This is a genomic window from Capnocytophaga sp. oral taxon 380 str. F0488, assembly GCF_000318255.2.
GTDB lineage: Bacteria > Bacteroidota > Bacteroidia > Flavobacteriales > Flavobacteriaceae > Capnocytophaga > Capnocytophaga ochracea.
On the sequence record NZ_KB291210.1, the window covers coordinates 52,830 to 97,054 of the forward strand.

General features: G+C 40.9%; 60 protein-coding genes. 18 read left to right on the forward strand and 42 right to left on the reverse strand.

All coding sequences use genetic code 11. The features are described 5' to 3' along the window. Positions 1–75: 75 nt before the first annotated feature. The 10 genes from HMPREF9078_RS07375 to HMPREF9078_RS07420 are packed head-to-tail and all read right to left on the reverse strand — an operon-like array spanning position 76 to position 7,073. On the reverse strand, positions 76–510 hold the full coding sequence (locus HMPREF9078_RS07375) for an N-acetylmuramoyl-L-alanine amidase (protein ID WP_009420072.1): 435 nt from the start codon (positions 508–510) through the stop codon (positions 76–78). 6 nt (positions 511–516) lie between these two features. After that, entirely contained in the window at positions 517–1,557 is a 1,041-nt protein-coding gene (locus tag HMPREF9078_RS11325) for a hypothetical protein (RefSeq protein ID WP_009420073.1), read from the reverse strand. 17 nt (positions 1,558–1,574) lie between these two features. Next, positions 1,575–2,444 carry a hypothetical protein gene (locus tag HMPREF9078_RS07385; protein WP_009420074.1) on the reverse strand — a complete coding sequence of 290 codons (870 nt, stop codon included), beginning with the start codon at positions 2,442–2,444 and terminating at the stop codon, positions 1,575–1,577. Between the two features lies 1 nt (position 2,445). Continuing rightward, positions 2,446–2,904 carry a hypothetical protein gene (locus tag HMPREF9078_RS07390; protein ID WP_009420075.1) on the reverse strand — a complete coding sequence of 153 codons (459 nt, stop codon included), beginning with the start codon at positions 2,902–2,904 and terminating at the stop codon, positions 2,446–2,448. Beyond that, a complete protein-coding gene (locus HMPREF9078_RS07395; protein ID WP_009420076.1) occupies positions 2,897–3,739 on the reverse strand; it encodes a hypothetical protein in 843 nt (280 codons plus the stop codon). Before HMPREF9078_RS07395 ends, HMPREF9078_RS07390 begins: the two co-directional genes overlap by 8 nt. Before the next feature lie 3 nt (positions 3,740–3,742). Next, positions 3,743–4,063 (reverse strand): hypothetical protein, encoded by a 321-nt coding sequence (locus tag HMPREF9078_RS07400; RefSeq protein ID WP_009420077.1) that lies wholly within the window; start codon positions 4,061–4,063, stop codon positions 3,743–3,745. Then, positions 4,041–4,616, reverse strand: coding sequence for a phage holin family protein (locus HMPREF9078_RS07405; protein ID WP_051035609.1), 576 nt, complete (start codon positions 4,614–4,616; stop codon positions 4,041–4,043). Before HMPREF9078_RS07405 ends, HMPREF9078_RS07400 begins: the two co-directional genes overlap by 23 nt. Positions 4,617–4,632: 16 nt before the next feature. Then, positions 4,633–4,866: a hypothetical protein gene (locus HMPREF9078_RS07410; protein WP_009420079.1), complete on the reverse strand. Its 234-nt coding sequence runs from the start codon at positions 4,864–4,866 to the stop codon at positions 4,633–4,635. 3 nt (positions 4,867–4,869) lie between these two features. Continuing rightward, on the reverse strand, positions 4,870–5,166 hold the full coding sequence (locus HMPREF9078_RS07415) for a hypothetical protein (RefSeq protein ID WP_009420080.1): 297 nt from the start codon (positions 5,164–5,166) through the stop codon (positions 4,870–4,872). Further along, a complete protein-coding gene (locus HMPREF9078_RS07420) occupies positions 5,166–7,073 on the reverse strand; it encodes a tape measure protein (protein ID WP_009420081.1) in 1,908 nt (635 codons plus the stop codon). The genes HMPREF9078_RS07415 and HMPREF9078_RS07420 overlap by 1 nt, the downstream gene beginning before the upstream one ends. Position 7,074: 1 nt before the next feature. Between HMPREF9078_RS07420 and HMPREF9078_RS07425 the strand changes: the two genes are divergently transcribed. Continuing rightward, positions 7,075–7,386 carry a hypothetical protein gene (locus HMPREF9078_RS07425; RefSeq protein WP_009420082.1) on the forward strand — a complete coding sequence of 104 codons (312 nt, stop codon included), beginning with the start codon at positions 7,075–7,077 and terminating at the stop codon, positions 7,384–7,386. Positions 7,387–7,521: 135 nt separating this feature from the next. Here HMPREF9078_RS07425 and HMPREF9078_RS07430 read toward each other — a convergent pair whose 3' ends face one another. The 6 genes from HMPREF9078_RS07430 to HMPREF9078_RS07455 all read right to left on the reverse strand — a co-directional run bounded on the left by HMPREF9078_RS07430 (position 7,522) and on the right by HMPREF9078_RS07455 (position 11,888). Beyond that, positions 7,522–7,812 carry a hypothetical protein gene (locus HMPREF9078_RS07430; RefSeq protein WP_009420083.1) on the reverse strand — a complete coding sequence of 97 codons (291 nt, stop codon included), beginning with the start codon at positions 7,810–7,812 and terminating at the stop codon, positions 7,522–7,524. A gap of 59 nt (positions 7,813–7,871) precedes the next feature. Continuing rightward, the gene (locus HMPREF9078_RS07435) at positions 7,872–8,288 is read right to left on the reverse strand and encodes a hypothetical protein (RefSeq protein WP_009420084.1); all 417 of its coding nucleotides are present in this window, start codon (positions 8,286–8,288) and stop codon (positions 7,872–7,874) included. A gap of 42 nt (positions 8,289–8,330) precedes the next feature. Beyond that, a complete protein-coding gene (locus tag HMPREF9078_RS07440; RefSeq protein WP_009420085.1) occupies positions 8,331–9,497 on the reverse strand; it encodes a DUF2586 family protein in 1,167 nt (388 codons plus the stop codon). Continuing rightward, positions 9,497–9,778 (reverse strand): hypothetical protein, encoded by a 282-nt coding sequence (locus HMPREF9078_RS07445; RefSeq protein WP_157453566.1) that lies wholly within the window; start codon positions 9,776–9,778, stop codon positions 9,497–9,499. Before HMPREF9078_RS07445 ends, HMPREF9078_RS07440 begins: the two co-directional genes overlap by 1 nt. Positions 9,779–9,860: 82 nt before the next feature. Next, a complete protein-coding gene (locus HMPREF9078_RS07450; RefSeq protein WP_009420087.1) occupies positions 9,861–10,871 on the reverse strand; it encodes a hypothetical protein in 1,011 nt (336 codons plus the stop codon). A gap of 33 nt (positions 10,872–10,904) precedes the next feature. Continuing rightward, entirely contained in the window at positions 10,905–11,888 is a 984-nt protein-coding gene (locus HMPREF9078_RS07455; protein ID WP_009420088.1) for an HK97 family phage prohead protease, read from the reverse strand. 194 nt (positions 11,889–12,082) lie between these two features. On the opposite strand from HMPREF9078_RS07455, the gene HMPREF9078_RS07460 reads away from it, so the two are divergent. From HMPREF9078_RS07460 to HMPREF9078_RS07505, 10 genes are all read left to right on the forward strand, one after another. Next, positions 12,083–12,679, forward strand: a complete 597-nt coding sequence (locus HMPREF9078_RS07460; protein ID WP_009420089.1) for a DUF6046 domain-containing protein — start codon at positions 12,083–12,085, stop codon at positions 12,677–12,679. After that, positions 12,679–13,644, forward strand: a complete 966-nt coding sequence (locus tag HMPREF9078_RS07465) for a hypothetical protein (protein ID WP_009420090.1) — start codon at positions 12,679–12,681, stop codon at positions 13,642–13,644. The genes HMPREF9078_RS07460 and HMPREF9078_RS07465 overlap by 1 nt, the downstream gene beginning before the upstream one ends. Next, positions 13,641–14,132, forward strand: a complete 492-nt coding sequence (locus HMPREF9078_RS07470; RefSeq protein ID WP_009420091.1) for a hypothetical protein — start codon at positions 13,641–13,643, stop codon at positions 14,130–14,132. The genes HMPREF9078_RS07465 and HMPREF9078_RS07470 overlap by 4 nt, the downstream gene beginning before the upstream one ends. Before the next feature lie 2 nt (positions 14,133–14,134). Further along, complete coding sequence (locus HMPREF9078_RS07475) at positions 14,135–14,608, forward strand: hypothetical protein (RefSeq protein WP_009420092.1); 474 nt, start codon at positions 14,135–14,137, stop codon at positions 14,606–14,608. After that, positions 14,601–16,190 carry a hypothetical protein gene (locus tag HMPREF9078_RS07480; protein ID WP_009420093.1) on the forward strand — a complete coding sequence of 530 codons (1,590 nt, stop codon included), beginning with the start codon at positions 14,601–14,603 and terminating at the stop codon, positions 16,188–16,190. Before HMPREF9078_RS07475 ends, HMPREF9078_RS07480 begins: the two co-directional genes overlap by 8 nt. Beyond that, on the forward strand, positions 16,187–16,672 hold the full coding sequence (locus tag HMPREF9078_RS07485) for a hypothetical protein (protein WP_009420094.1): 486 nt from the start codon (positions 16,187–16,189) through the stop codon (positions 16,670–16,672). The genes HMPREF9078_RS07480 and HMPREF9078_RS07485 overlap by 4 nt, the downstream gene beginning before the upstream one ends. A gap of 25 nt (positions 16,673–16,697) precedes the next feature. Beyond that, positions 16,698–17,129 (forward strand): phage protein Gp36 family protein, encoded by a 432-nt coding sequence (locus HMPREF9078_RS07490; RefSeq protein WP_009420095.1) that lies wholly within the window; start codon positions 16,698–16,700, stop codon positions 17,127–17,129. Positions 17,130–17,131: 2 nt separating this feature from the next. Further along, positions 17,132–17,617: a phage virion morphogeneis protein gene (locus HMPREF9078_RS07495; protein ID WP_009420096.1), complete on the forward strand. Its 486-nt coding sequence runs from the start codon at positions 17,132–17,134 to the stop codon at positions 17,615–17,617. A 4-nt stretch (positions 17,618–17,621) separates the two neighbouring features. Continuing rightward, positions 17,622–18,887: a DUF935 family protein gene (locus HMPREF9078_RS07500; protein ID WP_009420097.1), complete on the forward strand. Its 1,266-nt coding sequence runs from the start codon at positions 17,622–17,624 to the stop codon at positions 18,885–18,887. Positions 18,888–18,964: 77 nt separating this feature from the next. Further along, positions 18,965–20,158: a phage minor head protein gene (locus HMPREF9078_RS07505; protein ID WP_009420098.1), complete on the forward strand. Its 1,194-nt coding sequence runs from the start codon at positions 18,965–18,967 to the stop codon at positions 20,156–20,158. 132 nt (positions 20,159–20,290) lie between these two features. Here the strand turns inward: HMPREF9078_RS07505 and HMPREF9078_RS07510 are convergent, their stop codons facing one another. The 18 genes from HMPREF9078_RS07510 to HMPREF9078_RS11915 form a co-directional block, all read right to left on the reverse strand. Further along, on the reverse strand, positions 20,291–20,659 hold the full coding sequence (locus HMPREF9078_RS07510; RefSeq protein WP_157453567.1) for a hypothetical protein: 369 nt from the start codon (positions 20,657–20,659) through the stop codon (positions 20,291–20,293). A 71-nt stretch (positions 20,660–20,730) separates the two neighbouring features. Further along, a complete protein-coding gene (locus HMPREF9078_RS07515; RefSeq protein ID WP_009420100.1) occupies positions 20,731–21,651 on the reverse strand; it encodes a hypothetical protein in 921 nt (306 codons plus the stop codon). 67 nt (positions 21,652–21,718) lie between these two features. Next, complete coding sequence (locus HMPREF9078_RS07520) at positions 21,719–21,916, reverse strand: hypothetical protein (RefSeq protein ID WP_009420101.1); 198 nt, start codon at positions 21,914–21,916, stop codon at positions 21,719–21,721. A 104-nt stretch (positions 21,917–22,020) separates the two neighbouring features. Further along, complete coding sequence (locus HMPREF9078_RS07525; RefSeq protein ID WP_009420102.1) at positions 22,021–22,482, reverse strand: hypothetical protein; 462 nt, start codon at positions 22,480–22,482, stop codon at positions 22,021–22,023. Between the two features lie 4 nt (positions 22,483–22,486). After that, the gene (locus tag HMPREF9078_RS07530) at positions 22,487–23,047 is read right to left on the reverse strand and encodes a hypothetical protein (protein WP_009420103.1); all 561 of its coding nucleotides are present in this window, start codon (positions 23,045–23,047) and stop codon (positions 22,487–22,489) included. 32 nt (positions 23,048–23,079) lie between these two features. Then, positions 23,080–23,355: a hypothetical protein gene (locus HMPREF9078_RS07535; RefSeq protein WP_009420104.1), complete on the reverse strand. Its 276-nt coding sequence runs from the start codon at positions 23,353–23,355 to the stop codon at positions 23,080–23,082. Between the two features lie 20 nt (positions 23,356–23,375). Further along, positions 23,376–23,540: a hypothetical protein gene (locus HMPREF9078_RS11910; RefSeq protein WP_009420105.1), complete on the reverse strand. Its 165-nt coding sequence runs from the start codon at positions 23,538–23,540 to the stop codon at positions 23,376–23,378. Further along, on the reverse strand, positions 23,527–23,952 hold the full coding sequence (locus tag HMPREF9078_RS07540; RefSeq protein WP_009420106.1) for a hypothetical protein: 426 nt from the start codon (positions 23,950–23,952) through the stop codon (positions 23,527–23,529). The genes HMPREF9078_RS11910 and HMPREF9078_RS07540 overlap by 14 nt, the downstream gene beginning before the upstream one ends. A 6-nt stretch (positions 23,953–23,958) precedes the next feature. Continuing rightward, complete coding sequence (locus HMPREF9078_RS07545) at positions 23,959–24,435, reverse strand: hypothetical protein (RefSeq protein ID WP_009420107.1); 477 nt, start codon at positions 24,433–24,435, stop codon at positions 23,959–23,961. After that, the gene (locus HMPREF9078_RS07550) at positions 24,432–24,611 is read right to left on the reverse strand and encodes a hypothetical protein (protein ID WP_009420108.1); all 180 of its coding nucleotides are present in this window, start codon (positions 24,609–24,611) and stop codon (positions 24,432–24,434) included. The genes HMPREF9078_RS07545 and HMPREF9078_RS07550 overlap by 4 nt, the downstream gene beginning before the upstream one ends. A 70-nt stretch (positions 24,612–24,681) precedes the next feature. After that, positions 24,682–25,374 carry a DUF3164 family protein gene (locus tag HMPREF9078_RS07555; RefSeq protein WP_009420109.1) on the reverse strand — a complete coding sequence of 231 codons (693 nt, stop codon included), beginning with the start codon at positions 25,372–25,374 and terminating at the stop codon, positions 24,682–24,684. A 19-nt stretch (positions 25,375–25,393) separates the two neighbouring features. Next, positions 25,394–25,681 carry a hypothetical protein gene (locus HMPREF9078_RS07560; RefSeq protein WP_009420110.1) on the reverse strand — a complete coding sequence of 96 codons (288 nt, stop codon included), beginning with the start codon at positions 25,679–25,681 and terminating at the stop codon, positions 25,394–25,396. Next, a complete protein-coding gene (locus HMPREF9078_RS07565; RefSeq protein WP_009420111.1) occupies positions 25,681–25,878 on the reverse strand; it encodes a hypothetical protein in 198 nt (65 codons plus the stop codon). The genes HMPREF9078_RS07560 and HMPREF9078_RS07565 overlap by 1 nt, the downstream gene beginning before the upstream one ends. After that, entirely contained in the window at positions 25,875–26,258 is a 384-nt protein-coding gene (locus HMPREF9078_RS07570; RefSeq protein ID WP_009420112.1) for a hypothetical protein, read from the reverse strand. Before HMPREF9078_RS07570 ends, HMPREF9078_RS07565 begins: the two co-directional genes overlap by 4 nt. Positions 26,259–26,263: 5 nt before the next feature. After that, positions 26,264–26,929: an AAA family ATPase gene (locus tag HMPREF9078_RS07575; protein WP_009420113.1), complete on the reverse strand. Its 666-nt coding sequence runs from the start codon at positions 26,927–26,929 to the stop codon at positions 26,264–26,266. Next, positions 26,919–27,809 carry an ATP-binding protein gene (locus HMPREF9078_RS07580; protein ID WP_009420114.1) on the reverse strand — a complete coding sequence of 297 codons (891 nt, stop codon included), beginning with the start codon at positions 27,807–27,809 and terminating at the stop codon, positions 26,919–26,921. Before HMPREF9078_RS07580 ends, HMPREF9078_RS07575 begins: the two co-directional genes overlap by 11 nt. After that, positions 27,806–29,848 carry a hypothetical protein gene (locus tag HMPREF9078_RS07585; protein ID WP_009420115.1) on the reverse strand — a complete coding sequence of 681 codons (2,043 nt, stop codon included), beginning with the start codon at positions 29,846–29,848 and terminating at the stop codon, positions 27,806–27,808. Before HMPREF9078_RS07585 ends, HMPREF9078_RS07580 begins: the two co-directional genes overlap by 4 nt. Before the next feature lie 160 nt (positions 29,849–30,008). Continuing rightward, positions 30,009–30,302, reverse strand: coding sequence for a hypothetical protein (locus tag HMPREF9078_RS11915; protein ID WP_009420116.1), 294 nt, complete (start codon positions 30,300–30,302; stop codon positions 30,009–30,011). A 136-nt stretch (positions 30,303–30,438) separates the two neighbouring features. On the opposite strand from HMPREF9078_RS11915, the gene HMPREF9078_RS12340 reads away from it, so the two are divergent. Further along, positions 30,439–30,615 (forward strand): flagellar FlbD family protein, encoded by a 177-nt coding sequence (locus tag HMPREF9078_RS12340; protein WP_083477090.1) that lies wholly within the window; start codon positions 30,439–30,441, stop codon positions 30,613–30,615. A 46-nt stretch (positions 30,616–30,661) separates the two neighbouring features. Here HMPREF9078_RS12340 and HMPREF9078_RS12290 read toward each other — a convergent pair whose 3' ends face one another. From HMPREF9078_RS12290 to HMPREF9078_RS07605, 4 genes are read right to left on the reverse strand one after another with little or no spacing between them, the layout of a single operon-like run. Further along, positions 30,662–30,787, reverse strand: a complete 126-nt coding sequence (locus HMPREF9078_RS12290; protein WP_009420117.1) for a hypothetical protein — start codon at positions 30,785–30,787, stop codon at positions 30,662–30,664. A gap of 4 nt (positions 30,788–30,791) precedes the next feature. Continuing rightward, on the reverse strand, positions 30,792–30,971 hold the full coding sequence (locus HMPREF9078_RS07595; RefSeq protein ID WP_009420118.1) for a hypothetical protein: 180 nt from the start codon (positions 30,969–30,971) through the stop codon (positions 30,792–30,794). A gap of 4 nt (positions 30,972–30,975) precedes the next feature. Then, positions 30,976–31,575: an antA/AntB antirepressor family protein gene (locus HMPREF9078_RS07600; RefSeq protein ID WP_009420119.1), complete on the reverse strand. Its 600-nt coding sequence runs from the start codon at positions 31,573–31,575 to the stop codon at positions 30,976–30,978. A gap of 3 nt (positions 31,576–31,578) precedes the next feature. Then, on the reverse strand, positions 31,579–31,785 hold the full coding sequence (locus tag HMPREF9078_RS07605; protein WP_009420120.1) for a hypothetical protein: 207 nt from the start codon (positions 31,783–31,785) through the stop codon (positions 31,579–31,581). A 63-nt stretch (positions 31,786–31,848) separates the two neighbouring features. Here HMPREF9078_RS07605 and HMPREF9078_RS07610 point away from each other — a divergent pair, with 63 nt between their 5' ends. Continuing rightward, positions 31,849–32,574: a S24 family peptidase gene (locus HMPREF9078_RS07610; RefSeq protein ID WP_009420121.1), complete on the forward strand. Its 726-nt coding sequence runs from the start codon at positions 31,849–31,851 to the stop codon at positions 32,572–32,574. A 754-nt stretch (positions 32,575–33,328) separates the two neighbouring features. On the opposite strand, the gene HMPREF9078_RS07615 is transcribed toward HMPREF9078_RS07610, so the two are convergent. From HMPREF9078_RS07615 to HMPREF9078_RS07625, 3 genes are all read right to left on the reverse strand, one after another. Beyond that, positions 33,329–33,706: a RidA family protein gene (locus HMPREF9078_RS07615; protein WP_009420123.1), complete on the reverse strand. Its 378-nt coding sequence runs from the start codon at positions 33,704–33,706 to the stop codon at positions 33,329–33,331. Between the two features lie 21 nt (positions 33,707–33,727). Beyond that, on the reverse strand, positions 33,728–35,437 hold the full coding sequence (locus HMPREF9078_RS07620; RefSeq protein ID WP_009420124.1) for a M23 family metallopeptidase: 1,710 nt from the start codon (positions 35,435–35,437) through the stop codon (positions 33,728–33,730). Positions 35,438–35,607: 170 nt separating this feature from the next. Beyond that, a complete protein-coding gene (locus HMPREF9078_RS07625) occupies positions 35,608–36,315 on the reverse strand; it encodes a metal-dependent hydrolase (protein ID WP_009420125.1) in 708 nt (235 codons plus the stop codon). Between the two features lie 159 nt (positions 36,316–36,474). Between HMPREF9078_RS07625 and tsaD the strand changes: the two genes are divergently transcribed. Together tsaD and HMPREF9078_RS07635 are read left to right on the forward strand one after the other, a co-directional pair. Continuing rightward, positions 36,475–37,491: a tRNA (adenosine(37)-N6)-threonylcarbamoyltransferase complex transferase subunit TsaD gene (gene tsaD, locus HMPREF9078_RS07630; RefSeq protein ID WP_009420126.1), complete on the forward strand. Its 1,017-nt coding sequence runs from the start codon at positions 36,475–36,477 to the stop codon at positions 37,489–37,491. A 78-nt stretch (positions 37,492–37,569) separates the two neighbouring features. Further along, positions 37,570–38,352: a class I SAM-dependent methyltransferase gene (locus HMPREF9078_RS07635; protein WP_009420127.1), complete on the forward strand. Its 783-nt coding sequence runs from the start codon at positions 37,570–37,572 to the stop codon at positions 38,350–38,352. Positions 38,353–38,444: 92 nt separating this feature from the next. On the opposite strand, the gene HMPREF9078_RS07640 is transcribed toward HMPREF9078_RS07635, so the two are convergent. After that, complete coding sequence (locus tag HMPREF9078_RS07640; RefSeq protein WP_009420128.1) at positions 38,445–39,089, reverse strand: hypothetical protein; 645 nt, start codon at positions 39,087–39,089, stop codon at positions 38,445–38,447. Positions 39,090–39,189: 100 nt separating this feature from the next. On the opposite strand from HMPREF9078_RS07640, the gene HMPREF9078_RS07645 reads away from it, so the two are divergent. From HMPREF9078_RS07645 to metE, 3 genes are all read left to right on the forward strand, one after another. Next, a complete protein-coding gene (locus tag HMPREF9078_RS07645; RefSeq protein WP_009420129.1) occupies positions 39,190–40,368 on the forward strand; it encodes an aminopeptidase C in 1,179 nt (392 codons plus the stop codon). Positions 40,369–40,456: 88 nt separating this feature from the next. Then, positions 40,457–41,650, forward strand: a complete 1,194-nt coding sequence (gene sucC, locus HMPREF9078_RS07650; protein ID WP_009420130.1) for an ADP-forming succinate--CoA ligase subunit beta — start codon at positions 40,457–40,459, stop codon at positions 41,648–41,650. Between the two features lie 154 nt (positions 41,651–41,804). Next, entirely contained in the window at positions 41,805–44,105 is a 2,301-nt protein-coding gene (gene metE / locus HMPREF9078_RS07655) for a 5-methyltetrahydropteroyltriglutamate--homocysteine S-methyltransferase (protein ID WP_009420131.1), read from the forward strand. Positions 44,106–44,225: the final 120 nt, after the last annotated feature.

The window sequence follows — 44,225 nt, forward strand, 5'->3', positions numbered from 1 at the left end:
GTGTGTAGGTTTCTACTTTTTTGGTTTTGCACCCTACGAGGGCAAGGAACGCTAATAATAATAGGGTTAATTTTCTCATTTGCTAATTGATTTATATTCGTCTTTGGCGTTGAAGCAAGGGCAGGCTTTAGCTACTCCTGGGAAGTCTCTATGACCTAATATTTCGGCTTCGGGGTAGAGGGCTTTAAGCTCGGTGAGGAGCTTCTTTAAGGCTTCTTTTTGGGCAGGGGTACGGGTATCTTTGGGTTGAAGGTTTTTTTTATCTATTCCTCCAATGTAACAGATACCTATGCTATCCTTATTGTGGTTAGTGACGTGAGCAGGTATCTTGTTCACGTCTCTGCCTAACTCTACGGTACCGTCTAAGCGGACAATGTAATTGTAGCCGATCTCATTAAAGCCTCGTTGTTTGTGCCAAAGGGCTATATCTTTGGCGGTGTGGTCTCTGCCCTCTGGTGTAGCGGAACAGTGAACTACTAAGTAACGGATGTTGCGGGTGCTTTTTTTCATTTGGTTCTATTTAAGATTTATGATTTCAATATATACTTTATTTTTACAAGCGTATAGATATATCCTACTTCCTGTTTTTCCATTACATATAGTATCTTCTGTAAGGTAGACAAGTTCTACTTCACTTCTTATACTTTGTAAGGTAATCTCTCCTTCATCAAAAGTCTTGAAGTATTGTAAACAAGCAAATGTATTTTTCAAAGGGTCTAAATCAATGAAGCAAGAAGATTCAATATACAACATTCTTCCAAAGTTACCATTTTCATAAGCAGAGATTCCAGTAGTGCCTGATTGAGGAGGATGGTACTCAAATGCAATATATCCTAACCTTTTAGTATCAGAATACCAAGCTAATGGCTCCCATTTACCTTCATCTGGAAATTCATTATTTTCATCAGAAGCCCTCACTAAAAGATGGTCATTTTCATATTCAGAATTATTAACAATTCGTTTACAAAACTCTAAAGATGTAATATTTCCACCTCCTCTAAAACTTAGTAAAATACCTTGACCTCCATAGAAATTATATGAACCCGATTGTCTTCCTCCTTTATTTTCATTAGAAATTTCAATTTCTCCAATATTACTTTTCCAAAAATTTTCTTCAGAAGGAATAGATGGCTTCTCCTCTATCTCACTCCATTTATGTTTATGATTCTTGTCAGCTTTATCATCAATCTGTTTTTTTAAGTCTTGTGCAGTACCTGTGAAGTTACCTTTGGGTAATAGCTTTGAAGTGTCAGTGGGGTGCAGAGCGTCCAACTTCTCTTTATATTCATTAGTAAAGTCATTTGAACTTAATTCTTTACCCTCTACCTTATCCACTTTTTTGTCAAAGAGAGCTTTGTGTGCATTGCTATCGTTTAGGTGATTATTCAATTGTTCAGCTGAAGCCGTGCCTTCTACGAGTTTATCCAAGCCCTCTACGCTTTCCATTGGTATCTTTTCGCTCTTGTGCCAAAAACTATCTAACCAAGCCCAAAACTGTTCTTGCGTTGGTTTTTTAAGATTAGAGAACCATTGCTTTAATGTTTCTATTGTTGTCATAATATCTTGTTTTCTAATTAAAATCCTACATACTCAATAAACTGTACTACTCGGTAAGGTGGCATATTGTTGTGAGGCTGGTCGCCACCCGTACCTGCCGAGGTACGCGTCATATCATATCCCTTGTTATCATCGTCTGTTTTTTCTGATCCTATATTGCCTGGTATATATACACTCCCCCAGGCCTCTGAATAATATATATCATTGTAATTGTGAGTGTGCAAAGGCATTTCGGCTATGGTGAGTCTATGAGAGCGTTCTCCACCAGACTTTAACAAAGTGTTAAATTGGTAGTCTTGCGAGTCGTCTTTGGTTTTTACATAATCTGGATCGAGACCTATTGGCATTTTACCGCGTAGGTTCACGTACTCACGCCAACCTGCAGGTATTTCTGAGGCAGGCTTGCCCCATAAGGCAATCAGCCCAATAGGCACCGCTTGCTTTTGTTTTTTGAGTTTTTCTACTTCATCTTTTAAATCTTTAAGGGCTTGTTTTTCGGCTTTATTTTCCCCTAATTCTTGTAGGTTAGTAACTCGTTGAAAGTCTGCCCAATTGAAAGTCTTCTCAGGTACTGACCTACCAAAAGCCACAGTTCTAATGGTTTCTAATGGGCGTAAAAAACCATCCTCAAAGGTTACCTCATTTGTTATTTCTTTGATAAATACGGTATCGCTCTTGGCGCCTCCTTCAAAGGGGAAAAGTTCCCCATTAATAAATACAGTACCCGACGAAAGAGTATTGCCCGACTGCTCACATCCAGAAACAATCACCTTATTACCTGCAAGGTGTCCAAAGTGGTTAAATAGGCTGTAGGCATTTTGCATAAAGGCAAGAAAATTCACATCGAAGGGATATCCTGCCTCGTGGGTTAGGTTTAATTTGTTCATATTATTCAATTCTTATGGTCCATCTTTTACCAGCAAGTTTATAAAAATTCACGAGAGCTTCGAGCTTGTAGAAGTCGTATTCTAAATCTCGTGGAAGGACTACTATAAAGTCCACTCCTCCATCAATATAACTGCCTCGTTGGTATAGGAATATTTTGCCTAAGTACAGTGGTTTGTTAGTACTGCGGGGGTAGATGTAGATGCGTGCATTCTGTTTGCCGTCCTCGATATTAATATCCCTTTTCACCTTGTCAAACTCATCATTAAGAGCCTTACGCAAATAGCATACTTGGCTGTTATGTGCCAAGTTGTATAAGTCGGATTCGCGAGCTTGCTGAAATTGGTAAAGTAGTTTATTCAAGGGTATTGCCAACGCACGTAACCACGCTACCATCTTCGGCTTGCGTAGGAAGGTAGGTGTTAGCAGTACAAGCAGTTTGTCAATATTGAAGTTATACATTGCTTATGTAGGTTATATCGTTATAGTTGTCTATCGTAAAGTAGCCTGCGGTGGGTATCTTGCTTATTTCAATGGTTTCAAAAGCCCCATACTCGCCACTACTGGTGATGTTCTTACTTTGTGCCAATACCAAATGCGGGATTTTCACTCCTTCGGCTTGTTGAAGCGCGTCAATAAGGTGCGCTAAGACCAATTCACCATTGAAAGGCAACCTTTTTAAGTAGCTTTTTATAGTCTCTTCTACTGGTTTGGTTGCTTTAGTTATACTTTGCCCATTACTATCGAGCACCAAAGGGTCATAGACAATTTTCATTTGTAGGTGCAACACATCGGGCTGATAGTTCACCACTGATAGGCGTACACCTGCATCTTTTATCTCTTGCAAATACGCCTCAAAGCTCTTTCGTTGGACATCGGTAATAGGTTGCAAGGTGTCGCCTTGTTCACCTGCTATCTTAACTATAAGCCTACCCTCGTTCTTACTCTCCACCACTGCTGAGTATTTTATAATCTTACTCGCCTCTATCTGCTCCTCTGTTAACCATTGATTATTGTATTTATCACTGTCGTGAGCGAGGTAATAACCATACTGAAAGGCAAGGGCTTTACTTCTATACCAGCGTGCAGTATGAGGTTTTAATTCCGTAAGGCGTTTATCAATATCTGTCCTATGTAAATCGAAAAGCTTCTCCAAACTCCATATAGCCACCGAGATAATATATACCCACAGCCGCCATATAGCTACTTTGGAGGTGCTGTTGAGGTTTTCCAATGCGGGTTCTTGCGCCTTTTGAGCGTAGATGAGTTGCTGAATATCTTGAATACTTCTTGCCATAAGTTATTGTGGTAGAAAATAATCTTTTGTTACTATAAAATCTAAGTTAATAGCCCATATACTAATACCTTCTTGTCGTTCAAACACTTGTTCATCTTCTTTGGTAAAGGCTGTCGCGGGCTGTAAGTTCTTAGCGGTGTAGTAGGCTAAAATATCTTTGTTAGTGAACACTTCAACGGATAGTGCTAATATTTTGCTTGCCTGCACATCATCAGTAATATTTAAGGCATTAGCTTCGGCTAATTCAAAGACGCTTTCTATTGTGCCCGTGTGTTGCAAAGCGAGGTCAAGGAGGCTTTGATTATGTAGGACTGTTATCTCCATTATCTTGGTTATTTAATTGCCCGTGAGGCTCTTCTTCTAACTCAAAGGTCTTATAGAACTTCTTATTGATTATCTTGAGCAGTACTTTAGCGAAGCGAAAGCCTAAGCTTTCTAAGTTCTCTAAGAGGCTCACTACTAATTGCCATATAATGGCGATGAGCATTACCCAATAGAGCCAGTGAAAGGGATCGAACTCAAAACCTCCAAGACTTGGAAACTCTACATTAGCCGAGAAGGTATGCAGTATATAGATAGGCACAAGATAGGTCGCTATCTTCAACAACATACGCCCGAACTTGCGACTCTCGTGTTTTTCACCTCGCTTGCGGGAGGCTTGTACCCCCGTTATCCATTCAAAAATGAGCAATACCACATAAGCGGTAAGGAATAGGTGATTGAATCCAAAGAGGAAATGTATTGTAGCAAATAGTAATGATAGTATAACGTCCATTTTGATAAATAGCATTGAAAAGGTGTGACCAAAAGCTGAGCGTAGGAAGTCTTGAGAGTCCCTAAAACCAAAGCCTTGTAAGATGTAGTTGAGTTTTGTCATATTGTTATTTTGTTTTTTAGCTAATTGTGCCTTTTCCTGCACTTGTAGTTGCTCCCGTTTGAGCGGTGGCAGTACCTGCTGTGCTTACGGGTATACCCGCGCCTACTGTTACCTCTCCACTCTTGACGAATGCATCAATAAGGCTTGCCAAGCGTTCGGCATACTCTTCCATTGAGGCATCTGTTTTAGTAAGCATATCTTGTTGCAGGCGGATAATGCCTTGTTTGAGTTGTTCTTTGTTTAGAGCCATAGATTAATTGCTATTATAGGTTCCGTCAATAAGTAATTTTCCTCCCTCTTGTAGGGCTACATCATTAATTTGCATACCGTCGTATTCCAATTGCTTTTTTACCTCAATAAGCATCTCGGTATAAAGGTCGTCGGCGAGCATTTGAGCAATACCCACACCTACTTCGGGGTGCTCTTTCCACTCACCTTTCTCGGTAGTGAGTATAGCCATTTGTTGCTGGTTATCGGAGTAACCTATCTCAAAATCACCATCCGCCGATAGGCGCAAATCATTGTTGTTGTCTATAAGTATATCTTTCATTAGGCTGTTTGCATTTGGTTTACACTGTTCACAATTCTCAAAAGCTCTTCTTTCAGTTGCGCCCCAAAGTTTTCTACACCCTCCCTCACAGAGGATACATATACCTTAGTGTCAGTGCCTAAGTTGCCTATCTGTATGTTGATATGGGTTTGACGTGTTCCTCCCGTTACGATATTGTCTTTAGTTTTAGCTCCTTCACCCGTCGTTGGCGTGGTAGCTTCTCCTGTTATAGGGCTTATTCCTGCAGGACTGCTTTCGGTTTTCATACCCAACTTGCCCATTAGGTCATCTTTTACACTCGAAATGCTTTTAAACTCTAAAGAGTCCCACGCTTTGCCGAAAGCTTCTTTGGCTTTGGCTCCTGCCTCTCTTGCTTTCTTATAGCCCTCTGCTACCGATTTGGCACGTTCTTGCAAGTCGTTTTGTATTTGACTTATCATCGCTTGGTTCTCTTTACTATCTCCCAAACCTACAGCCTCTTTAAACTTATACCAAGCCAACTTACAAAGGTCTACTCCTGCCATAAAAGCGTTGATAGCTGTGTTCCAATATGCCTTAAATCCAAGTATAAAAGCCTCCCACAGATACTTCATTCCTTGTACGGTGTTATCCCACGCTTTACCCCAACCGCTTACACCCACAATGCAATAGGTGATAATAGCAATAAGAGCAATAATACCCGCTATAATCCACGTTATAGGGTTTGCCAAAAAGGCGAGGTTTGTCTTTATCACTGCCCACGTTAGCCTATTTTGCCAAGCGGTAGCAATAGCTGTGTAGGTGTTGTGCAATATCAATGCGGTCGTGAATATACCTATAGCACCTGCAATAAGCCAAATAACGGGGTTTCCTTCTTGGAATTTCTGAATAAGCCACCCAATACCCTGGCCTATGCTTGAGAAGACTGCCGACATAAACTCTACCAAGGGACCAAGCATAGGGCTAATAGCTTCATATACTTTTAAAGCAAGTTCAGTAATGGAGTCCATCATTTTGTTAAACTTACCGCTGAGAGTTTCTCCCGCTTTCTCTGCGCCTTGATAGAAAATTCCTTGCTTGTCGGTTGCCCATTCAAAGGCTTGTGCCAACTCTTGAGCTGAGATACCTCCTTGACTCATTCGCTCTTTAAGTCGCGCCATACTTTCCCCCGTGCGTTCGCTTATCACCTGCAAGGGGTTGAAGCCCGCGTTTATCATCTGCATTAAATCCTGCCCTTGTAGCTTGCCTGCCGAAGTAGCCTGCGCAAAAGCAAGCGATAGACTCTTCATCTTTTGAGCATCACCCATAGCTATATCGCCGATGTTCTTGAGCTTGCCAAATGCAAACTCGGAGGAAAGCCCGAAGGACATCATTGTCTTCTGCGCTTCAATAAGTCCTGCCTTGTCGTAAGGCGTTTTTACGCCATAATCGGAGAGCTGAGCATATAAGGCTTTGGCTTTTTCTACATCACCACGAAGCAAAGTAGTAATATTGGCTTGTTGTAGGTCAGCTTCCATACCCTTTTTGATACTTCCTCCTATCACAGCTCCCGTCAATATTAGGGGGTTCGTAGCTATCCCAGGCAGGCTGTTCAAAGCATCCGAAAACCACGTTTTGAGCCTACTTCCATTGAGAGTTTGTAGCTTAGTAACACTGCGCTCTAACTTATTAATCTCACTGTTGTACTTACGAATAACCGAAAGGCTACCTATAGGCAACAAATCTCGCTCGGCTTTGAGTAAGGCTATTTTCTGTTGCAAAGTATGTACAGACGTGCCCATTTGGGCAAAGCCACGAGAGACTTTTTTCTGTACATTCTCTAATTCGGCAAATTTTTCTAATATTGTATCGTTATTTATGCCAATTTTTTGTAACTTTGCACTGACAAAGTCTTTAAGCGTTAATGTATATTCTAAAATATTTGCCACAATGAAAGTCTTATTAATTTTCTTTAACCTACTTGCCTCTATTGGCTTATTGCTACTTATTAGTGCGGGGTTGTTCTATGGGATTGCTCTCCTTGGTGTGCCTTTCTATGCTACCTATAGGGCTTTTACCGAGAAAGAGCCTATTACTAAAAGGAAATACACCACCACAGCTATTGCAAGTGCAGTTTTCTTTTTCCTTATAGCGATACTTACCCTTATGCTCTCCAAAGGAGCCGAACAAGCAAGAGAACGTGAAAGACTACAACAAACTACCTATTATACTACTTGTATTGTTCCGCCTCTTTCTGCCTAAGCCACTCTAATTCTTTCACTCTCATAGCCCACTGGGTATCGGAGAGGGTGTCGGGATTGGTAATGTGCATATAGTAACGCAAGGAAGCGTTAGTGATGCGAAGCCAATCCCTATCCTCTTCTATCTCCGCATCACTTAGAGCTTTTCCAAGGTAGCCTCTTTAATCTGTATAAGGTCGGGCAGTTTACTACTGGCGGCGAGAAACAGCGTGTCATCTGTTTTAATCTCCTCATCGCCCCCAAGCCAACAGTTATTGAGTACTACCTCGTTGAACTTCAGCGGGTCCTTGGTTGCCAAAGTAGAGGCATAGCTAAGGGTTTGTCGGTCGGGCGTACGCAAATACGCTTTTTTGCCCTCAATATTCAGCACGTACACATCGCCGTACTGCTTTTTCCATTCTTGTATTTGTTGTTTAGTTACGTTCATTTTAAACTGCTTTTAAAAGGTTTTTAAATTGCCTACGGATGCTACCCGCCCCGTGTGGCTCACACTTGTCTCTTTACATCTGTAAAGAGGATAGGGAGCTCTATAATCATATTCTTATCGCCTTGCTTCATTCCCTTTTTCACTTCGGTAAATTCCACGTGCTTGAGAATATCGGTGACTATCTGTCCGCCGTCCAAGGGCACGTAGGAAGCGACAAGGTCAAAGCTAAGCCCAAGTATATCGTTGTTGGGCGCATCGCGTGTCATTGCCTCAAGCTCGCTTTGCCAAAGGCTAACTTTGCCTTCAAAGCTACGGTTGCCTGACACAATTCCGTGAGGTTTGCACCCACGCCCATATAGCAAGTCTTTCTCACGCTTTTCGGTATATTCCAGCTCCGTAACTCCTATGAGGATACGCCCAGCAAAAGCGATAGAGAGTTCACACCACGCATATTGTTTACTGTTGAATGTTGCCATTTTTTCTAATGATTAATGATTAATTATCAATGGTTAATTACCTTACGGCGTAACTGTTGTAGTAAAGCCAATATTTACTTCTATAAAGTCGGCATAACCTACGGGTAACAGTTTGATACCTATCACCACTTTGCCCGTTTGTAGTACACGTTGCTTTGGGTCTATATCAATCTTTACAGCCGAAAGCTCACCCTGCGATACCATTTGGCTTTGCAAGGTACTCTCAAGTTTGGTTTGCCAACCTTTGATAATAGCGGGGTGAATACTGCCGTCTTCGGATAGTAACACCTCGTCGCTGAGTTCCTCTACCAATACTCCATAACTTAGGAGCATTGCTTTGTCCATTACAAGCCCGTTGCATAGGCTCTTAAAGTCGTCGGTGGGTTTGGTAAGGGTATTATCGCCCGAAAAGTAGTATCCCGAACGCCCTACAAAGGTGCGAAAGAAGATATACCCTTTGTCGTCAAGCGCGTCCCATTGGTCGGCTTTGCTGTCGATAGTGGTGCCGTCAGTGAAGTATGCTACCAAGGGTAATACGCTGCCGTCCTTCACGCGGTGAATTTTGCGCTGTACGGGTATTTTGGTTATTTTGCCTAAAAATAAACCAACTGATGCTTCTTTCTCCTTATCATCATTCCCAATAAAACAAGCTACTTTGTTGAGTTCGTTTTCGGAGAAATTAGTAAGGTCGGCTACTTTGCCGTTCCAACTATTGCCCGACACTAACACTCTAAAAGGCATATACTTCTTTTCAAAGTGTTCGGCAAGGGCTTGACCTTTCACTACGGCTGTCTGCACATCGGCATCTAAACCTGCGGTGATAGTCTCGCTACCAGTTGCTTTTTTCACTACCCCAAGCACGCGGATAGCCCCTTTGGCATCAGCTATGAGAGTTGGGGCAAAAGCACCGTCTTTGTCAAGCATTGCCGTCATAGTAGTGGCATCTGATACGAGCATTACCCATATAGGGGTACCCGTAGGGGCTTGGTCATAAAACGCTTTTACGTGCTTATAAGCAAAGGCGTTTTCAGTTTCTGAAATTCCCAAAGCTACAGCTTCTTTTAGTGAGAATACTTGGTACGACTTGCCCAATTCTACTTTATTGCTCACCGTAACTCCCGTTGTGATAAGCCCAGTAGTCTTTTGTATAGCCGTAGTTCTGCCTAAGCCGTCTTTGGCAATATTGAATAATACTTTAGGTAATGCCATTATTTTTTAGGTTTAAAAAAGTTGAATTTTGAAGTATCTGTTACAGTCTCACCTTCTGACTCGTCAGAGTTTTCAGATTTTTCAGTTTTGTCTGGTGTTTCTGTTACTACTTTATCTTCTAACTCATTAGTATAGCTCTCCACTGTGCTATCCTCTAAGGTTTGTGCGTGGTTTTGTGCATCTTTTTTTAGTAAGAAGAGGAAACCATCGGAGGTAGCATAGAGCTCTTTTGTTGCTTTGTTTTCATCAAAATATTGTTTTGCTTTTTCTGCTGTTGTCATTGTATTTTGTTTTAAAGTTAATATAGGAGTAGGGTGAGGTATGGATACCATTAAGCTCGTCCGCTCACCCTACTATATATTCCTATAAGATTGCTCCTAAATATTTAGGGTTCTTGGCGCGGATAACCCCTACTAAGGCACGTTGTGCGAAGGAAAGAGTGTCAGCTTGTAACCCAGAGTCACGAAGTGTGGGATACATCTCTACATCGCCGAAACAACGGAACACCTCGTCGGTAACCCATACGATAGACGATTGCTTGTCATCGGTGTCTTTGGTCGCCCCGAATGGTTTCTTCTCACCTGTTTTGGTATATAGAGGCGTTTGGTTGTAACGGAACACCTTAATGCCGTACATTTGGTTTTCGTTCATAATATCCTTGTAGAGGCGTTTATCCTCTTTGCGGATACGTGCAAAGTGGTCGGCATTGAGACAGATGTTAATGCCGTCGTAGATGTCTTTGCCTTCCAAAAAAGACTTGATGTCGATGATAGCGTCAATCACCGAGTCGGAAGCGGCGAGGTTGCACACCTTGTTCCAAGCGTCATCTTTTTTAGGCGACCACGCGTAGGCGGCACGCTTGCCGATGTTCTTAGCCAGTGATACGCGGTGTCGTTGTATCACGCTGGAGCGTTTGTCGTAAGCAAGCTCAATTTCCTGCAATTGGCGGTGACGAGTTTGCTCAGTAGAGTAAGTGTGTAACACTACCTCGTTAGCTATATCGGCAATGTCGGCAACAGGTAGTGGGTTATTAGCTGTGGCAAAATAGTCTTCGTGTACAGGAGGCTCCACGCCTGCTTCGGCAAGGTGTAGCTTGTTATGTTCTACGTATTGCGACAAATCCACACTCTGGTGTACAAACGAATTGTCGGGGATAGGGTTTTCTTTAATGCCCGCTATCCATACTTCGGTTTGAAGCCCCTCCATTGCAATACCCTTAAAGAGTTCTGGGGCTATGTACTGGGCTACGGTGGAAGTTGCCACGATAGTTGTAGCCACCAAGGGTACTGAGGCACCCAAAGCTGGGGCGATAAAAAGAGAGGCAAGGAATGCCAAAACCACATTAATACATAATGCTTTTAGTGATAATTTCATACTGTTTTAAATTGTTTTTAAAGGGTTATTAAATTACTTTTCGGTGTAGCGTACCCCATTGGCGTACTCTTTAGCTAAGCGGGCATACTCTTCGGGTTCTTTGTCTCGGATAGCTCGGAGCCTTTCGGGGTTTTTCTTTTGCAAATAGTCAAAGCTCTCATCGGCAGTACCTGTTGGTTTTGCTCCTGCTCCCAACACTACCTCACGTACGGTGTTAGCCTTTCCTTGCTGTGTATTCTCAGCTTCTTTGTTGGCTACAAGTTTAGAGAGTACGGCTTTTTGTCCATCAAAATCTGCTTCAAACTGCTTTAGCTGACTTTTTTTGAGAGCTTCCGGAATAAGTCCTAAGCTAATAGCTTTGTCAACTAAGGTAGTAGCTTCGACAGTGCGGGTAGCGGTAATAGTCTTTTTCAAAGCTACTATTTCAGCTTCTGCATTTTCTTTGGCGGTTTTTAGATTATGTAAGGCACTTAGTACTGCCTCTTCTTTCACATTTTCGCCCATACCCAAGGCAAGGGCTATCACTTTAATATCCATATTGTTTGATGTATTATTAGTTACTATTTTTTTGAGTTGAAAAGGTTTTCCATCTTTCGAGAGCTTCAAAGCGTTGTCGTTGCCTCCTATATCAACAATGGAGATTTCCACAAGCTTGCAAGCGGTTACAGTCTCATAGACTTGTCCTTCTAAGATGTGTTGTGGTTCGGTAGATACTTCTTGTATTTCGGCAAACATTGAAGCCATACGTATATAGCCACGTTCCACCTTTCCTGCTATCTTCTTAGCGAACTCGTCTTGCTCGTCAAACTCCACTTCTGCTATAAGAGTAGTTCCCTCCTTGTATAGTTTGGTACAACGCCCGATGACTTCACTACCCTTATAGGCATTAACACCTCTTTCGTGCATAAAGAGTACAACGGGGTTGCGCATATATTGGGCGTAGTCAATACCGTCAGTAAGGATACGGTAGCCATAGCTGTTTACATTTTCAGTATTGATGATAAATTGGTGTTTCATTAGCAAATGGGTGTTAGTTCATCTTATAATTCTGGTGCAAAAGTCAGCAGGTTTTTGTCGATATAAAAATCGGCATCCAAAATTTGGGCTTATTTGCCCCAAATTTTGTACTGAATTTGTCCAAACTTTGGACAGCAATTTCATTGGCTACTTTATATGTATGACCTTTGCATTGAAAATAACATCATTAACGAATGGATTTTGATTTAAAAGAACTCACCGCGCGGGCTTTTTTGGACTATGTAGGTCCAGCATTCCCCTCGTGGTGGGCTAATAATAAAAAGAAATACGTACTACCGAGTCTCTCCAATATTAGTGAAGCGCGTAGCAATGGTAGCCAATACTTTATGACCTTTAAGGTTGCCGATAAAACAGGTGTACAAACACTCTTTCCAAACGAACCTTTGGTGAGCTTTTCACTCACTAAAACCATTGTAGAGACGGCAACCGTAGGCAAACACCGCAAGGGCAAGGTAAAGGAGTACATAGCCACTGAAGATTGGCAAATTACTATCAAGGGACTTTGCATAGACACTAACAACCCCGACTTGTACCCTACTGCACAAGTGCAAAGCCTTAACCACTTGTTTGAAAAAAATGAGAGTTTGGAGGTAGTGGGCAACAAACTCTTTACCCTCTTTGATATTCGTAACATTGTTTTGAAAGATATTAGCTTTGAAGCGATGGAGGGCAAGGAGGGAATACAAAAGTATACCATCAAAGCAGTGTCGGATATGGACTTCTATGCCGAGTTAGACGAAAAACGAACCCAACTTAACAACTTATACTAATGTTTGTATTACAAGCAATTATCAAAATAGGGGATTACACCTTCAAGGCTGTACATAGTGTGAAAATCACCAAATCGGTAGACGAATTAGCCGACACCTGTACTATTGAACTACCCACCCATTTTAAAGTAGCTAAAGGAGGTGATAGCCTCTATACGGAAAAGGCTATCAAAGCAGGCGATAAGGTGAGCATTACTCTTGCTTATGAGGGGGTATATAGCGGAGTAGAGTTTGAAGGCTATGTAAAGAAGGTCAAGCCAAGCATTCCCGTAAGCATAGAATGTGAAGATGCTATGTATTTGCTTAGACGAAAAAACATCAACAAATCGTGGCAAAAGACAAGCCTTAAAGAAGTATTGCAGGAGGTAGTAAAAAACACTCCTATTGCCTTGGCTGATAATATACCACAAATGCAGTTAGACCAGTGGCTCATTCGCAATGCCAATGGTACGCAGGTATTAGAAAAGCTCAAAGAGGAGTTTCGCCTAAGTATCTTTATCAACGATGAGGGCAAGTTATACGCGGGGCTTTCGGAGCTTACTAATATAGGGCAAACAGCACGCTATGACCTCAATTACAACATCGTGACGAACGATTTGGAATATCGTACCAAGGACGAACGTAGACTAAAAATACGATATACCTACATAGATAAGAACAACAAAAAGAAAACTGTAGAAGAGGGCGACCCTGATGGCGAGTTAAGAACCTTTCACACCTCTGTAGTGAGCGATGAGGCTAAGCTACGAGATATGGCAAGAGCGGAAATGGAAAAGCTAAAGTATGACGGCTTTGACGGCTCTATAACGAGTTTCTTAGTCCCCTATGCCACACGTGGTATGCAGGCACATATTATTGACAAAGAACTGAAAGACATAGACGAGCGTTACTTCATTAAGAAGGTAGAAACTACCTTTGGGCGCAGTGGGGCTCGCCGACAAGTAACCATAGGAGCACGATTATGAGCATTGATAGAGAATTAGCCGATGGACTTCGGCAGATAGGCAAACGCAAAACCCCCACCATAGCCGTAGAGGTGCTATCTGTAGACAAAGCACAAGGCACGTGTGAGGTGAAGGACGACGAGCTACAATATACCGTGCGCTTAGCTTCAGTGATTAACGATAATGCTGAGCGGTTTTACCTGTTCCCAAAGGTGGGTAGTAGCGTACTGATTGCTTCCATTGGGGAGGACGAAAACCGCTACTATGTGGTAGCTTATAGCGAGATTGAGAGCGTTAGCTTGCGAATAGAAGAGACTCAGCTTACCATAGACAAAGCGGGGGTACATCTGCAACGCGGGGAAGTAGATTTTAAAAGCCTTTTAAATGAGTTTTTAAATGAACTTAAAACGGCAGTGATACAAACCCCCGCAGGCCCTGGCAACTTCGCCCCTAACAACGTAGCAAAGTTTGACGAGATTAATAACAAGATAAATGAATTACTACAATAGATATGGCACGACTAACCGCCGTTGAGGCAGATTATAAGAAATCACAGGCAAAGGAACTATTTGCCAAAGGCTTTAGCATTGCTAATATATCGGAAATGATAGGTATAGGCATTAAGACACTCGGCAAATGGCGAGAGGAGGGCAAATGGGATGATGAGAAAGAATTACAAACGCTTAAGCCTTCTAATATTCGCAAACTCACCCTCAAGTGTGCGCAGGCTATTGAACGGGGTGAACCTTTGCCCTATAAGGCAGATGATATTACTAAGATTGTGGCTGCGTTCGACCGAATTACAGACCATAATAAGATAGCGGTATACACTATGGAGAGCCTCGACGGCTTCTCTAATTTTATCTTAGAGAAAGCAGGACAAAGCACGGGCAAAAAGCGTGAAGCCTATATGGAGCTTATCAAAACTATACGCCCCTACTTTGATATGTTTATAACCCAATTGTTACAACGAGGAGATGACTAAAACAGAACTCAAAGAAGCTAAAGAACGTTATTTTGCGAAGTCCAAAATGATACGAGAGCTTACCTACGAGGCTATACAGAAGGAAACAGCCGACGAGCAGGAAGCACGTATCAAGCGACTTTTAAAACCAGAAAACTATGGTGAGTTTTTCGACTACTATTTTGGCTTAGACAGTGGTTTGCCCCTGGGTGATGCCAAGACTCCTAAGTTTCATATTGACGACTATATTCGTTTGTACAAGGACCCGTTTATACGCCAATTCAGAAAGAAGTTCAGAGGCGCAGGTAAGTCTATACAATCTAATGTAGGCAACATCTGTCACCTCAAGCAGAATAACCTCACCTTCTTTCCTATACTCATAGGGGCTAACGAGGGCTTGGCTAAAATACTACTATCCGACCTACAAGCGCACTTAGAAAATAACCAGAAGTTTATCAAAGACTTTGGTTTGCAACTCTCTTATGGGGATTGGTCGGATGGAGATTTTCAAACTACGGACGGCAAGCACTTCAAAGCCTTAGGGCTTAACCAACCTTTTAGGGGCTTGCGTTTTGGGATGTATCGCCCCGACTTGGCTATTTTAGACGATATAGAGGACTTGGATAGAGCCAAACGCCCCGATATGATAGAGAAGTACGGCAAGAAGATAACGGGCGATTTAGTGAAAGCCTTTCACCGCAAACGAGGAAGGCTCATCATCAACAACAACTATATCGTCAAAGATGGCATATTGGACTACCTCTATGACAAGTGGAAAGACAGCCCACACCTGCACGACTCGGTTACGAACCTTGCCACGGTGAATATCACCCGCGAGAACTATATGGATGTAGAGTGGGAGCCCTCGTGGAAAGAACGCGATACTAAGGAGGATATTATCCGCATTCTGTTCAACGATGACTACTATACCTCACAGCGGGAGGATTTTAACAACCCTATTGAAGAGGGCAAGCTCTTTAAGGCGAAAGATATTGCCTTGGTACGCATAGCAGATAATGAGGCGTGGGACGGCTTGCTTGACCATTGGGACTTGTCCTATACCGCTACAGGCGACTATAAAGCGGGAGTACTTATTGGCATTAAAGGTATTAAACTGTATGTATTGGAGGTATTCTGCCAACGTTGTGAGCTTAATTCAGCTATGGAAGTACGTGCCCAGTGGGTAAAGAAGTATCTAAAAAAAGGCTTTAATACAATGGGCTTCTTTGATGCTACTATGGCACAGAAAGCGGTGTACACCCCTATCATTATGCAAAGTGCCGAGGACAACGCTTGCCCTAATATCCCTATTGGTTTGCACCAAGAGGGCGACAAGCACAATCGCATTTCGGCGGGTATTACCAATGCGCTCTTTCGCAAAATATTGTACTGGGACGAGACTCTTCCCAAGCGTTCAGAACGTGACTACAACGCTTTTATTAAGCAGGTGCTTTCCTTTGAAAAAGGGACTACCTCACACGATGACGCCCCAGACACTTTAGAGCGTGCCATTACCCTTGCCCAACAGTATTTTGGCTACTCAGAAAAACCCTTGCAAAGCGGGCGACCTTTTATTGCTAAACACAAACGTAGAACTATATGAGTACTCCGAGAAAAGAACTATTTGTAAAAGTAAAAAAAGCCCTTGCCACTATTGAAGGCATTGAGCTGATAGACCTACAACGCGGTCAGTTTGACAATCCAGAAAACGGATACCCCGAAATATGGACTGCCACTCTCATTCAGGTAATGCCTATCACATACGAAACGATGACACAGCACGTGCAAGAGGGCGAGTGTGAATTCCATATAGACTTTTATTGCAAGGACGGCTGGACAGACCAACACTTAGGCACTGCTGATGCCGAAGAGGGGCTTATGGAGTTGGATATATTGGACAAAATCACCGATACCATACAATTCCTGCAAGGCGAACAGTTCAAGCCTGTACAACAGGTGCGAGAGGAAGAATTGCGCCTAAGTGATGATGGCATTATGAGCTATCGTATAACCTTCACCACGCGCATTTATAGGCGAACTCCGTATCCTTATGCTAACAAACGATTGCAAATCGCAAATAATTAATCATTAACAATTAATCATTATCAACGTGTTTTTAACCAAAGACGAACTCAAAACAGTCGCCACCAAAGAGGTAATAGACCTTATCACCCAAGGCGACGAGCAGATAGTAACCGAAATCATTGCCGAAGGCATAGACCTAATAGCTTCTTATTTATATAAGTACTATGATACCGAAGCTATCTTTGCCAAAGAGGGAGACAAACGCAGTAAAATACTGTTAAAGTACCTCAAGGATATTGTTATCCACGAAATCTATATTAGGCGCACCAAAACCCTCAACCAAGTGGCGAAGCTTCGCTATGATGAGGCTATGCTATGGCTCGAAAAGATAGCCAAAGGAGAAATAGAAGTCGCCCTACCCAAGCGACTAAGAGACACCGATGGCGACGGCACCCCTGATACGCCCACCCCCTTTATGAAGCTCGGAGGGCGAAAAACCTATAAAAATCATTGGTAATTATGTCTAATAACAATTTACAAGAACTCCGCAAAAAGCTTGAATCCCTCGCACGCTTAGTGAAAGAGGATATCCCTATTGTGCTTAAAACAGAGGGACTCAAGTTTATTCAAAAGAACTTCCAAGATGAGGGGTTTAATGATGAGGGCTTACAGAAGTGGCAACCTCGCAAAACTACCGATACACGAGGGCGAGACCTTACCCGTTATCGCTCAGATAGAGTAGGCAAAAAAGGTACTTTTACCCCCTTTGGCAAGCGTAACCAGGGGCGAGCTATCCTTACAGGATACAACTCAGGAGGCAACAAGCTACGACACTCTTTTAGGGCGCGTATGGAGAAAATGCAGGTTACCTTCTACACCCATAAGGAGTATGCCCTAAGACACAACGAGGGCTTGAAAGGTATGCCTAAGCGACAATTCATAGGCAACTCCAAAACCTTATTCAACAATATCAAAAAGGAAATAGACCGTTTATTCATCAATTAAAATAATGGCAAAGCAACTCCATAAACAACGTATAGAAAAGAGTGTCACCCTTAGTGGTAATGCACTTAATAAAAAGGTACATTTGGGCAAAAACACAGCTCAAAACATTCAGCAGGTAACCAATCTAATGGTGGACATCATCAAGCGCCAACGCAGGCTATGGCGTACCGAACTTAACCATTGGCACTCAGCACGTTATGCCCGCTATAGTGTGGACTATCCTCGTACTTACCCTCTGGAGGAGGTATACCAGGATGTACTCCTCGACGGACACCTTACAGGTATCACCGAAAATCGTACTTTAAGAACTACGAATAAGGACTACGTTATCGCCATCGATGAGATTAAAGACGACACCCTAACCGAGTATATTAAGGATAAACAATGGTTTGAAGATGTTATCGAGTTCGCTCATCAAAGCATCTATCACGGGCATTCACCTATATGGCTCAAAGAGGTAACCAAGGGCGAAATCAAAGCCGTAGAACTTATTGATAGAGGCTTGGTAATCCCCGAAAAACACGTACTTTTAAAAGACTACGATGCTACCACTGGCATAGACCTACGAGATGTGCAAGAGGTAGTATTGGTAGCACAATTTTACAAGCATTCGGGGTTACTCGAAAAGGCTACCCCTTATGCTATCCTCAAGCGCCATTCGTGGGGTTCGTGGGACGAGTTCGAGGAGTTATTCGGTATTCCTATACGTATTGCCAAAATTGCTTCGCAAAGTGATAGTGTGAAAGAGGAAGTTGCCCATTGGTTGGAGGAAATGGGTTCGGCTTCGTATGGCGTTTTTCCTATTGGTACAGAAGTAGATATTAAGGAGAACAGCAAAGCCGATGCTTTCCAAGTGTTTTACCGCAAAATTGAAGCCTTAGACAAGGAGTTATCAAAACTCGTACTTCACCAAACAATGACTACCGAAAACGGTAGTAGCAAGGCACAAGGCACAGTACACGAGAATACTTTGGAGGAGGTTGTCTATGCCGACGAAAAGAAGATGTTGGCATTCCTCAATAATCAGCTTTTGCCGGCTATGCGTGCTATTGGTTATCCTATCCCCGATAACGCCAAAATAGCGGTAGAAAAAACAACAGACCCAAACAAGCAAATCAGTATAGATGGCGTACTCTTAGGGCGTGGCTATATCCTTACCCAAGACTATATAGAGCGTACTTATGGGGTGGAAATAGAAAGTATGCCTACCTCCTCCCTTTCCTTGGGAGAGGGACGGGGTGAGGAACAGAACGAGTCAAAAAAAGCCTAAGCCTACTCAAGTTACATTATCATACCCATTGTTGCTCCGAGCACGAGCCTATAAAGCTCAACAAGGAAGACAACGACTTGAGTAGGCTCATAGAGGGGTACATACGTGAGGCTTTTGAAGAGCGTAGTATTAGTGAAGCACAAAGCAAAGAACTATGGCAATACTACTACAAGCACCTAAATAAAGCCTTAGCAGAGGGCTACAACCCTACTATTGAGGAAACTAATACCGAACTCGTAACCTCACTAAAGCACAACCTTGCACGCTTCTCAGCTTTCAAAGAAACGAGTTTTAAACAGCAGATAGAAGCCTCTCTAACTAAAAATGGTAAGGTGCTGTCGTGGCAAGAGTTCAAGGCAGAGGCTAACAAACTGAATATAGAATACAATAGGCGTTGGTTACAAACCGAGTACAACCAAACAGTAGCCAATGCCTTATCGGCACAAAAGTACGAGGAGTATATAGCTAACAAGCGCGTATACCCAAACCTTACCTATCACGCGGTGCACGACGACCGTACCCGTGAAAGCCACCGTGCTTGGGACGGACTTACTCTACCTGTAGAGCATTCATTTTGGCAAACACACCTACCTCCTAATGATTGGGGCTGTCGTTGCTATGTAGAGCCTACTGCTACTCCAGTAACAGAAGGCGTACGCGCAGAAGACGTACCTATAAAAGAAGCCTTTGCTAATAACCCCGCTCTTTCGGGTGAGATATTCCCCGTAATACCCTATGCCAAAGGAATGAGCGAAAGACAAGTAAATGAGGTAGATAAGAAGCTACAGAAACGTCTTAAAAAGGAAAAAGCTAAGGCAAAAAGAGTAGAAACGTGGGAGACTGTACCTACTGAAAAAGGCACGGTAAGAGTAAGTTCTTTGCACGGTAAGGCAGAGAAAACAGAGAATGCCGAAATAGCTTCTTACTTAGCTAATAAATATGGCTATGAAATAGACCTTATAGAAAAATCCAACATATCAGGGGTGAAGAGCGCCGATACATTCAATAAAACGTTAGAGATAAAGCAAGAGTACAAGCGCATTCATAAACCTACTAAAAGTGCTGTTGATAATGCCTTGAGGGGTACAAAGGAACAAGCCAAACACATTGTGTTGGATATTAAAACAGATATATCAAATGGAGACTTGCGCGATAGTATTCAGGATAGGGTAAAACGTTCTACTTGGATTGAGGAAGTATTAGTTATTAGAAATGGTATAGACAAAACCTACTTAAGGGAAGACATACTTAAAGAAGACTGGACTCTGTAAAATAAAACAGGCAGGTAAATATGAGTTACTTACCTGCCTGAGTCGGGGTCGAGAGTTTTCTTATGTAGCCTCCCAACCAATTTGTACTGCAAAAGTACAAATTTATTTTAAACTACCAAAATAATTTGTTAATTATTTTTTTGAGTTCACTTCATCATATAAATTATCACTTAGCTTTTGCATTGCTATAAAGTTGATTATGAAATAAATAATACTATATAGTAATATAACAACCGTAATAAGTGAAAAGTTTATAGTTATACTTATCTCTCTTATTGAAAAATCATAGAGATTGTTTTCTTTATCTCTAAGGTATTTTTCTAATAAGTACAATAATGTTGAAAAAGCAAAGTACTTGATATAAGAATGGCGTACTTTCTTTATATTACTTCGCAACTTATCTATGACTCTCTTATTCTTAATACCTTGTAAATTAAAAGTTATTAGTAATCCCATAGCAATAGAAAACATTATTCCTAAAATAGTAAATAAAGTATTCATATAATAATCATTTAAATACCATTTAAAGAATAATGAAAGTATAACCGCAAATAGTAAAACTAATATGTCTTTTAATTGAAACATTTTTCGAGTTCTCTTAAATATTTTTCCATTGCTTGTTTTAGCTCAGGTTCTGATATTTTACCAGAGTCAGTAGTTTCTACTTTAAATTCCTGCATTTCCTGCATTTCATCTCCTTTTATAGTTTTTCCTTTTTTAGTAATAAAAGTAACATTTTCTAAATCAGAAATAGGTTTTAATTGTGCGCCAAAATAGTTTTGATAATCTTCCTCTTTCATTTTTTTAGGCTTGCTAAATTTAAGTAATAATTCAGCTGATATTACTTCGGAAGCCTTCACTTCATCAAAAGAAAGTACATCCGTAAGCATTTCTCTAAGTAGTTTAAAGCTAATACTCTTTGTTTCTGTTAAATCAAAATTATCTTCCTCCTTTCGTACGGGATCTTGTATTCTTAAAGATTTCAAATCACTAAGAGAAATATTAGGGTTTTCTTTTATAATAGGGGTAAATTCAAAAAGAGTATTTGCTCTTAATGACTCTAACAACCAATTCGTATATGTTTGAAAATGGGTGATGGGAATATTACCTCTTAGTGTTACTATTAAATACTTATCATTTAGTAGAAAATAATAGTGGTCTTTGTAGAATAAAGAAGAATTAACATCTAAATCTCTTAATTGTTCTAAGTGAATAATGTTCTCCTCAAACACTTCTTCTGGAATTTCTGGTATATTATCACTACTCTTAATTCGCAATAAAGTACCAAAAATAACACCCTCTGATATTTCATAATCGCATATCAAATCCTCTTCCCTACTTTCGTCTTTAGTATTTAAGCGCATTCTCCTTTCATTAGCTTTACTTTTAGGTAGTTGCTCGCATAATAAAGAAAAAATACTTTTAGCATTATCAGAAAAATCACTTGTACTAATTCTAAAAGCTCTACATTTTACATTCTTTGGTTTACTCATAGAAAATATATTTTAGACCGCAAAAGTACAAAATAAAAAAGAATAGAGGTAAACAACTAAAACTTTTTTAACTTTCTGCATAAATACCTTCATAAGAGAGGATAGCTTCTACGGTGCGAGGAGACAAATATACCCTACCTGCTACCTCCTCAATCACCGCGTCTATACGCCATTGAGGGTACTTGTTAGTAAGCTCACCGAAGAGTTCACGTATCTTTTCATTACGCCTCTGTAGGCGTTGTTTACATTTGCGTTTAAGTTGCATATACCAAAGAGAATGAGGAATTTTATAGTGCAAAGATATGACATAATTAGCAAATTAGCAAATGAGCCAATTAGCAAATGTTAAAAATTACTAATTAGCTCATTTTAGATTAGTCTGTAGGCTTTTTTTAAACGACGTTTAAAGTCATCTAAAGGGGTTTCATTAGCCCGTTCTTGATAGCGAAACTCGGAGTGCTCTCGCTGTCGTTGTTCATCTATAAAGGTGAAGCGTTCTTTGTCGTATTGGCGAAAAAAACTAAGTACTTTATCAATGCCAAGACGTTCATAAAACTCGCCGTATTCGCCCGATAATATGCGTTTGAATATGAAGGAAATCTCGGTGAGCTTTAAGTAACCGTAATCGTTCATTATTTGGCTACTGCAAAGCCTTATTTGGTCTTCACTCATTGGACGGGATAGGTTGAGCATTTCGTTTAGGTAGACGAGCCACGCCATCACGAACTTGTCGCAAGCCTCTGCTCCATAGTCACGCCTTACGGCGTTGATACTGGGCGTAGGCAGGTTGATAGCATCGTCTATGGTTTTGAGTTTATAGCTATGTAACATACAGTTAGCGGGTGAATAGACCTTGAAGAATCTCTCGCTTGAAATTATCGCTGTAGGCTGTTGTTGCACTACTGTTACCTCGTTTTGCATTTTGTAATATCTTGTTAAGTTGTGAATTGATGTATTTTAAATCGGTATTCTTTTGGTGAAAGGCGTCCATCTTCTGCCAATTGCTGAGTAGGTATTGCCACGTGGCAAGGGCTTCAGTGTCGTTTGCTGATACTTGTTGCAGATAGCTAATGATTTGCTTGAGGGCTTTGCCGTCGGCTCCAGTGAACTTGGGAGGGAAGCCGTACAGGTGTTTGTAAAAGGCAAACCACTCGTCTAAAAACTTTCCATAAAGACTTAAAGGTTCGGGCACATCCTCACGGTAGGACACACTGCCGTTCCATTGCTCTTGGTAGCGTTCTATATCTTCCTCTCGTGGGGGTAGGATAGCTCCGAGTTGTTGGTATTGCTGGCTATTGAGGCATCCGCTTTTGATTTCTATTTTGCAAAGCTCACCTTTTTTGTAGGTGAGCTTAAGTAATGTGTGGGTACGGTGTATGGTTACAGTGTAGGTCATTTGTTTTTATATTTTAATTAAGTAAGCAGGTATCAAAATAAAGCTGTTAAACTCAAACCCGCATAGGTAATATTTGTCTTTTTCTGAGTATTGTGTAAAGGAAATGTTAAGGGGTTTGCATCGGGGTACTCTTCATTAAGTTCATTGGCTTTTTCGATGATGTATTCTTTTATTTTATTTAACTTTTTTGCTTGGTACAGTTCGCCATCCATTCCTCTGAGAAAACAAGAAAATTGTTCTTGCAACTTGTTCTTAGTTTGTATGCCACCGACTAAATGGCAAAAATAATGTGTAGGTGTCTCTTTCATTTTAAATAGTGTTTAAAAGGTTATACTTCCCATTTTTCTTTGGTGAGTTGTACTCCACAGTCCTTGCAGAATAAGGCGGTTACTTCTACAGTACAGTAGTGGGCAAGGGTGCGGAGCTCTTTATGCTTGTGAGAGCAGGTTAATTTGCTAATTTTCTCATTGGCTAATTTTCTAACTTCTTTCATAGCGTTGGGTGAGCATTTTTTCAAAGATGTTATTTACTTTTCCTACCTCACTGGGGGTGAGGTTTTGAAGACTTTTTTTGAATGGGTTTTTGCTTGAGCAGAACCATTTGCCAAGGCGTTTGATGTCGGCGTACTTGGGGTTACTTGTATCGCGCCAGCCGAGTTCGTGACATAGGGATAATAGCTTTAGGTGTTGCTTATTTTGGGTGTCAAAATAGGCGTACATCTCGAACTTATAACCAAGGTGCTCGGCAAGGGCAAAAAACTCGTCTTCGGTGAGGTTTTTGGTACTTGGAAGCTCTCTGCCAATAAAGCTACATACAAAGTTTAGGCGGGCTTCTCGGTATCTGAAACGCTTACTAAGTAGTGTTTGCAGTATACGAATTTGGTGTGCTTTTATTGCGGTTGCCATACATTATTATTTAAAAAGTTCTCGGTACTTAGTTGCTGTTATTTCGGTGCAATCGTTAGGAATGATAATATCTGTCCAATCATCATCAATGATAAAGCCAAAGTATTTGTCGTTAGAGCTATTAAACCCTATGCTTTGGCTAAAGCCTTCGTCCCAACCTATGCAGGCGTTGAGTTCGGATTTGCTAACAGTGACAGCTTTGTTGAAGTCGGCTTGTATAGCCTTTCCTTGTTTGATATTTAGTTTGGGCATATATTCACCATTTCTGACTTCCTTCCATATTTTGGTATCTACAATAGTGTCTTCTGGGAATATCACTGAAGATATGCCTCCCGCTACTTTCCAAAGGGCTTCTCTCCAATATGTAAAACCATATTTATCGGCTAATGCTTTTTGGTTCTCAAAGCAGACGTTAAATTTATCGGAGAGCTTCTGAAACTTTTTGCCGGTTTTGCTAGTTCTTTTTGTTATAAAATACATCATCTATTATTGTTTTTGTGTTTTTTATCTGATATTATAAACTCACTGGTATAAGTATGAGTTACAGTAAAGCCACTTTCTTTGGCTATCTCTGCGAGGGTTTTGCCTTTGTATTTTTCTATTAAATCTTTCTGCAAACTCTCTCTAATTTTGTCTACTATTAAAGCATCGGGGTTCATTTTAAACAGTGTTTAAAGGTTATTTAAAATAGTCGCCAGACCAGTCCGACTAATCTGACGACTGATGTTGTTACGCTTTCTCTTCGTACTTCTCGTGTACGGGGAAGAGGCTTTTAATGTCGGTGCCTGGGGGGAAGTCTACCGATGAGAGTGATAAAGGTATGTTACACTTTTTGCCTTGCTCGTCAATCGTGTTAGCTTCGATATAGAATGCCGAACGCTGTGGACGATAGGCTTGGGCTATGATGGTTACAGCATCGGTGAAGGCGGGGCTGTTGAACTCTTTGGCTACACGGGTGAGTTCTAACACTCTGGAGGCTTTTAGGTTTCCTTTTGCATCCTTTTTTAATAGGCGGTTGATGACATTCACAAGTCGGGCACTATCATCGTCTTTAGCCAGTGATGAGATAAAGTGACCTACTTTCTCTATACCAGCATTAACAGTGTCATCCCAATTGTCGATAACGCGGAAACCATAGGTGATGGTGTTGCCGTGCTCATCGGTGAAAGTGTGGCTCTGTTGGTCTCCTTTAACATCATAAACTTCATTTTTGGTGTCTAACAAGATTTTGAGGGCTTCAAAGGTGTGGAGCTTTACTTCTGCCATCTGTTCTGAATAGGTTTGTAGCTTGCCGATGATTTGTGGAATTGCCTCATTGACGAGGGCTTTGTATGCCTCGCGGTTTTCATTTTGTTGTTTTTCACGTCGTTGTAGTTCTGCTTTGAGCTCTTCGGCTGTGAGGTGTGTTAAATCTACTGTCATAATTAATAATTGTTATTTGTTAATATCCTGTTACTTTTACTTTATATAGCGGGTGCTTGCTTAGTGGTTGCCATTCGGCGTTGTCGTCTTCCCATAATAGTTCTCGGGTAAAAGCGTCATAGCGAAAGGCAGGAGGTTGCCACTGATTGTAAGCACACCAATCCTGTAACTTCTGCACTAAAGTAGGCACTTTGTCGGTTTTACCTGCGCGGTATTGGCAGGTTTGTAGCCGTTGCTCGAAGGTGAGTATTTGTAGGAAAGTGTCGAGCGAAAGGGCTTCGGTGTATTCTAAAAATCTATTTTTCATTAGTTATTCTGTTTTATTAGTTTGCCGTATTTTTTGAGGTCTGCCCACCAAATTACACTATCACCGCTAATACCTTGCGGGAGGTATCGCACAGGACGCTTTTGTTTTTTGGCTTTATTGAGTAGCTCTTGTGCGTGCTCTCTGAGCTTGCGGTTGATGTAGTCGTAATCGCTAATTTCGTTAGGTTCTATTCTCATATTTCGTCCGGTTTATCTTCGGTGCGAGTCGCACAGGCAGTTATTTTCTTGAGTAACACACTTGGGTAGTATTGCAGGATATTCTCAGTGTATATGGTGATGAGCAGGAGAACGTCATCGGCATTGAATAGGGTGATGTCGTTGCCGTAGAGGCGTTCGATGGTTTTCTCCACCTCGCTGTACCATTGATCATCGTACCAATTGAGGAGGTTATCGTTACAAGTGAGTTGTTTTAAGATACCTCCCATTCCCAAATAGCAGAGGTTATCGCACCAGTCTATAAAGAACTCATAGCGGAGGTTCTCGTACTGCAAATAGGTGATCCCTAATTGCTTGGCAAGGGCGTGGCGATAGGTGATTTGCTGGGCTATTGTATTCATAGGTGTTAGCTTGTTTTTAAGAGTTTAAATTCGCGTTCTTGGGCTTTTTCGGATGAGATGAGATAGGGCTCTAACTCATTGGCTCCAGTTCGTGTCTTTTCTATGTAGGCTCGAAAGTCTTTGACGAATATACGGTTTTGACTAAGCCAGTAGAATTTGTTGGCAACGGCTCCTTTTGGGTTTCCTTTGCTATCGGTTTGTGATATACCGATAAAGAGGGTATTAGGAAATGCTTCGATAAGTTTATTGTATAGTCTTGCGGGTTTACCATCGAAGCACTCTTGTATGCTGTCAATAAATACTATTTTAGGTTGTTGTGGACGGTCCAGTCGTAACATCATTTTATCAATGTTTTCTTTTTGTAGGGTGTATCGTTTGTGATATTGTTTTAGTCCATAGCGGTCTAAATTCACAAGTAACGACTTACTTCCATACTCTTCTAATGAGTTGTACAGCACCTTTTCTTTTTGGCATAGCTCTTTCATTAGTTGTAGAGCGTAAGTGGTTTTGCCGTGTCCTGAGTCTCCATAGATGAGTAGCGTGCCACTGCGTTCTACTTCACCGAGGTGCTCTGCCCATTGAGGCGATAGGTCGATAGTTTTATACTTTTTCCGCGCTAAATCTTCATAGGTGTAGGCGCGAGGTATGATTGTTTTTTCGTTATTTTCCATTATTGAGTTGTTGTAGGCGTTGCTTTTCAATTTCAGTGCGTACTTTTCTGAGGCTTCCTGCGGTATTAGCATACATTTGTGAGGGGCTGATAGTAGAGCCATTGGCTTGGCTTACTTGCGCTATTTGGCTGAGCAGGAAGGCTTCGATAGCTTCTTTATCGGAGGGTGGACTTACACGGCTGTACTTGGAGCCGTAACGGTCAAATATTTCGGCATAGCCTACTTTTTTGATACCTTTATTACGGTCGATTTTAGCTTGCAAACCGTCTGCCCCCATCATATACCAACCGCAAGCGTACTCAGTAGCATTCCAAAGGCTTTTGAGTTCCAAAAAGGCGTGATATTCGAGGTCTCCAGCTTCATCTAATATTACTAATGGGTTTTCAAGCTGTTTTAGGTAGTAAACCAAATCTTCATACACTTCGGCATATCGTCCTGTATAGGTAATGCCAAACTCTTGTGCGATTTTGCGTATAAGTTTTTGTTTGGTTTTTACCTGAGAGCAGTCGATATAGACGGCATTTTTGTTTTTGCTTACATACACTTTGGCGGTATGTGTTTTGCCTATACCTGCGCGGTCGCATAAGATAGCTGAAAGCGAACGTGTTTGGCAGGCGGTAAGCTGACTGTAGATGTACTGAAAGGTTTCGGTTTCTACGGTTACCCAAGGAGCCTCGTCGCGGAGTTGCACTTGTAGTTTGCGGGCGATGCTTATCCATTTGGCATCGGAGAGAACGCCATCACGTTCGCCTTTCATTACTCGGTTGTACTGTGCACCATTGATGCCAAGACTTTTGGCGTGGTGGGTGTCATAGCGGTAGTTTTGTCGGTTTTCGGCAATTGCTTGCACGATTTTTTCTTTTAGGGCTGTGGTTATCATAAGTCTAATAATGCTTTATTTATGGTTTCTACTTTTGTTTTGCTGTACTCTTGATAGTTGAGTGCGGGTGTATCGGTGTAGTCTACTGGTGTGTAATCTACTTCGGTAGCGGTGGGTATGGGTGCGGTGAGGCTTCCTAAGCGGTTGAGCTTTTGCACTGATTGGGCACGTACCATTTGGTCGAACTGGGTAACGTAACTCATTGCTTCAGCATATTGTTGCTCATCGTTTTCTGTCCATTCGGCATTAGCACGGTTAAAGGTAGGCACAGGGCTACAAGTGCAAAGAAAGGCTCCGTTTTGGTATAAATACACTTCGGTAATACCGTCCTTATTAGGCAAGTAATAGGCTTCTACTTGGTAGTTGTTGGGGGCTAATAAGGTAAGTACTTGCGGGTTGGGTAGTTGGTATTTTTGGTATTGTACGGTTACGTATTGGCTACGGCGTATGGTAGTAGTGGTGCATTTGCCTATGTATTGGGCTAAAAGGGCTCGGTTGAGTTGTGGCAAATTAGGGTTTACGTTCTCTAAAAATACCTCTAAACGTGTCTTCCCAGGGAAGCGTTGTTGGTCGGGGTGGGGTTGGTTGTTGTATAGGGTTTGCTCTTGGAGTTCCATTGCTACAATATCATCATAAGAGGCTTTGGCTTCTTTATAATTGTTGTTGAACTCGTCGAATATCTTTTGTTGTGTGGTGCGGTTGCTATCACGGCGGGCATAGTGGCGACCTACGTTTTGGTGTCTATCTTTCTCAATGCCGTATTTTTTACCTCGTATCATTGTCTCGGCATACTTCTCTTGTGAGTTGGTAGGGTTACAGAACCGCACAAACGGAAATAGGTTGTTGGCTTTCAGTAGCCCGTCGGCAAACTCTCCCGTTAGGTGTCGTTCTACTTCTATCTGCATTGGGGTACCCAAGCCGTAGGAGGTAGTGAACTGAAACATTGAGCGGAAGCAGTCTAAGAAAAGCTCGGTGTCTTTTTTCTTACTGTGAGCAATACCTATAAGAGCGGTGCTCATCACATCATAAGCATAGTATGCCATTACTTTGGTGCCGTCGGGTAGTTTGGTGTGCATTATATCGCGGTCATCAAGGGTTATCTTACTCATTGAGTAGAGCGGTGCGTGGCGGTGAACGTGAGGGCGCAACTTGTGGCTAAAATCGTACTCTCCATTGCGGGCTTTGGCTATGATAAGCTGATTTTCGGCTTTGCTAAGCCATAGTTTTACAGTGCTTTCAGAGACTTCTAACAGGTTACCATTCTCATCGCAAAAATCGTCTACATTAAAGAGTTCGCCTGTAGCACGGTCGAAAAGTTCTATTTCGCCGTATAGAAACTGCTTGTAAATATCGTATACCGAACTGATGTAAGGTTTATTAGGCATACAGCAGATGGATATAAAGAGGCGTTCCATTGTAGGGGTTACTATTTTAGCATTGTCGGAGCCCTCGCCCTTGTGAATAAAGGTAGCGTAACGCTCGGTAAGGAATTGGTTGTATTTGCGCTGTAGGCTTCGTGGGTTGTTAGGTAATGAAAAGCTCCACTTTTCGGGGTTTAGGGCATTCACGGCTTCGCTGATATTTTGCCATATTTGGGTTTTGCGCTTACCAAAGGCTTTGGCAGTGAGCGGACGGCTTTTAAGTAGGGTTTCGATGGCACCCAGTATCATAGCGGAGGTGGCTTTCTCCCTCTGCTGTGGGAGGGGGAGTGATTTGCCGTTAGGTTTGCGGTGCTCGGCAAAGAAGTTGATGGCTTCGGGGTCGGGTACAATATACTCTTCTAATACATTGGTAACGATGTGAGCCTCTTCTGGCTTGCCGAGCATACGCACGCAAAATTCTTTTGTATTCACACCTTTCACTAAGGGGAGGCTATCAAAGGCTACCCACGCTTCATTACCTTGTCCTTTGCCCGCTTGGGTAACTTGGAGCTTACCACGAGCACATAGCTTTTTGTAGTACTCATAAGTAACTACCTTCCAATCGCTATAAAGTAGGCGTGCGGGGATAGATAATATGTTATTTTGGAATGCGTACATTTTAGTATCTTTGCGCTTTTAAATTAATGAATTATGAATAACGAAATTTCAACTACTGCCTATGCTAATTCAATAGCATTAGGGGCACGTTTTGAGGCTTTTGAAACATTCTTTTGGAATTGGTTAAAAACCATAGAGGGCGATGAGAATGCCATCTATTTTAGAAAACTGTTTTTAGAATTTTTTGCCCAGAACGTACACGGTTTATTTGCTCTAATGCCCACTTCTCTTGAGAACGAGACCGTTCGGAACTTCCTGCAAATGAAATTAGAGGAAATAGAGGAGCATCGGAAGGCTCTTGATGACTTACTTCCTTAATAGTAGGATAGTACTTTACGAGTTTGCGGTACTCTATTTTTTCTCTTTTCACTACTATACCTAAGAAAATAGTGCGTATCTCTTTGCCGATGATAAGGAAGTCCTCATTGAGGAGGTAAATGGTTTTTGTTGTCATTTTAAATGTGTTTTAAAAGGTTTTTAAATGCTTCCCAAGGCGGTTGCGAACCGCTACGAACTTTCTCGCCGTTGGTCGTACCAACCTTGGGAAATAATTACTAACTTTGTGGCGTCTAATTTTAATTTTAGTAATTATGTTCATTAGAATTACAACCACACTGGAAGGTGAATTTTTAGTGGTGAATACTCACCATATTATCACCGTAAGAAGAGGAAGCGACTTTTGTATGATTACTCTCATTAACGGGGAGGAAATCTATACTAATGAGTCTTTTGAGTCTTTAATGAATAGACTCTCCTCTAAAAGATAGTTGCTAAGTTTCTATCTTTGGGGCATACAGTGCAGTATGCCCCTTTTTACATTCCTAAAGGGCTTTCTTTCTTAAATATGAGTAACCCTAAGAAGCGAACTGTTTTTATTACTTTATGCTCTTTTTTATCTTCGTTCTCTATGAGCACTACTTGTGTTTTTACTTGTATCATTACATTATTCTTTTATTGGTTCCAAACATTCTATAAAATAGATATAAATTCTTCCATCTCCGAAGTCTACATCTACACGAGTGTCTTCTCCTTCGTTATAGACTTTAAGGATTATACCGACTCCTTCTTTCATTATCCAGCCAGATTCATTTGGAATTTCTCTTACTTTGTCTCCTACTTTCATAGTTTTATGCTTCAAAAAGTTTTAACTCTAATTGTACTACTTGTGGCAGTCCTTGGACCTTGGTAAGCTGTTGATAGCCGTTGCGCAGTTGCAAAAGGGCTTCGGCAAACTCTCTGTTGATGTACCACTTGCCTTCAGCAGTGCGGTAGAAGTGCTCAGGGTGCTTTTTGATACGGCGATGATACTGCCCACTGGTAACCGAGTATTGGTGTAATAGCAACCACTCTATATAGGGCAGAGCTTCCTTGCCGTAAACATTGAGTGAGGGAGGCATTTTGATGATAGACTGCTGGGCTATCTTTTCCATTTCAATGAAGTAGTTACGTATCTTCTTGCCTACTTCAGTTCGTTCTACCATTGCTATTTCCTTAGCCATATCTATTGTAAGGAAATACTCGGTGCGTGGTCTGTGGGATACCTTTTGCCCATTTTTGGGCAAAAGTTGATTTTCAGCAAAATAGTCTTTACCTTCGTCAAATCTATATTCCTCAACCCTACGAGGGAACCAGTTTGTAAACTTGGATTGAACTCTTAATCTTCTGTGGAGTTCGCGGGCATCTATTAACTGAATGCCGTTTTGTTCGATGATTGTGATGTCATTCATTGTTTAATCGTTTAAAAATTCTTTTACTTTCTTTTCAGAAGGGGCAATCATACTTTGATAGTCCTTTCTGATTTTGTCGGCTGAGAGGCTTGTACGCTCGCCACTTACACACTGGCGAATGTATCGCCCAGAGAAACCGTGTTTCTCAATCAATGCATTTATTACGCTTGCATTGTACTTGTTATACTTTTTTTTCTTACTTTTGTCCATTGTTACTTATTGTTCCAATTCTGGCGCAAAGATAGCAACTATTTTTTCTAATATGCAAATTTTATGGCAACTATTTTTTCTAATATTAAAGAGAGAGTCTTGTATATCTCTGAGAATAAGGGTATTGCAAGAGAAAAATTTTTTGATGATTTGGGTATTACATACGGAAATTTTAAAGGAAAAGCAAAGGAAAAAGCCCTTAGCTCCGATATTTTGGCAAAAATAGTTGCTAAATATCCCGATGTAAGTCCTGAGTGGTTGCTTACAGGAAGAGGAGAAATGCTGAAACCTGAGCACGAAAATCAATCACAAGAAGTTACTATTATTAAAGGTAACCGTAAAACCCGTGATGCTATCATAGATACACAAGAAATACCTTTCTACGATTTAGATGCTACGGCTGGGCTATCGTCTTTTTTAAAAGGAGACAAGAGGGTTAATATTATTGATACTATAAAGATACCTAACGCCCCGAGATGCGATGGTGCATTTGGTGTTATAGGTGATAGTATGCTCCCTTTGTTAAGGTCTGGGGACATTATTCTTTATAAGGAGTCTCCAATTAATTTAGATTACCTTCTATTTGGGGAAATGTATGTATTAGGCTATGATTTAGGAGATTGGGAAGAGGTGTTAGCTGTTAAGTATATACATAAAAGTAAAAAAGGAAAGAACTATATAAAATTGGTTAGTGAGAACCCCAATCACGCCGATAAAGATATTCCCTTTGCCTCTATCAAGGCTTTAGCGTTGGTGAAAGTAACTATTAGGTTTAATACTCCATATTAATATAGAGAAAAAAGCAGTTGTTAGAGGTGCAAAGTCATAGAAAGTACAGGAGAAACTATACCCTTTTTACATATTTTCAAAGTAAAACATTAATAATTAGTATTTTATATAAAAATAAGCTGTAAAAAGCACTACAATACACCCCCCTCTACTCAATAAAAATGCCCATTGGTTGCACAAAAAAGAGGGTATAACCTACTCCACTACCCTAAAAATAGCCAAAAAGTGTCCCCCTAACTGTCCCCCTAAGCGTCCCCCTAATACTAAAAAGAGGGTATTTTTAGGCTTGGGTGGGTGGGTACCTTTTAAAGGTGTTTAGAAGTCGGTGTATTGGTAGTTTAAGGACATAAAAAAACGCCCTAAATGGGCGTATTTGTTGGGGTTTTGGTAATTATAAGAGTATATATACCCACCAATGGTAGTTACTTCCAATTAAATGGTAGTTATTGGGCAATTACTCGGTAATTAAATGGTAATTAAAAGCGGTTTTTTGTACATTTCATTTTCCTGCCTTTTTCAGGCTTTTTTATTATAACTAACTGTTTTTTAATGTTTTTATAGCTTTTTTTGGTAGTAGGTATATGTACATTTCATATTACTGCCCATAATGGAGAAGAGACATAGTGCTATTAAAAATGCTACTAAACACTTAGATGTTATAAAAGTAGCAGAAATGGTTTAACTTGTAAATAATACCATAAAAAAAGCTGTATAGCGTTTCGCTATACAGCTTTTTTCTCTCTACACAGCATTACTACAATACAGCAATGCAAGAAATCTCTACTTCTACGGATTTAGGTAATTGTGCTACTTGTACGGTTTCGCGTGCAGGTGCTGTTGCCTCGTTGAAATAGCGTGCATATAAGCCATTTACTTGCGCAAATTGCCCCATATCGGCTAAGAAAATAGTGGTTTTTACTACATTCTCAAAAGTAGCTCCTGCTTCGGTAAGGATAGCTTTGAGGTTTTCCATTACTTGTTTGGTAGCGGCTTCTATGCCTTTCACTACTTCTCCTGTTGAAGGATTTACCGGTATTTGCCCTGATACGTAGAGTGTGTTGCCAGCTTTTACGGCTTGTGTGTAAGGACCAATGGGCGCTGGCGCTTTTTCTGTAAAAATGATATGTTTCATATAGCTATTAGTTATTAGTCGTTAATTGTTTGTCGTTAGTTTTGTGAAGTTGGCTTTCAGAGTTCCTACGTTACCTACTCTGTCTTTCGCGTTTACAATAAGCTCGTATCTATTGGTTTGAGTAGTATCAATATCACTGAAATGAAAGGTGAGGCATCGGTTTTTAGGTTCATATTCAAAGAGAATCCACTGTCCATTTAGGGTGGCAGAGCAAGATTCAAATCCCGTAAGATTATCGCTTACTAAAATCTTGAGAGTATTGCCTTTCACAATACCTCCGTTCCTAAAATTCACTGCTTTAAGAGTGGGGGGAATAGTATCCTTACGTAAATAAAACTTTCCTAAGTTACGCGATTTGGCTGTAAACACACCATCTTTATAGATCGTTGGTTCATAGCCCCCGTTTGAACGGGCTATAAATACCTTAGAAGTATCTTCATTGGCATAAGTATCACTTTTGATAGTTACAGTAAAGAACTTTTGAGCAGGAATGAAGGAACTACCTACGGTTAAAGTATCCTTAGTGCTAGTAATATTCATCAAATAGTCTTTATAAAAAGTATCTTCGGGAAAGTATACACTTCCGTATTCCATTTCGTAATAATTATCACGAGTAGCAATTACTTGCTTATTGCCTTTAGGTTCTGGTCGAACTGTTTTTAAAGGCTCTCGTTTGCCTTCAATAGGAATATTGATTTTAGTGGTATTCCCCTTAAAGTCTTCTGCAATAATAGATACGGTGTATTGTTTACCTTCTTCAATAGTAAGATAACCTTTATTAGGTTTTAAGGTAGGATATACTGATTCGAGTTTGTTGTTAGGCAATTTGTACAAAAGCTGTACAAACCCTTTGTGTTGTGCATATCGTTCGTAGTCTATAAGTGCATTAAGATAACGTGTTTCGTCATAGTTCACTTTATCAAAGACAGTTTCTAACTGGGTCTCTCCGTTGAGAAGTAAACTCACCTTGTAAATACCATTGCGGTGCATTGTTTCATCTTGACGGTCATAGCCCAAAATGCCAAAACCTATAGTGCCAATCGCATTAACTTTCTCGGTGAGGTAAGTGCCGTCTATCTGTTTATTTTTATTGAGCTGACGTGGTAACTGAGTGTTATCTATTTGTGCATCATCACTTAGTGAATAAGCATATACAAGCAATACATCAGGAGGAGTGGTGTCTTGTATTTCTTGAAAACCAAAAAGCAGAGGATTCCAACCGTTATTGTGAATATCGCGTACCTCAAAATGCAAGTGTGGCCCTCTACTTCCGCCTGTATTACCACTGAGAGCTATCCAATCGCCTTTTTTTACGACAAATTGTTTTTCGGGAAGAAGTATATCGATATCATAGCTTTGCTTTTCGTATTGTTTTTGCTTTACGTAAGCTTCTATTTCAGGGGCGTACTTTTGTAAATGCCCATAAGTAGTTACATAACCATTGGGGTGAGTAATAAACAACATTTTGCCATAACTGTAAGGACTTACTTTGATACGAGACACATAGCCATCTTCGGCAGCAAACACCTGCAGTCCTTCACGACTTTCGGTTTTCAGGTCGATGCCACCGTGAAAGTGGTTGGGACGCAATTCAGCAAAATTACCTGCGAGCAAAGGTTTGGTGTTGAGAGGCATTGCGACCTGGAAAGACTGAGCTTCTAAGGTAAGAGGTAAGAGATAAGAGGTAAAAAGTAAAAGATTGGATAATAAGCAGGCGATAAGTTTTTTCATTGTTTCCGTTTAAAATATTTTGCTTTTGTAAAAACGGCGCAAAAGTAAGAATAATTTGTCAATTAGCCAATTTGTAGATTACTAAATTAGCAAAATTTTGATATTTTAGGTATGAAAAAAAACTTTGCCAAAGTTCTATGGCTTTGGCAAAGTTCGTGTGATAAGATTTCTTAAAGCGTGCTGATGTTCAAATCTTCCAAATCAAGAGTAGCACCTATTTCTAAGAGGTGTAAGCGACGGTGGTCGTCTTTGAATTTGCGTTTAGCCGCTTCTTTATCAATTTTAATTACAGGGAAAGTGTCGTAATGCACACCTAACACATTGCCTACCTCTACGAAACGAGCCGCTGTAAGAGCATCGCGTACGCCCATTGTATAGTTGTTGCCGATAGGAAAAATAGCTAAATTCACCTTGTATTGGTGAGGAATAATTTTCATATCGTAATGCAAGGCGGTATCTCCTGAAATGTAGATAGTATTATCGTTGTAATCAATCAAGAAACCAGCAGGATTGCCTCCATAAGAGCCATCGGGGAAGGAAGATGAGTGTTCTGCCTTAATCATCTTTATTTTTACCTTGCCATCTACAAAGCGGTGAGAGCCTCCGAGGTTCATAGCGTGACCACTAAGCCCTAATTTTTCGTAATGAGCGAGAATTTCAGGATTGGTAATCAGTTGAGCGCCTGTACGTTTGGCAATAACTCCTACATCGGCAATATGGTCGCCGTGGGCGTGGGTAATGAGAATGTAATCCGCTTTGATAGAGTTTATATCAATGTGTGAAGCCAAAGGGTTTGGGCTAATAAAAGGGTCTACGAGAAAGTGAGTCCCATTGATGTCTATATTCACGCAAGCGTGACCTAAATAAGTTACTTTCATAGTGTTTTATTTATTTGTTGTTTAAGGCTACAAATGTAGAGATAAAAAAAGAATAAAGCAAATAATTTTCAGTTTTTATTTTAATGTCACTTCTACAACCAAGTACAATTTTTTAAATTAGCAAATAATCCTTACTTTTGCACTTTAAACTGAAAAAGAATGAAAAATACCTATATATTAGCTATAGAATCTTCTTGCGATGACACTTCTGCTTCAGTGCTTTGCAATGATAAAGTGCTTTCTAATGAGGTGGCAAATCAAGAGGTGCATAAACAATACGGCGGGGTAGTGCCTGAACTGGCTTCGCGTGCTCACTTGCAAAACATAGTGCCCGTAGTGGCTCAAGCACTCAAAAAAGCAGGGATAACCAAAGAAGAGCTCTCGGCTATTGCCTTTACCAGAGGGCCAGGCTTAATGGGGTCGTTGCTCGTGGGGACTTCATTTGCTAAGTCGATGGCAATGGGACTGAATATTCCACTCATTGAAGTGAACCATATGCAGGCACATATTTTGGCACATTTTATAGATGAAGGACAGCCCAAACCCGAATTTCCTTTTCTCGCAATGACCATCAGTGGGGGGCATACCCAAATTGTGAAGGTAAACAGCTTTTTTGATATGGAAGTATTAGGTGAAACCCTTGACGATGCAGTAGGGGAGGCGTTCGACAAAACCGCTAAAATATTAGGACTTCCTTACCCTGGGGGACCTCTCATAGATAAATACGCCCAAGAAGGCAATCCTAAAGCCTTTGCGTTCTCCAAACCTAAAATATCAGGTCTCAACTTCAGTTTTTCGGGACTTAAAACAGGTATTCTCTATTTTGTACAGAAAAACACTGAAGAAAATCCTAATTTCATAGCTGAACATTTAGACGACATCTGTGCCTCGGTACAACACACTATTGTGGAAATACTGATGAGCAAACTCAAAAAAGCTGTAAAAGAAACAGGTATCAAGCAAGTAGCTATTGGGGGAGGGGTATCGGCTAATTCGGGTATTCGCAATGCCCTCACAGCTTTAGGAAAGCAGTACGGTTGGCAAACCTTTGTACCTAAATTTCAGTATTGTACCGATAATGCAGCGATGATAGGCATCGTAGGTTATCACAAGTTTTTGGAAAGGAATTTTGTAGCACAAGAAGTAACTGCCCAAGCGCGACTTTCTTTTAATTAGCAGATTTGTTAATTTATTTTGAAACATTCAAAATAAATTCGTACTTTTGTCTCCTAAATTATAAAAACCATTGAAACGATGAAGACAGAAACATCATTAAATGAAAAACAAGGGCACTGGATTCTCGCCAAGCTCGGCAAGAAAGTGTTGCGCCCAGGAGGAAGAGTACTCAGCGAATGGTTAGTGAAAAACTTAGAGATTACCTCCAAAGATGATATTGTAGAGTTTGCCCCAGGCTTAGGATTCACGGCTAATATAGCCTGTTCTTACAAGCCTTTCAGCTATACGGGAGTAGATATGAATGAAGCAGCCACTGCTTTGGCTAAAAAGAATATTCACTATGAAAATGCGCGTGTGATTGTAGCTGATGCCGCAGCTTCTACACTTCCCGATGCTTTTGCTAATAAAGTGTATGGAGAGGCAATGCTCACTATGCAACCTCTTGAACACAAAAAAGCTATTATTGCGGAGGCTTTTAGGATACTCAAACCAGGAGGTTATTATGCTATTCACGAATTAGGCTTACAGCCAGACAATGTGAGCGACGAGGTGAAAAACGATGTTTTTAAAGAACTAAGTGCCAATATACGTGTACACGCACGCCCAATGACCCCCAGTGAGTGGAAAGCTCTTTTTGAAGAGCAAGGTTTTAAGGTGGTGAAAGAACAGCACAACGCAATGCTCTTACTTGAAAACAAGCGCGTATGGCAAGATGAAGGGATATTCTGCACGCTTAAATTCTTCTTCAATCTCTTTACCCATCCCGATTTGTGCAAACGCGTGATGAATATGAAGAAAACGTTTAGAAAACACCAAAAGAACTTAGACGCTATTGCAATTGTTGTTCAAAAACCCCTTTAAACGATTTTACAAAAAAGCTCATATCTTTATAGGAATCCTCCTATAAAAATATGAGCTAAAAAAAGTAACAAATAAAAATAATTTTCTTCGCTTTAATGGTCTTTTACAATTACGAGTTGTGCTTTCGAGCCTGTTGCTAAATCCCAACGGTTGCGTATAATGGTGTTGCCTTTGTCGTCCAGCACCATAAACTCGGCTGTATTAGGACCCGATTCGCCTTGGTTGAGTGCTAAAAACTCTACTTTGTTGAAACCTGGTTTCAATTCTACTTTAAAACCTCTGAACTCCCCAAGAAGAAAAATATCGCGAACTTCTTCTACTCCATTCACATATAAACTCACTCGATCGCCATCAATAGCTGCGAAGTCGCGACAATATACATTTACAAACTTTCCATTATTGGTGAAGTCGCCAAAGAATTGGTCGCCTTTTGGGGCTTCATAATCTTCCCGTTTATGGTCGTTGAGTACCTCATAATTAGGTTTGAACTCTATTTTACGCTGTACCAAATTACTCTTTCCCGTAAAATCAATGCTCTTTTCAGACATCTTCATCCAGGGATTATTCTCTTTTTTAGGAGCTACCCGCAGATTGATGGGACTCCCCTTGTACTCTATCTCAGGTGATTTTTCTAATGGAATGACTACCTTCTCATCTTTTTTACGTGTTTCAAAAGGTTGAGCTTGAGCTGCTAATCCCCCTAATAAAAGTAATATGTACAAGTATAAATGTTTCATATTGTTTGAGCATTTACTTTTTTATAGCGATAACTATGCCAAATTTGCTATTTTGCCAATTGTTTTATACTTTTGCGCTTCATTATAAAGTATTTTTTTTATGAAAAACATTACATTATTTGTAGCGCTGTGTGCTTCTTTTGTAGCAACAGCACAAGACGACCTAATCAGATCGGTAGCAGGAAATCAATCGGCTAATGCTGGATTTCAGTTTACTATCATTATTAACCTCGAACGCACCGACGTGAAAGACCAAGGTAGCAGTGGAACTTGCTGGAGCTATGCAGGGGCTTCGTTTATAGAAAGTGAGATGAAGCGTATGGGTAAAAAGCCTATTGACCTTGCTGAAATCTACACTGCTCGCAACTGCTATATCGAAAAAGCTAAACAATATGTGCGTATGCACGGCAATTTGGATTACGGACAAGGAGGTGAACTCCACGATGTAATCAATATGTACGCCAAATATGGTGCTGTACCTCAAAATGTTTATACAGGCTTGCACTATGGTACTACTCGCAATGATTTTGGTGAACTGCACGCTATCCTACAAGGCTTTTTAAAAGGAATGATAAGAAATGGTGAAAAGAAGAAAAAACTCACTCCTAAATGGCTACCTGCTTTCACAGCAACCATCGATGCCTATTTAGGTGCAGTGCCCGAAAGTTTTATGTACGAAGGTAAAAAGTACACTCCTCAGAGCTTTGCTAAAGAGCGCGTAGGTATCAATCCTGCCGACTATATAGAAATGGTATCGTATGCCGATCAGCCTCTCTACAAAAACGTATTTATGGCAGTACCCGATAACTGGAGCTTTGATTATGCTTACAATATTGCAATGACAGACCTCACTAAAACCATTGACAACGCTCTTAAAAAAGGTTATACTGTAGCGTGGGCAGCCGATGTGAGTGAGCGTTATTTCAGTTGGAAAAACGGAGTGGCTTTTGTGCCTGAAAAAGAAGTGAGTGAGATGAGTAATGAGGAAGCCTTGTATCTTTTTTCTAATCCTCCCACTGCCGAAAGAACTATCACCCCCGAGATGCGTCAACGTGATTTTGACAATTATCAAACTACTGATGACCACGCAATGCACATCGTAGGGCTTGCCAAAGACCAAAACGGACGTGAGTACTACATCGTGAAAAACTCTTGGGGATTGCGCAACGACTATGAGGGCTACTTATATGTAACTAAAGCCTTTGTAGAGTTTAAAACAACCGCCATTATGCTTCACAAGGGAGGAGTGCCGAAAGAGGTACTTTCAGGTAAGAGATAAGAAGTTAACACTAAAAATTGTTCATTATTTATTGCTAATTAATAAATTGTTTTGTATCTTTGCCAAATAGTTACCAAATCATTCTCGTATGAACTTACACGAATATCAAGGAAAGGAAATCCTTTCGAGTTTTGGGGTGCGCGTACAACGTGGCATTGTTGCTCACACCCCCACCGAAGCCATAGAGGCAGCCCAACAACTCACCGAGGCCACTAATACTCAGTGGTATGTGGTAAAAGCACAAGTACACGCCGGAGGGCGTGGAAAAGGCGGTGGCATTAAGTTAGCTAAAGGTTTAGACCAAGTAGAGCCCATAGCTTCTCAAATTATAGGTATGCAACTCGTTACCCCTCAAACGCCACCCTCAGGGAAAAAAGTACATCAAGTGTTCATCGCCGAAGATGTATATTACCCTGGAGAAAGCGAACCCAAAGAGTTCTATATGTCGGTACTATTGAACCGTGCCAAAGGTAAAAATATGATTATGTATTCTACCGAAGGCGGAATGGATATCGAGGCAGTTGCCGAAAAAACACCGCACCTTATCTTCACCGAAGAAATCGACCCTGCCGTAGGGCTCTTGCCTTTCCAAGCTCGCCAGATTGCTTTCAACTTAGGAGTTACTGGTGACGCTCAAAAAGAAATGGTGAAGTTCGTAACAGCACTCTACAATGCTTATGTGTCTTCTGATGCTAGCTTGTTTGAAATCAACCCTGTTCTAAAAACTTCTGACAATAAGATAATGGCGGTAGATGCCAAAGTAACTCTTGATGACAATGCGCTTTTCCGTCATCCTGAGTATGCGGCTTATCGCGATACACGAGAGGAAAACCCAGTAGAAGTAGAAGCTAAAGCCGTTGGGCTCAACTATGTTGCTCTCGATGGTAACGTGGGCTGTATGGTAAATGGTGCAGGCTTGGCAATGGCTACGATGGACTTGATTAAACAAGCGGGTGGTTCACCTGCTAACTTCCTTGATGTAGGAGGTACCGCCGATGCCAAACGCGTAGAAGCTGCTTTCCGTATTATCCTCAAAGACCCTAATGTAAAGGCTATCCTTATCAATATCTTTGGTGGTATTGTGCGTTGCGACCGTGTAGCACAAGGGGTAGTAGATGCCTACCAAAATATGGGCGACGCTATCAAAGTGCCTATTATCGTGCGCTTGCAGGGTACGAATGCCGAGCTTGCTAAAGAAATATTAGACAATTCAGGCTTAGCCGTTCCCTCAGCAATCCTCTTCCAAGAAGCCGCCGATAAAGTAAAAGAAGTATTACAATAAACAACAGATAATTTTTTTAGCTTTTCTGTTTTGAAGTTTATTTTTAGGAAAATATTCTAAATTCATATCGGTACACAAATTTTATTATTAAAAATTTGTGTACCGATATTATTTTTCATATCTTTGCGCCCAATTAAAATTTCAATAAAAATATATGAAATCAAACGTATTAGGTTATCCTCGTATCGGTGAAAAACGAGAACTTAAAAAAGCCAATGAGTCGTTCTGGGCTGGTAAAATATCAGAAGAAGAACTCCTTGCTGTGGCTGAAAATATTCGTGTTCATAACTGGACACTACAAAGAGAAGCAGGGGTAGACTTGATCCCTTCTAACGACTTTTCTTTCTATGACCAAATGCTTGACTTTTCGTTTACAGTAAGTGCTATTCCAGAGCGTTTTACACCAATTAAACATTTGCGTGATTTAGAACGTTATTACGCTTTGGCACGTGGCTATCAAAAAAATGGTATCGATATTACCGCTATGGAGATGACCAAATGGTTTGATACCAACTATCACTATATCGTACCCGAGTTTACCAAAGACCAATCTTTCAAAATTCTTGTAAACAAACCTTTGCAAGAATATAACTTGGCTAAAAAACACGGTTTTGACACTAAACCAGTGCTTATCGGTTTGGTAACTTATTTGCTTCTCGGTAAAGAAAAAGAACAAGGTTTCCACCGTTTAGACTTGGCTGAACGTTTGTTGCCCGTGTATGTACAAATCGTACAAAGTTTAGTAGATGCAGGTGCTAAAACTATTCAAATAGACGAGCCTTACTTAGTTCTCGACCTTCCTGAAGGTGCTGCCGATGTATACAAAAAAGTATATACCGAACTAAGAAGCAAATTCCCTACTACCGAATTTATCCTCACTACTTACTTCGGCGCACTCGATAACAATACCGAATTGGCTGTGTCATTGCCTTTCAATGTATTGCACATCGATTTAGTGCGCGCAGCGGCTCAGCTTGACAAAGTACTCAAAGCTCTTCCTGCTGATAAAAAACTATCGCTTGGAGTAGTGGACGGACGCAATATTTGGAAAAACAACTTCGAACACTCATTAGCATTGATTGAGAAAGCTAAAGAAGCTATCGGTGCTGATCGCCTATTGATAGCTACTTCTTGCTCATTATTGCACTCTCCTTGCAACCTCGAACTCGAAAACAACGAGAAAGTGCTTACCCCTGAAATCAAACAATGGTTAGCTTTTGCTAAACAAAAAGTAAAAGAAGTAACTACTTTGCAAGCTCTTGCTACAGGTCACATAACTCCTGAGGTAAAAGCCGTTTTTGAAGAAAACAAAAAAGCAGCTGAAACACGTAAAACTTCACCGCTTATCCACGACAACAAAGTGAAAGAGCGCGTGAACAATATCACAGCCAAAGACGATGTGCGCCACAGTCCGTTCAACGAGCGTAAAGTAGCACAACACAAAGCGTTAAACTTACCTCTTTTCCCTACAACTACTATTGGGTCATTCCCTCAAACCGATGAGGTACGCAGCTGGCGTGCTCGCTTCAAAAAAGGAGAACTCACTCAAGCCGAATACGACAAGTTATTGGAAAAAGAAATTGAAGAGTCTATCCGTTTTCAAGAAGATACCAATATCGATGTACTCGTACACGGCGAATTTGAGCGTAACGATATGGTGGAATACTTTGGCGAATTGCTCAAAGGTTATACCTTTACCAAATTCGGTTGGGTACAAAGTTACGGCTCACGTTGCGTAAAACCACCTATTATCTTTGGTGATATTTCACGCCCTGAACCAATGACTGTACGCTGGAGCAAATACGCACAATCGCTTACCAAATTGCCAGTGAAAGGTATGCTTACAGGACCTGTAACTATCTTGCAATGGTCGTTTGTACGCGATGACCAACCTCGTTCTGAAACTTGTTTGCAGATAGCTTTAGCAATCCGCGATGAAGTAGTAGACCTCGAAAAAGCTGGCATCAAAGTTATTCAAATTGACGAACCAGCTATCCGTGAAGGATTGCCATTGCGCAAGAGCGAGTGGAAAGCCTACTTCGATTGGGCAATCAAAGCGTTCCGCATTTCAGCTTCAGGTGTGAAAGACGAAACCCAAATCCACACCCATATGTGCTATTCTGAGTTCAACGATATGATTGAAGCTATCGCTGATATGGACGCCGATGTGATTACCATAGAGTGTTCACGCTCACAAATGGAACTCCTCGATGTATTTGGCGACTTCAAATATCCTAACGAAATAGGACCTGGGGTATACGATATTCACTCACCACGCGTACCTTCACAAGAAGAAATGACCAACTTGATGAAGAAAGCCATTTCGGTAGTGCCAAAAGAGCAATTGTGGGTAAACCCTGACTGCGGACTCAAAACGCGTCACTGGCCAGAAACCAAAGCAGCTCTTCACGCAATGGTGGATACCGCCAAAGAACTTCGCAATCTTTACAAATAAGATACAAGAGGTAGTATATAACAAAAGCAATGTGCAAAATAATGCACATTGCTTTTTTGTTGCTTCACATACTTTGGCAAAGTTTCAAACTAAGGTTGTAAGGAACATTTTTAACTATCT

Bases quoted from the DNA above. Each gene is read 5' to 3' on its own strand.
- HMPREF9078_RS07375 (WP_009420072.1), bottom strand. From the start codon at position 510: ATGAAAAAAAGCACCCGCAACATCCGTTACTTAGTAGTTCACTGTTCC.
- HMPREF9078_RS11325 (WP_009420073.1), bottom strand. From the start codon at position 1,557: ATGACAACAATAGAAACATTAAAGCAATGGTTCTCTAATCTTAAAAAA.
- HMPREF9078_RS07385 (WP_009420074.1), bottom strand. From the start codon at position 2,444: ATGAACAAATTAAACCTAACCCACGAGGCAGGATATCCCTTCGATGTG.
- HMPREF9078_RS07390 (WP_009420075.1), bottom strand. From the start codon at position 2,904: ATGTATAACTTCAATATTGACAAACTGCTTGTACTGCTAACACCTACC.
- HMPREF9078_RS07395 (WP_009420076.1), bottom strand. From the start codon at position 3,739: ATGGCAAGAAGTATTCAAGATATTCAGCAACTCATCTACGCTCAAAAG.
- HMPREF9078_RS07400 (WP_009420077.1), bottom strand. From the start codon at position 4,063: ATGGAGATAACAGTCCTACATAATCAAAGCCTCCTTGACCTCGCTTTG.
- HMPREF9078_RS07405 (WP_051035609.1), bottom strand. From the start codon at position 4,616: ATGACAAAACTCAACTACATCTTACAAGGCTTTGGTTTTAGGGACTCT.
- HMPREF9078_RS07410 (WP_009420079.1), bottom strand. From the start codon at position 4,866: ATGGCTCTAAACAAAGAACAACTCAAACAAGGCATTATCCGCCTGCAA.
- HMPREF9078_RS07415 (WP_009420080.1), bottom strand. From the start codon at position 5,166: ATGAAAGATATACTTATAGACAACAACAATGATTTGCGCCTATCGGCG.
- HMPREF9078_RS07425 (WP_009420082.1), top strand. From the start codon at position 7,075: ATGAAAGTCTTATTAATTTTCTTTAACCTACTTGCCTCTATTGGCTTA.
- HMPREF9078_RS07430 (WP_009420083.1), bottom strand. From the start codon at position 7,812: ATGAACGTAACTAAACAACAAATACAAGAATGGAAAAAGCAGTACGGC.
- HMPREF9078_RS07435 (WP_009420084.1), bottom strand. From the start codon at position 8,288: ATGGCAACATTCAACAGTAAACAATATGCGTGGTGTGAACTCTCTATC.
- HMPREF9078_RS07440 (WP_009420085.1), bottom strand. From the start codon at position 9,497: ATGGCATTACCTAAAGTATTATTCAATATTGCCAAAGACGGCTTAGGC.
- HMPREF9078_RS07445 (WP_157453566.1), bottom strand. From the start codon at position 9,778: ATGACAACAGCAGAAAAAGCAAAACAATATTTTGATGAAAACAAAGCA.
- HMPREF9078_RS07450 (WP_009420087.1), bottom strand. From the start codon at position 10,871: ATGAAATTATCACTAAAAGCATTATGTATTAATGTGGTTTTGGCATTC.
- HMPREF9078_RS07455 (WP_009420088.1), bottom strand. From the start codon at position 11,888: ATGAAACACCAATTTATCATCAATACTGAAAATGTAAACAGCTATGGC.
- HMPREF9078_RS07460 (WP_009420089.1), top strand. From the start codon at position 12,083: ATGGATTTTGATTTAAAAGAACTCACCGCGCGGGCTTTTTTGGACTAT.
- HMPREF9078_RS07465 (WP_009420090.1), top strand. From the start codon at position 12,679: ATGTTTGTATTACAAGCAATTATCAAAATAGGGGATTACACCTTCAAG.
- HMPREF9078_RS07470 (WP_009420091.1), top strand. From the start codon at position 13,641: ATGAGCATTGATAGAGAATTAGCCGATGGACTTCGGCAGATAGGCAAA.
- HMPREF9078_RS07475 (WP_009420092.1), top strand. From the start codon at position 14,135: ATGGCACGACTAACCGCCGTTGAGGCAGATTATAAGAAATCACAGGCA.
- HMPREF9078_RS07480 (WP_009420093.1), top strand. From the start codon at position 14,601: ATGACTAAAACAGAACTCAAAGAAGCTAAAGAACGTTATTTTGCGAAG.
- HMPREF9078_RS07485 (WP_009420094.1), top strand. From the start codon at position 16,187: ATGAGTACTCCGAGAAAAGAACTATTTGTAAAAGTAAAAAAAGCCCTT.
- HMPREF9078_RS07495 (WP_009420096.1), top strand. From the start codon at position 17,132: ATGTCTAATAACAATTTACAAGAACTCCGCAAAAAGCTTGAATCCCTC.
- HMPREF9078_RS07500 (WP_009420097.1), top strand. From the start codon at position 17,622: ATGGCAAAGCAACTCCATAAACAACGTATAGAAAAGAGTGTCACCCTT.
- HMPREF9078_RS07510 (WP_157453567.1), bottom strand. From the start codon at position 20,659: ATGAATACTTTATTTACTATTTTAGGAATAATGTTTTCTATTGCTATG.
- HMPREF9078_RS07515 (WP_009420100.1), bottom strand. From the start codon at position 21,651: ATGAGTAAACCAAAGAATGTAAAATGTAGAGCTTTTAGAATTAGTACA.
- HMPREF9078_RS07520 (WP_009420101.1), bottom strand. From the start codon at position 21,916: ATGCAACTTAAACGCAAATGTAAACAACGCCTACAGAGGCGTAATGAA.
- HMPREF9078_RS07525 (WP_009420102.1), bottom strand. From the start codon at position 22,482: ATGTTACATAGCTATAAACTCAAAACCATAGACGATGCTATCAACCTG.
- HMPREF9078_RS07530 (WP_009420103.1), bottom strand. From the start codon at position 23,047: ATGACCTACACTGTAACCATACACCGTACCCACACATTACTTAAGCTC.
- HMPREF9078_RS07535 (WP_009420104.1), bottom strand. From the start codon at position 23,355: ATGAAAGAGACACCTACACATTATTTTTGCCATTTAGTCGGTGGCATA.
- HMPREF9078_RS11910 (WP_009420105.1), bottom strand. From the start codon at position 23,540: ATGAAAGAAGTTAGAAAATTAGCCAATGAGAAAATTAGCAAATTAACC.
- HMPREF9078_RS07540 (WP_009420106.1), bottom strand. From the start codon at position 23,952: ATGGCAACCGCAATAAAAGCACACCAAATTCGTATACTGCAAACACTA.
- HMPREF9078_RS07545 (WP_009420107.1), bottom strand. From the start codon at position 24,435: ATGATGTATTTTATAACAAAAAGAACTAGCAAAACCGGCAAAAAGTTT.
- HMPREF9078_RS07550 (WP_009420108.1), bottom strand. From the start codon at position 24,611: ATGAACCCCGATGCTTTAATAGTAGACAAAATTAGAGAGAGTTTGCAG.
- HMPREF9078_RS07555 (WP_009420109.1), bottom strand. From the start codon at position 25,374: ATGACAGTAGATTTAACACACCTCACAGCCGAAGAGCTCAAAGCAGAA.
- HMPREF9078_RS07560 (WP_009420110.1), bottom strand. From the start codon at position 25,681: ATGAAAAATAGATTTTTAGAATACACCGAAGCCCTTTCGCTCGACACT.
- HMPREF9078_RS07565 (WP_009420111.1), bottom strand. From the start codon at position 25,878: ATGAGAATAGAACCTAACGAAATTAGCGATTACGACTACATCAACCGC.
- HMPREF9078_RS07570 (WP_009420112.1), bottom strand. From the start codon at position 26,258: ATGAATACAATAGCCCAGCAAATCACCTATCGCCACGCCCTTGCCAAG.
- HMPREF9078_RS07575 (WP_009420113.1), bottom strand. From the start codon at position 26,929: ATGGAAAATAACGAAAAAACAATCATACCTCGCGCCTACACCTATGAA.
- HMPREF9078_RS07580 (WP_009420114.1), bottom strand. From the start codon at position 27,809: ATGATAACCACAGCCCTAAAAGAAAAAATCGTGCAAGCAATTGCCGAA.
- HMPREF9078_RS07585 (WP_009420115.1), bottom strand. From the start codon at position 29,848: ATGTACGCATTCCAAAATAACATATTATCTATCCCCGCACGCCTACTT.
- HMPREF9078_RS11915 (WP_009420116.1), bottom strand. From the start codon at position 30,302: ATGACAACAAAAACCATTTACCTCCTCAATGAGGACTTCCTTATCATC.
- HMPREF9078_RS12340 (WP_083477090.1), top strand. From the start codon at position 30,439: ATGTTCATTAGAATTACAACCACACTGGAAGGTGAATTTTTAGTGGTG.
- HMPREF9078_RS12290 (WP_009420117.1), bottom strand. From the start codon at position 30,787: ATGATACAAGTAAAAACACAAGTAGTGCTCATAGAGAACGAAGATAAA.
- HMPREF9078_RS07595 (WP_009420118.1), bottom strand. From the start codon at position 30,971: ATGAAAGTAGGAGACAAAGTAAGAGAAATTCCAAATGAATCTGGCTGG.
- HMPREF9078_RS07600 (WP_009420119.1), bottom strand. From the start codon at position 31,575: ATGAATGACATCACAATCATCGAACAAAACGGCATTCAGTTAATAGAT.
- HMPREF9078_RS07605 (WP_009420120.1), bottom strand. From the start codon at position 31,785: ATGGACAAAAGTAAGAAAAAAAAGTATAACAAGTACAATGCAAGCGTA.
- HMPREF9078_RS07610 (WP_009420121.1), top strand. From the start codon at position 31,849: ATGGCAACTATTTTTTCTAATATTAAAGAGAGAGTCTTGTATATCTCT.
- HMPREF9078_RS07615 (WP_009420123.1), bottom strand. From the start codon at position 33,706: ATGAAACATATCATTTTTACAGAAAAAGCGCCAGCGCCCATTGGTCCT.
- HMPREF9078_RS07620 (WP_009420124.1), bottom strand. From the start codon at position 35,437: ATGAAAAAACTTATCGCCTGCTTATTATCCAATCTTTTACTTTTTACC.
- HMPREF9078_RS07625 (WP_009420125.1), bottom strand. From the start codon at position 36,315: ATGAAAGTAACTTATTTAGGTCACGCTTGCGTGAATATAGACATCAAT.
- tsaD (WP_009420126.1), top strand. From the start codon at position 36,475: ATGAAAAATACCTATATATTAGCTATAGAATCTTCTTGCGATGACACT.
- HMPREF9078_RS07635 (WP_009420127.1), top strand. From the start codon at position 37,570: ATGAAGACAGAAACATCATTAAATGAAAAACAAGGGCACTGGATTCTC.
- HMPREF9078_RS07640 (WP_009420128.1), bottom strand. From the start codon at position 39,089: ATGAAACATTTATACTTGTACATATTACTTTTATTAGGGGGATTAGCA.
- HMPREF9078_RS07645 (WP_009420129.1), top strand. From the start codon at position 39,190: ATGAAAAACATTACATTATTTGTAGCGCTGTGTGCTTCTTTTGTAGCA.
- sucC (WP_009420130.1), top strand. From the start codon at position 40,457: ATGAACTTACACGAATATCAAGGAAAGGAAATCCTTTCGAGTTTTGGG.
- metE (WP_009420131.1), top strand. From the start codon at position 41,805: ATGAAATCAAACGTATTAGGTTATCCTCGTATCGGTGAAAAACGAGAA.